The following is a 54,106-nucleotide window of genomic DNA, read 5'->3' on the forward strand; positions in this document are numbered from 1 at the left end:
CGTGCGCCGGTCACGCTTCGGGCGATGACTGTCTGCCCGCAGCCAGCCCGTCAGTTGCGCGGCCCACTCGTCGACGACGCTCGGGCTGACGCGCTTCGGGTACTTCGGCTCAACGGCATCCGTTTGCCGAAGCCAGCTGCGCACCGTGTTCCGGGACAGGCCCGTGCGCCTCGCAATCTCGCGCAGCGGGACCTTCTCGCGGAAATACATCCGCCTGATCTTGGCCAATATGCCCACCGTGATCACCTCTGTATCCCCTGCTCAAAGATTGAGCAGGGCATTCAATCACGTGGGTCAAAATTCGATGAAAACTACAGCCTCAGGTGGGTCAGTTCTGCGTGGACATCAACAGCGACGCCTCATTGAGATACGTCTACGACTTCGGCGACGACTGGGAGCACAAGATCGAGGTGGAAAAGGTCCTGCCGGCAGATGTCTGCCCGACTCCCATATACCTCGGCGGCGCCAATGCTTGCCCACCTGAACATGTGGGCAGCCCATACGGCTACGTCGAGTTCCTCGAGGCGATTGCCGACTCCGCTCACCCTGAACACGAACACATGCTCGGTTGGCATGGTGGACCATTCGATCCCGCCGCAATCGACCACGACCTCATCCAGGCGCGCCTTCAGCGCATCAAGCTCTGAGCGTCAAGACGGCCTTCGTTGGACGGATACCCCAAAAGTGGCGGTCCTTTTTGAATGCCGACAGTCGATCAACCCCACTCCCACCAGTGCCATCGTGCATATCGTCTTTTTCCGATATATGATTCGGTCAACGGCGATACTCGTTGTGCTCCAGTTTTTCCGCCCGAACATCTGACCTTGCCATGCCGACCGAACTCGACGTCGATGCGATCCTGAAAGCGCTCTCGAATCCCGTGCGCCGGGAAATTCTCGTCTGGCTGAAAACGCCCGACGTGCATTTCCCCGCGCAGACGCTGCCGTACGACCACGGCGTCTGCGCCGGGCAGATCGACGCGCGTTGCGGGCTGTCGCAATCGACCGTCTCCGCGCACCTCGCGACGCTGCAGCGCGCGGGGCTCGTGACGTCGACACGGATCGGCCAGTGGGCGTTCTTCCGGCGCAACGAGGCCGTCATCGAGGCGTTTCTCGACGCCGTGCGCCGCGAACTCTGACCCTGCGGACCGGCCGCCGCACGCGAAGCGAAGCGACGGCCTTCCGCCTATCTTGAAAAGGTTATCTCCATGCCTACCCTGTTCGACCCCGTTACCCTCGGCGAGCTGACGCTGCCGAACCGCATCGTCATGGCGCCGCTCACGCGCGCCCGCGCCGGCACGACCCGCGTGCCGAACGAGCTGATGGCGCGCTACTACGCCGAACGCGCGTCGGCCGGCCTGATCATCAGCGAGGCGACGTCGGTCACGCCGCAAGGCGTCGGCTACGCGGACACGCCGGGCATCTGGTCCGACGAACAGGTCGAAGGCTGGAAGCGCGTGACGCAGGCCGTGCACGCGGCCGGCGGCCGCATCGTGCTGCAGCTGTGGCACGTCGGCCGGATCTCCGACCCGATGTTCCTGGACGGCGACCTGCCGGTCGCGCCGAGCGCGATCGCGGCAGGCGGCCATGTGAGCCTGGTGCGGCCGGAGCGCCCGTTCGTGACGCCGCGCGCGCTGGAGCTCGACGAAATTCCGGGCATCGTCGCCGCCTACCGCAAGGGCGCCGAAAACGCGAAAAAGGCCGGTTTCGACGGCGTCGAGATTCACGGCGCGAACGGCTACCTGCTCGACCAGTTCCTGCAGGACAGCACCAACCGTCGCACCGATGCGTACGGCGGCCCGATCGAGAACCGCGCGCGCCTGCTGCTCGAAGTGGTCGACGCGGCGATCGACGTGTGGGGCGCGGGCCGCGTCGGTGTCCATCTCGCGCCGCGCGGCGACGCGCACACGATGGGCGACTCGGATCCGGCCGCAACGTTCGGCTACGTCGCGCGCGAACTCGGCCGCCGCAAGATCGCGTTCATCTTCACGCGCGAGTCTTATACGGGCGACCAGTTGAGCCCGCGCCTGAAGGAAGCGTTCGGCGGCCCGCTGATCGCGAACGAGCAATTCACGCCCGACTCGGCACGGCAAGCGCTCGCCGACGGCAGCGCGGACGCGATCGCGTGGGGCAAGCTGTTCATCGCGAACCCGGACCTGCCGCGCCGTCTCGAACTCGGCGCACCGCTGAACAAGCCGGTGCCGGAGACGTTCTACGCGCAAGGCGAGACGGGCTACACCGACTATCCGGCGCTCGACGACGCAGCCTGACGGCGCGGACGTTCACGCGCGCACGTCGGCGCGCATGAACACGCGGCGCGTCTCGTCGAGCCCGCGCTCGACGTGATGCGCGCGAATCGCGCGCAGCGCGGCGTCGAGCGCTGCGTCGTCGATCACACGAAAGCCGACGCGCGCGTAGTACGGCGCATTCCACGGCACGTCGCGAAACGTCGACAGCACGACCTCAGCAAAGCCGTCGCGCGCGGCGCGCATCATGATCCGCTCAATCAGGCGCGCGCCGATGCGCTGCCCCGCATGCGACGGCGCGACGTCGAGTTCTTCCAGGTAGAGCCGCCGCGCGTCGAGCAGCCGGTAGAACGCGAAGCCGACGCACGCGCCCGTTTCGTCCGTCGCGACATACGCGTGGCCCGCGTCGATGCGCTCGCGCACGGCGCCCGCATCGGTCGGCTCGCCTTCGGCGAGGTCCGGCATGCCGATGAACTGAAAGCGCCGGGCAGCGGCCACTTCGACGGCGGCCATCGCGGCCGCGTCTGCGCGCGTGGCGCGGCGAATCCGGATCGATACTGTCATCACGGCAACCTAGGCAGACGGAAACGGCCGTCACTATAATCGAAACTTCATACCTTTCGAACGCCCCCTTCCGCCAGAGGTTCGCCATGACGTTGTCCGCGCTCGCCGTGTTCGCCTTCGCCCTTCTCGCCCTAGCCGGCACGCCCGGCCCGAGCGTCGCCGCGCTCGTCGCGCGCGTGCTGACGAACGGCGTGCGCGACGTGCTGCCGTTCCTCGCCGCGATGTGGATCGGTGAAGCGCTGTGGCTCACGCTGGCCGTCGCCGGGCTGTCCGCGTTCACGCGCACGTTCGAAAGCGGCCTGCTCGTGCTGAAGCTCGTCGGCGTCGCGTATCTGCTGCTGCTCGCGTGGAAGATGTGGCGGGCGCCGACCGACACGAAAGCCGCCGACCTGCCGCGCGGCCAGTCGCCGTGGCGCATGTTCGCGGCCGGCACGCTGGTCACGCTCGGCAACCCGAACGTTAGCCAATATACAAACCATGCTTAACGGCGTAGAGCCTTATTCTACGCGCCTCTGGAGCTACCCCATGTCCGTTTCCAGCCTGATCGCATTCGGGATCGCCCTGCTCGCCCTAGCCGGCACGCCCGGCCCGAGCGTCGCCGCGCTCGTCGCGCGCGTGCTGTCGAACGGCTTCCGCGATGTGCTGCCGTTTCTCGCCGCGATGTGGATCGGCGAAGCTCTATGGCTCACGCTCGCCGTCGCCGGCCTGTCCGCGTTCGCGCGCACGTTCGAGGCCGGCCTGCTCATGCTGAAGTTGCTGGGCGTCGCCTACCTGCTATTCCTCGCATGGAAGATGTGGTCCGCACCGGCCGACGGTGACACCGACAACCTGCCGCGCGGCCAGTCGCCGTGGCGCATGTTCGTCGCGGGCATTCTCGTGGCACTTGGCAACCCCAAAATCGTCATGTTCTACGTCGCCCTGCTGCCAACCATCGTAGATTTAACGCACGTCAGCGTGATCGGCTGGGCCGAACTCGTCGCAACGATGCTCGCCGTGTTGGTCGCCACCGATTGCGCATGGGCCTTCGTTGCGACACGAGCGCGCAGGCTACTTATCTCGCGTCGCGCGATGAAAATCGCCAACCGCACGAGCGCGGCAGCGATGGCCGGCGCGGCCGTTGCAATCGCCACGCGGTGAAGCAGTATGGCAATGTCAAAACTATCGAAACCCAAGGTCTACAGCTACCTCCGATTTTCTGATCCCAAGCAGGCAGCAGGCAGCAGCGCCGATCGGCAGATGGAATACGCCGCGCGGTGGGCGGCTGAGCACGAAATGCAGCTGGACGTGTCGCTCACGCTGCGCGACGAAGGGCTATCTGCGTTCCACCAGCGCCACATCAAGAAGGGCGCTCTAGGGGTGTTCCTTCGCGCCGTCGAGGACGGCAGGATCCTGCCAGGATCGGTGCTCGTGGTCGAAGGACTTGACCGCTTGAGCCGCGCCGAACCGATTCAGGCACAGGCGCAGCTCGCGCAGATTGTCAACGCTGGCATCACAGTTGTGACGGCAAGCGACGGGCGCAAATACAACCGGGAAAGGTTGAAGGCGCAACCGATGGACCTTGTGTACAGCCTGCTCGTGATGATCCGTGCACACGAAGAATCGGACACTAAAAGCAAACGCGTGAAGGCGGCGATACGCCGGCAATGCGAGGGATGGGTCGCGGGGACATGGCGCGGCATCGTACGCAACGGAAAGGATCCGCACTGGGTACGGCAGGCGGAGAACGGAGCGTTCGAATTCCTTCCCGAACGCGAGCTAGCTATCCGGACCATGATCGACCTATTCCTTGCTGGTCACGGCGCAATCGAAATTGCCCGCATCCTCTCCGAACGCGAACTGTACGTCAGCAACGCCGGCAACTACTCGACGCACATGTATCGGATCGTTCGGAACCGCGCGCTAGTCGGGGAAAAATCGCTCACCGTCGACGGCGAAGAATTTAGACTCGCCGGCTATTACCCTGCACTTTTGACGCCCGACGCCTTCGCGACGCTTCAGGAAGCAATGAGTGAGCGCGGCCGCAGAAAGGGAAAGGGGGAGATTCCGAACATCCTAACCGGGCTATCGATCAGCTCGTGCGGCTATTGCGGATTAGCCTTGGTGTCGCAGAACACTGCGATTCGTCCGGCCAAAGGACGAGCCTTTACTCGACGCCTCGGCTGTTCAGGAGCTACGTTCAACACCGGTTGCCCTGTCGGCGGCACATGCGACTCGAGAATCGTTGAGCGTGCGCTGATGCACTACTGTTCGGATCAATTCAACCTGGCCCGCCTGCTCGAAGGCGACGACGGGGCTGCTCGCCGCGTGGCGCAGCTCGCCGTCGCCCGCCAGCGCGCGAGAGAGATCGAAACGCAGATCCAGCGTGTAACCGACGCGCTCCTGTCTGATGACGGTGTCGCGCCAGTGGCGTTCATGCGCCGCGCGCGAGAACTCGAAAGCGAGCTCGAGCAACAGCACCGCGAGATAGAGGTGCTCGAACACAAGATCGCCGCGAGCAATGCACACGAGATCCCAGCAGCTGCAGAGGCTTGGGCACAACTTGTCGACGGGGTTCTCGCGCTCGACTACGGCGCACGCATGAAGGCACGTCAGCTCGTTGCAGATACGTTTCGGAAGATTGTGCTGTTCCAGCGAGGGTTCACGCCGTTCGGTAACGCGCCGGCCGATCGGTGGAAGCGCAGCGGCACCATTGGACTGCTGCTCGTCACGAAGCGCGGCGGAATGCGGTTATTGAACATCGATCGAAAAACCGGGCAATGGGAGGCCGAGGACAACCTCGACCTCGCGCCACACCACGCCGACGAAATACCGTTACCTCCCACCATTCAGGGGATGGAATGTTAAGCGCAAGGCTTGTCCAGCGCGGCATCCGCCACTTGCCGTAGCAAATCCGCAGCACATAAAAACGCCCGCTCAAACGGGCTTTAGTGCCTCTGGGGACTCAATCCTACCGTGTAGTTGCAAAGCGACTTGCAGCGCCTGATGATGCGGCGGTACCTGCGTCCTATCTGATAAGACCCGGCGCACAAAGCTATCCTGAAACCCACGCCCGCACTTTTACGGACGGGCCGTTGCAACCCACTCCCGACATTGCACTAGGCACAACCTGGTCGGCAGCTGTTGTGGTGCAGCGGTCATTCTGCGCGTCGAACCAGTCGACAAGTCGCCGGTCGTGACATTATTCGCTCTTGACCGAAATCAGCCTAGACTATCCCGTCTGCGCGACAATGGTTCGTCATCTGTATGACGCAGAGAAAACCGGCATTTTCGTTAACTGATAGGAGATTTCATGGAGCGCTACAAAAATCTTGGCGGCGACTCGAACGTAGTTGCCTACGAAATTGAACAGGGGGCGATTACTGTCCAATTCGGGGATGGCTCGGTTTATCTCTATACAACGCAAAGCGCTGGCGCAGCAAATATTGCCGAGATGCAGCGCCTGGCAAACGTCGGCCAAGGCCTAAATAGCTTCATTAGTCGCGTTGTTAAGAAGGGCTACGCCCGAAAAATCCGCTAGATTTTCGCTTGAATATGTTAGGAGGCGGGAAAGAGCAGGACATCCGTGTTTGTGTTACGCGTAAGCAGACATTCGCGATTGACTGCCATCAAGGCACGTGAATGGGCGACGACGCGATTGACATAATCGGCGCACGAAGGTCCGGCCTCGGGGGCGAAGTCGCCGTTCGAGCGTCCGCGTGAAAGCTCATGCCAACATCGGTAGATGGCCGAACTTGGCCGACTTCCGCTCGACGTAGGCGGCCGCCCCCGACCCGGAACTGCCGTTCGGGCCGGCGATGCCCCAACGACCAATCTCAAGGCGTAGCCGACATCTAAACATTCGAGCAACGCGATTCGCGGATGATGCCCGCCAGCTGTACTCATTCCAACGCGCGCCCTGCTACGACATGTCTTCATCAAACATGCAGATGGTCGTGATGATCCGCGGCGTCACCGTGATGATGCAAAGACCGCTCGACGAGCGCCGGAATCGAATGGAGGTTTGCGTACCGCACGCCACGCTGGGTCGTGATGCTGTCTGCAAATGCCAGGACATCCTGAGTGCGCCCACGCAGAACTGACGATTCGAGCAGACTGTCATGATCGAGATGCACCCGCATAGTCACGACCGACAGGTCATGTCGGTCATGGTGAGCTTGAGTGATCCTGCGGGCCAGTTCGCGGGTTGCGTGGTCGTAAACGTACGCGAGCGTGGCTACGCAATGCTCGCCGACCTGCTTGGGTTGCTCTTTGACGCGGTGCTCCCGCACTAGATCCCTGAAGGCCTCCGACCGGCTCGCATAGCCTCGCTGGGACACGAGCTCGTCTACCGCGTTCAAAAGGTCTTCATCAATCGTAATTGTGATGCGTTGCATGGCAGGCCTCAGGTTGGTTCAGGATCGTATTTGAGCAGATTCGAGTATGAGATTTTTGAGAAAGTGTATGATTCGCCCCCTGTCGGGGGAATGCGCCGAAACATGTCGGCCAACGCCCTCCCCCATAAAATTGACTGCGGGAAAGGCAATGATCCATTTAATCCGCGCCCTATTCGGTGATGAACAGGGGCAAATGAAGCAGAAGATCGGGGCGCTCTATGCGGTGCTCATTGCGTTCAACATCGGCGCGTGGGCTTGGGCGTGGATCGCATTTCACGACTATCCGCTGTTGATGGGCACCAGTTTTCTCGCATGGTCCTTTGGCTTGCGACACGCAGTCGACGCCGACCACATCGCGGCGATCGACAACGTCACGCGCAAGTTGATGCAGGCCGGACGGCGCCCGATCACGGTCGGCCTCATGTTCTCACTTGGTCACTCGACGATCGTCGTGCTGGCGTCGGTCGGCATTGCCGCGACGGCACTTGCGATGAAAGGCCAAATGGATGGATTCAAGGAGGTCGGCGGACTCATCGGCACGCTGGTCTCGACCTTCTTTCTGTTCGCGATTGCCCTGATGAACCTGTTTATCCTGAAGTCGGTCATCAGCGCATTCCGGCGCGTCCGGCGCGGCGAGCCTTACGTCGAGGAAGATCTGGATATGCTGCTCGCGAGCCGCGGGTTTCTGGCGCGGATCTTCCGGCCATTGTTCCGTTTGGTCACGCGAAGCTGGCACATGTACTTCCTCGGCTTCCTGTTTGGGCTCGGCTTCGATACCGCCACGGAGGTCGGGCTGCTCGGTATCTCGGCGGCGAGCGCGGCAAAAGGCTTGCCGATCTGGTCGATTCTCGTGTTTCCCGCACTGTTCACCGCAGGCATGACGCTCATCGACACGACCGACAGCATCCTGATGCTCGGCGCATATGGCTGGGCTTTCGTCAAGCCGATCCGCAAGCTCTACTACAACATTACGATTACCACGGTCTCTGTTGTCGTTGCTATTGTCGTCGGCAGCATTGAGGGGCTCGGCCTGCTGGCGGACAAGCTTCAGCTCGCCGGCCCCTTCTGGGAAGCGGTGAGCAGCCTGAACGACAACTTCGGACTGGTCGGTTACATGATCGTCGGGGTGTTTGTCGTCAGCTGGCTGTGTTCAGCAGCGATTTATCGCTGGAAACGCTTCGATGAGATCGAAGTTCAGTCCGGGAAAGTCTGAGCGCGCGCCGCTGATCGACTGCCTGCTTCACGAGCTGTCTTCTAGAAAAAAATGCAAAGTGCTGTCTTTCCATCGATGCGGGCGTATGCGCTCGGTATCGCGCTGAGCCTGCCGGCCGCTTCTGCCCATGCTCAAAGTTCCGTCACGCTGTACGGCGAACTCGATGCAGGTGTCGCATACGTGAACAACGTGTCGGGACATTCGCAATACCTCCTCACGTCCGGGCTGATCGATGGCAGCTACTGGGGAATCAAGGGCTCGGAGGATCTAGGGGGGGGATTCGCGGCGCTATTCCGGCTTGAGCGGGGATACTCCGTCGCGACCGGCGAAGACCTCAACGACCACCCGTTCTACGTCGGGCTTGATGGTGAATCGCTTGGCACCGTGACGTTCGGGCACCAGTACGACATGGTGTACGACTACTTCGCCCCATTCACGCTGACGGGCGGCAACGGTGGGACGGCATTCGCCCACCCGTTCGACAACGACAACGCTAACAATTCGTATCTCGCCAGCAACTCGGTCAAGTACACGAGCGCCAATCTCGGCGGCTTCAGTTTCGGCGCTATGTACGCGTTTTCGAATCGGGCCGGGGCCTTCGCGGAAAACCGCGCCTACGGACTGGGCGCGAACTATGCTGCTGGTCCCTTCAAGGTCGGTGCAGCATGGATGCACGTCAACGGACGGGGCGAAGGTGGGACGGGCGCTTACGATACTGCCGCGCTTCCCGGCACAGGCGGCACGCCTCTCAACGCCGCTGTCGGACGTCAGGACACGTTTGCCGCAGGTGCCAGCTACAGCGTCGGGGATGTGACTGTTGCCGGCGCATGGTCGCGCGTCGTCAACACCGGTGTGATCGACGCGGATTCTGGCGCTGCGATGCGATCGTCGAGCCTGAGCAACTACGAGGTCAATGCAACTTGGCAACTCACTGAAACAATTGCGCTGGCGGGCATGTACACGTATACAGCGGCGGCGGGGCCGCACTGGCATACAGGCGCACTGCAGTGTGATTACACCCTTTCCAAGCGAACTGATCTCTATATCGAGTCTGTCTATCTGCGTGGATCATCCGGATCTACCGTTGCCATCAATGGCATTGACCCCTCGAGCGGACGGAATCAACTGCTCGTGGCGACCGGTATCAGGCACAAATTCTAAGCCTCCCTGATTCGCGTTAGGACGTTCCCGAACCGAAGCGGACATTCCATTGTCTTCGCTGATGCAGCGTTGAACGTCTGTACCTGGCCGACCAGCGACTGTGGCCGTTGACACCGCGGGGCGTCGTGCGACAAGGCGGCACTCAGGGGGTTTTCATGTCTACGCGCTGCTGAACCGCGGCATTCATCGCCTCAAAGTTCCGTTGAGTTTCCTCGATTACGTCTTTCGTCAACCGCCCAACGAGCAGTCCCGAAAAGGACTCCGTTTGCTCCAGACGGGTACCGCCAGTTACGGCCGTGAGGTGGATGCAATGTGTACCGTCGAAGACGCCGCGAATCCATACACTGCCACGCCAGCACAGGTCTTGCTCCGGATGAACGATCAGAACAGTCGGATTAAATATCATCGCATCCGGTCCAGTGCCTAGCACGATACGGATTGTCTCTCCCTCCCTGAACTCGCCGTCAACACGAGTAATGAAGGGATTCCAATCGGGGTACGCGGTGCTGTTCGATACGACCTTCCAGACATCGGCAGGCGTCCGATCAATGAATGTTTCAGCATGCGCGCTAATATCATCGTGCAGAAAAAACAGGGTTCCAATAATCCCGACGACAATGACAGCGATGCCTTTCAGTAGCAATCCCCGCAAGCCCATATTCGCCTCGTAATCGGTCGAAATTACACCGCTGCAGTTTTGAACGCACAGATTGTTGACGATATAGCCAGCGACGTCGAGTGTCTGAAACTGGCCGAACGCGGCCGGCCACCGCCCTGTGTCGCACGATCGGCGCAGATCGACCCGTTACGGCCTTTCAGCTAGCGTCTGCGAAGGTCACTGACGCGCTCCAAAGCGGACATACGCTGCGCGGTCGGCAGACTGACCGTCTTCGATCCCCGTTATGAGCGCGAAGCGGGCCAGCGGTAACCTTCACGTTGTGACTTCACACGATGGCTCGGTTGCCGTCGGGCGGCGTCGATCTTTGTCACGAGCATGTTCGTCTACTCCTGCACGTGAATCCGATGGAATATCTCTGTGACGGCCTTCTTGACCGCCTCGGGGTTCTTTTCATGCTGGTCGGGATGGGCGTACATCAGCATGTAGCCTGCCATCATGTGCGTGATCGAATCTGCCTCGGCACGGACCCACTGCGCGAGCCGGATCACGTCTGCATAAACGTTCCGCATTGGCCAGCCCCCCCTAGGCGCGCAACTGGTTGCAAATGCCTTGGCGGCCAACGACAGAACAGCGGTCCAAAGCAACGCCATCTGACGGGTCGAAGTTCGAGCACCTCCTGCCGCGCTAATAAATTCAAGTGCTTAGCACGGTCTTGCGCGCCGGGCTTTTTGCTATCTGGCGTCCACGCAACCTGAATTCGTCAACTCGGAGCAATGTGGCGGCACCTCGCGCACGTCGAGCGGCGCTCGTTGGGACGCGACAAAGGCGCAGTCGCTGCGCCGTTTTGCACCCTTTGTTTCGGCCATGAGCAAAGATACGCGCGGAGGCGGTGGCCGTCCTTGGGATGCCCTGCATGAGCCACAACAGGGCGTGACCGGTCAAACGTCAGGAGACAAGGCGACTTCGCTCTTGAGACTGCTCAGCTCGAACGTCGGCGCACGTCTGAGTAGAGACACCAACTTCAGTACGGTATCGCCGATTCGTGCAGGCTCCGAACTGCGCGTTCGCTTGAGCACCATATGGCCGCGTTCGAAGTCCAGCACATGAATGCCCTGTTTTAATCTAGATCCTGAGTATTGGCTCAGATCAAGGAGGTACACTTCCGCCCGTTGGCCTGCGTGATGTTGATCGGAGAGGCTAGGGTTGATCAGGTGCAGCATGCGTAGGTCAGCGAGCGCCTGAAGGGTACGATACTCCACGGACCGCAACTCTTTGTCACGAAAATCAACTCGGAAGAACGTGATTTCCTCAGTCGTCAGCAAAAAGTCTCGGACTATGTTTAGCGACGCGACCAACTCTCCAGAGCGGCCCGAAGTTGCAGCTGCATCGTCTTCGAGCTCTTGAAGTTTCGTTTGCCCGGCGACTCCAGCGGCGTTGTTTACATCCTGTACCCCCACTGTCTTGGCGTTCGGGCGTTGACGTGCCGTTTGAATGGAAGCTGCGCAGAGCGTCAAGAAGTCGCGCGGCACGCCTCCGGACGCGAGGACCAATCGATCTAACGCCGCAGTACTGAGTACATTACTGAGCGGCGATGCGTTACATTCTTCGATGTAGCCGCGAAGCACGCTTTCAAGGAATTGCTTAGCTCGTTCTGGGTGTTCGAGCGTAACGTCGAGATTGATGATTGCAGCGTCATGGCCCGTTTGCAGTCCGGTCGGCGGGACCGGAATGAACCAGCGGGTCTGATGTTGGATTCCAGCAATTTTCAGCCAGACGAGATTGTCGCGCGTGACTCCATGAAGAAGGTCGAGAAAATGTGGAACCTCCGCACTTGGAAGATAGTGAATGTCATCGACGAACAAATAGATTGTCCGTTGGGCTTGCAGGGTGAATCGTGAGCATTCTTGCTGGAGCAGCGGAACCAATATTGCGACGTCTTCCAGTGTCGAGCCATTAGCCATGAAGCGCAGCTCAATGTTCGCTCTTAGTGCACGCAAAGCATCCAGGCCCGTCTGGGACGAGCGAAGTGCCTCCTGCGAAGTCAGGAGTAGGTCACATAGCTTCAACGCGACAGTTAAGAATGCATGCCCTACGCTCAGGCTACGCAATGACTGCACATTTACCCAGAGAACATAAGCGCCTTCATTTTCTAATATCCTTCGTGCCTCCAGGAGCATCGAGGTTTTTCCCACGCCACGGCGCCCGAAAATGAGATGGTGGCGCGGCGTAATTGCGACGCTCAGACGTTCTTCAACGTCTTGAATATATCGAAGGCTCGGTTGGCTCTCCGACGTTCTAGAGCGGGTGCTCAACAAGCTGAGCAGGTCACCGACTCGCGGATCATGCACGCCTGTAACCGCTTTGTATTCTTTTTTGCTACCCCCGCTTTTGACCTGACGGACCGTAACGAAGCCATTTTCGATCTGCGAGTCTAGTTCTTGCGCGACTTCAATAGCCCGCTGATAATTGCGCTCCACTTCTACGATGGCAATTATTTCGCCCGGAAAGGTTCTAATTTGAATCGAAAATGGAGTAACCCCGGCTCTTCGCATTGCCGCATCGATGATTCCTTTGAGATCCGATTCAAGAACCATTTTGTGCCTTTATCTTCTGATTAATGTATCTCTGCGAGATACGGATGAAATCCTTCGCGTCCTGAATCAGTGATAGACAAGTGTCTTTAAACTCAAGTTCATCAACAGGATAAGGATCGTAGTCCGCCCTATTTCGTTCTAGGCGCGCCATTTTCAGTTTGTTACGCCATTGTTCGTAGTCGGGAAAGTCAGTTGGCAATTTTCCAGGGAGCGCCGAATGCTCCTCGTGGTCATCGCCGCCGTAAGATAAGTAAGTTGCAGCGCGAGCCGCGTGATACATGGAGTAGTAGGCTCGACTCACTCCCGTGCGCCAGAGCGCGGGGGTGCAAGACCCTACCTGTACCGCGTCTCGCAATTTCGATTTCGCCAACGTCAATCGGTCTTTCGCTACGCGTGCGCGGAGACGCTCAATTGAGGATTGAGCGCGGCGAACAAGGGATACCCCGTCTGCGAAGTTTTTGAGCTTCTCGATCTTTGCTTTGGAAATAAGCAAGAGTTCGCTATCGGTAATTCTGGGCATAATTCCTTTCTATCACGAACTTGATCGAAAAGTAACAGTCGTTTGCGACTGGCCGGCAGCGGATCGGTCACGATGACTCATATCATCTCATACTGTGTTGTGGTTACGGGCACGGTGGCCCATCCGACCGCAACGAGCGCGCGCTGGCAAAGTTGGCTCACGGCGTGCAGGGCATGCGCTAACAGGGAAATGGCGTCAGGGAATGGCTAGTTTCGGCAGCGGCCAGCCGCTTGAGCGGCTCCGTTCTCCCGATGGTGAACGGTAGGAACTGGCCGCGTTACGTCTCACGACTTAACGCGGCGCGCGTGGCGTTCTGTATCTCGGGGTACGCAACTCAAGTTACTTTGGTTCGGCGAACATCTCGTCTGCCGAATAGAGCTGCAACATCGTTCGCGCTGCCTCAACGTTGGGCGTCCTCAGCCATTCCTCCCAATCATCCGGCCGGAGGACGACGACCGACCGCTTCTCGTCGTCCGGTTTATGCATCCGCGACATGACCGGATGGTCGTCCGCGTTAACCGTAATCATCGTCATCACGTGGAGCGGTCTACCGTCCAGATCTTTCAGGGTGCGCCAGATACCGGCAACGCACATCGTCCGGCGGTCGACCACGCCGATCCGCTGCCACACGCACGGACCGAGAATCCATTTCCCGCTGGCGTCCCGCCGAGCATACGGATAGGACGGCTCGATCACGTATCGGGCAGGAATTAGGCACCGACCACCTGATCGCCACGTCGACCCATAGAGCGGCGACTTGCCCAAGTTGTCATCACGAACATTCAACGTGCTGCGCATGATTGGCGGCTTGCGCCCCTGCTCCTTCGCCCGCTCGACGTTCGCCTTCTGAAGCGCACGCGGCCAAAACCCGAAGCCGGCGATCAACGGCCTAAATTGCCCGTCGATGCTGGCGACTATCGGCGCGTCATCGTCCTGGTAAATCTCGGGCTTCCAAGGCGTCCAGCGATACAGATCTGCGAAGTTGTCAATCCGCAGTTCGCTTAGGCCGGAATCCTCGCCGGGCGCTATGTAGTTTGTGCACATCGACGTCCCCAATTTTCGCTCTTGACTGAACCATCTTACCCCGCGCTACACTGTGTTTTTATACAGTATTTCGCCGTGATCAAACCTCAGTGGGCATACATTTGGGAGTATCGGTTCTCCACGGAAACGGAGTGGAAGCGCACGCCTAGCGAACTGACGGAGCATGAGGCAGAGTTGTGGATCGAAGCGGTCTATGATCCGCTTGAAATGCCGTCGATGAGGCCGGTCGAGCGTACGAGGATCGATCGCAACCGCGTCCCTCTTCGGGATCCGAGGGTGAGGATCAAGCCGAAGATGCCTGAATTCGATGCGCCGACCGACGCGGAATTGAGATCTATGTGGCGCGAGCACACCGACCTGCAGGTACGCTGGCTCATCCTCGAAATCCTGGCGCTTCGGAAGTCGATCGACCGTATTCAGGCGTGGTTCGACTATGTCGACAAGCATGTTCCCGACCGGGGGGCGCTAGGGGGTGGACAAGGGGAATTTCAGCGCCTACGTCATCTGTTGCGCGCCGAGAGGGGGCGTGCCGGGATGCCTTGATTTAGCCGCTACGCTGCTCGACCGACCATAGTCGACCGCCGGCGTGGTGACTTGCAGCGGACCGCCCTGCCCGCGTTCGACGATCTGTAAGCGCGGTGTCGGCACGATATCTCGCGCCGACACCTTCGACTAGAACAGACCCACGGGCTGCGCCGCATCATCCCAGCTGAAAATAATCAGCTCGTTTCGCTCGACGCCCTTCCCACCACCGACCGTGTATTGAATCGGCACGGTCTCGATGTGAAAGCCGTCGAACACGCGCCGAATGTCCGGATGGTCATTGAGGCTCACGATCGCGCGCCCTTTGATCGATCGCAGGCGTTGCGCCATCTTCTCGTACTCGCCGAACGGAAACGCCACGCCATACCCTTCCGTCTCGTAATACGGCGGGTCCAAGTAGAACAGCGTATGCGGGCGATCGTATCGATCGATGCAGGCTGCCCAATCCAACCGCTCGACGAACGTGTTCGCGAGCCGCAGATGCGCCGCTGATAGCTCCTCCTCGATACGCAGAAGATTCAGGCCCGGTGGCGTTGTCGTCGCCGTGCCGAACGTCTGCCCTTCGAGCTTCGCCCCAAAGCAACTTTTCTGCAGGTAGTAGAACCGTGCCGCTCGCTGGATATCGGTGAGGGTTTCCGGGACCGTCTGCTTCAGCCACTCGAATACCTGCCGGCTCGTCAGCGCCCATTTGAACTGACGCACGAACTCCTCCAGATGATGCTGCACGACACGATATAGGTTGACCAGCTCGCCGTTCACGTCGTTGATGACCTCGACCTTGGCCGGCGGCCGCAGAAAGTACAGCGCGGCCCCGCCCGCGAACACTTCGACGTAGCAGTCGTGTGCCGGGAAACGGGGGATGATGTGATCTGCGAGACGGCGCTTACCGCCGATCCAAGGAATGATGGGATTTGCCATTGTGAAAGCCGTTTTTAAACTTGGTGTAGAATCCGGCCCGCCTACGTAGGTAAGCAGGGCCTTGGCTGATTCACTGGCGTAGACAGTGGAAAGGCGACCGGGCGAATGCTCCAACATTCCCCCGGCCGCCCTGTTTCTTCAGCGCATCGCGGCCGTCACGGCGTCCGATGCTCGATCGGAAACGACGGGATCACCTTCGGATCGATCGGCCCGCCCGTGACCGTGATGTCCGGCGACACGGCGAACTGGGTGATGCGGTCCGCCTGCTTGTCGGCCCGCGACGACGATCCGAAAAAGTATTCCTTCGAACCGATCACCATCGTGATCAGCACACCAAGCAGCGTGTCGAGCGTGCTCTTCACGACGTCGGGCATCTTGATGTCGCCGATCGCCAGATAGAACTCCAGCCCGATCACGACGAACAACGCCACCGTGTACATGTAGGCGAGATTCCGCGCCGTGTGGTCGTGCTCCGCCGCCGCGTATTGACGAGCGCTCGCGCGATCGTCGGCCGCAACCTTGTCGGCCTGCACCTGAATGCCCGCCATGCTCTCGGCGTGAGAAAAGCCGGCCTGCCGCATCTTCAGCTCGAAGTCTGCATCGGCCTGCTTCAGCGCGAGCAGCTGCTCGGGCGTCACCGACTGGCCTGCCAGTGCCGCCTTCACGGCGTCCACCGAACCGTCACCGAAGCCGAGCTTGTCCGCGATCGTCGACGCGGCCATCGCCGCGATACCCGGCACACCGCCGGTCAGCGCCGTAAGCAGCCACGGCGCAACAGTCTTCAGAATGTCCAGCATCGTCATACCCCCAGTGCGCGGTTGAGTTGCCAGCCGTACTCGAACTTCTCGTTCTCCGGCCGGCGCTCGGCTGTCTCGATATAGAACACCGACTGCTGCGCGGCGATCATGCCGTACAACACACGATGGCCGTCCGCCCCGCGTTGCTGCAGGAATGCCTTCAGCGCCGTGACCGTCATCGGGCCGATGCCACCGTCGACCGCGATGTCCGGGAACGTCTTTTCGTTCTGGTTCAGGACGTTCAGCGCCCGCTGCATGAACTTGACGCCGGTCGATGGCCCCGCGTTCACGCCGATGTCGAACAGCTTCTCCGCGAGCGTCGACGAGATCGCATCGACCTGATCGAACTTCGGTCGCCGCCAGTAACGCGACTCGTAGATCGCAACGGCCGTCGTGCGCGGTATGTCGCTCATCGGCCCCGTGTATCCGTACGCGCGCGCTTCGGCGGCCGTCACACCCCACATGGTCCCTTCGAGCTTCCCGAGATACCAATTGCCTCGATCGTTCGGATCGTTCGAGAATCCGCCTTCGCGCCCGATCAGCGCGTCGATCTTCGCAGTTACGTTCATTGCTTCCCTCCCCGGCTCAGTGCCTGTTCCAGTAAATCGATGCGCTGCTGCTGCAGTCGGTTGAGCGCATCGCCCTCGTTGATGTGCGTGAAGACCCAGACGATCGAACCGACCAGAAACGTCTGCACCACGCCGAGACACACGCCGAGCACCCACATCGCGCCCGTCGCCTTGTTCTTCATCGCATCGACCTTGCGATCGACATCGGCGATCTCGTCGGCCAGCTCGGCACGCGCTCGTTCTTCCGCACGCGAACGGCTCCATAGCAAACTGACATCCTCACGCACCGTTTCCGCCCGCACCGCCATCTCCGCGAGCCGCCGGTCGAGATCCGCGAACGGCTGCACCGATCGCTTGATGTCCTCGACACTCGCCGCGACGGCCCGCATCTGCTGCGTCAACGTCGCGATCTGGACGGCCAGCCCCTCCTGCTTTTCATCACCCATCAAACCCCCGCTGAAAATAAAAAAAGCCGCCCGAGTTGCCTCGAGGCGGCTGCCAGAAATTGATGCACGCGCGTGTTACTTCGGCGGCGACGGTACGACCAGATCGACCTTCTTCGTCGGCTTCTTGCGATGGCCGACCTTCGCCTTGCCCTTGTTGCCGGCGTTCAGCTCCACCGACGTATCCCAACCGTTACCGGCATAGGTATGCCGGACAGAATCGACCAGAAAATCGCCGTCCGCCTCCTGCTTGAACCCCGACAGCTTCACGGTCTTCTCGGCCGATATGTCCGTGCGTCCCTTCATGCGCAGCACGCTGCGCGCGGTGTGCCGGTTCAGCTTCTCCAGACGCGACTTCGCACCGGCCTTCGCGGTCTCTGGATTGGCGAAGGCATGGCGCTCGGTATGGACAGCGGCGGCGCCCGGCGGGGCATCCGGATTCGGGATCGTGAGGTCGATCTTCTTCCCCGTCTTCTTGTCGTGCACCTTCGTCCGTACTGCAACGAAGCTCGCACGATCAGGAAACGAGATCTCGTAGTCCGTCAGATCGCTCGGCGTCAACGTGATGACCGGCAGCGGTTTGCCGCTTGCGCTCTTGCCGCCGCCGATCGGCCCGACGATCAGCTTGCCCGCCTTCACCGTCGCCGTTGCGCCGTACTGCCGTGCGATACGCGTGATGAAATGCAGGTCGCTCTCGCCAAACTGGTCGGCACGCGGCACAGCAGCGTCGACCGAACACGCAGCCACCCATTTGTTGCGCCGAGCGACATCGCCGACGATGTCGGCCAGCTTGACGTTCGTCCAGCTGCCGTTGCGCTGCGTCTTCGACGTCGCGCGCATGTTGGACGGTCGGCCGCGGATGACGATCGTCGCCGGCGGTCCTCGCAGCACGATCTCGTCGACGGCATACTCGCCGAGCATCGACAGCCCCTGCCCCTCCCATCCGAGCGAGATCTTCAACGTCGCGCCTTTCGGCGGGAATCGGACCTTGCCGTCCCGATCGTCCAGCTCGATCTCGCATTCGTCCGCTTCGAGGCCCGGCTTGTCGGTTGTCTGGATCCGCAGCACGCGATCCTGAATCACGCGCGTGATGTCGGCCCCGTTCGCGACCACTTGAAAAATTGCCTGCATTGCCTCTCCCTCACGACCAGAGCTGAATCGGCTCGTCGCGCGGCGTGTCGAGATCCGGCATCGTGATCAACACGCCGGACCGAAACGGCTGCGGCTCGCGCGCGAGACCCGGATTAGCTTCGTACACGGCCTCGACCGTGCCCTTCAACGTCCCGTAATGGGCATAGCAGAGCGTGTCGAGAATGTCCCCGTCAGAGGTTCGCAAAGTCTTCGCCATAGCGGCCGAACTCCAGGGTGTAGGTTTGCTTGCGCGGCGCACCGTCGGACATCAGCGCCTCCTGCTCTTCGTCGACGCTGTGCAGATACCAGCGCCCGAGCACGTCGCCCGTGCCGGCCGTCAGTTGCACCGGCTTCAACTTCGCGCCGATCGCGCGCAGCGTCTCCAACTGACGGAAGCCGGCACCGAGCGACGGAAACACGACGCCCGAAAGCGTGATCGTGTCGCCGCCCTGACTCACTGGCTGCTGCGCCTCCTCGCGATTAAGCCGTTCCTGCGATGCGATCTTGAAGCGCGTCGAGCGCCGCAGCTTGTCGAACGCCGCCGTCGACAGTCCGAAGTGGAACGCGTCCCCGTCATCCGTTGATAGCGTCAGCAGATGAGGGGTGGAAGACGTCGCACTGTCGAACAGGCCGGAAAGGACGGAGCTGAGGCCGGTCGTCTGCGCGAACGACTGCAATGCGCCCGCCGTCTGCTCGCCGACCAACGCGGTGAACCGTGTTTTCGTGTCGCCCAACGCGCCCATGACGGACTGCGCGGCCGACTGGATCAACGGGTGATTGACCCCGCCGATCATCTTCACGATGCCGCTGACGGCAGCGCCGGTCGCCGCAAAACTGCGCATTACCGTGCCGATCTGCGGACTCAGGTCACCGGCCACCGACAGCATGCTCGTCGCCCCGCGCAACAGGTCAGCGGCCGACGTGAGGTTCCCCGTCGCGAGCTTCGTCAGCGTGTCGACCGTGTTCTGGCTCGCGCTGCGATTCCGATCGAACACGCGCACTACGTGCCGCACCCGTTCGGACGCGATGCTCGCCTGCGTTGCCGCCTGCGTCACACTCGAAATGAAGTCCATCCCTTCCCCTTACAGATGCGGCGCATCGAACATCGCCGACCGGTTACTCTTGTCCATCGACTCGCTCATGGTTCGCTGGATCAGCGGATTGATGCGCGCGAGCAGCTTGTCCGCGATTTCCGCGTCCGTGCCGCCCTCGACCTTGATGTGGAACACCGGGGCAAACGAGTTTTGCTGCTCGACCTTGAACGGTCGCGACTGCGGCGAGTCCGGGCCGGCCGCCACCTTGGCGGCCGCCTTCACCGCGTCGCTGTCGCCGTCCTTCGAACCCGTCGCCCACCGCGCCATCGCCCCAAGTAACTTTCCACCGGCAAACGTGCCGACCGCACCGCCGAGCACGCCACCGATGGCCGCACCGATCGGGCCGCCGAGCATGCCGATACCGGCACCGAGCTTCGCCCCGACGACGCCCCCGGCGAGCGAGCCACCGATGCTCGCGTACCCTTCCGCCTTCCGCGCGGTCGGCTGATCGCTGCGCGCGACCGCATACGCGTCCTTGGCCGCAAATGCGATTTTCAGGACGCTGCCGGCGACGGCCAGCTTCCCGGCGTAGGGGGCGAAACGGCCTGCGACCGTCCGAAACGCACCGATGACACGACCGAGACGACCGCGCGGAACACGGCCGCCGCTGGAGCCGCCACCGGCCAGATCGCCGAGCAAGTCACCTGCGGCCCCGGCAACGCCGCCAAGACCGCTACCCGGCAGGTTGACGACGAATACGCGCTGCACGCCTCCGGCAGCACCGCTCAACGCGTCGAGTGCCTTACCGACGCGCCCGCCGGCAGCACCGCCCCCGGCCGCTCCACCGCCACCGCGTCGCGCCATCCAACCGCCGCGCAGGATGTCGAGCACACCGCGCCCCATGTTCCACGCGGCACGGGCACCACGAACGGCAATCGCCGTGCCGATAACGCCAACGACCGCCGCCGTCGTACCAGGTACGGCGTCCGACGCGTGCTGCACCGTTTCACCCGCCCGCTTCGCGACCTTGCCGGCCAGATCCGTCACCGGCCGCAGCGCATCGCCGATACTGCGCATCGCGTCGTCCCACTGCTGGACGACCTCGCTCCAGATCTGCTTCGACGTTGCGCGGCGATCGGCGAGATCCTTGTCGATCTCGCCATTGGCGTCCGCTGCGTTGCGCTTGAGCTTCTGATACAGATCGGCGTTCTGCATGTAGGCCGTCAGCGCCGCCTTGACCTGCATGTCGTTGAACAGGTCGCCGGTCTTCATCGTGTCCTCGAACGCTCGCACCTGCGCCTGACGCTTGGCGGGATCGAGCTCGCTGTTGAGCTGCTTCGCCACCGCTGCGAGCTGCGCAGCCTTCTTCGGATCGACGCGCTCGATGTACGCCCGAGCGAGCACGAACGACGCCTCCAGCGTCGACCAGCCCTTGCCGATCGCCTCCTTCATCTTCCCTTCGTAATCGACGCCGGCCTTCTTGTAGTTGCGCTCGGTCTCGCCAGAACCGATCTTCGAGAACCAGTTCTTGAGGTTGTTCGCCGCCTCGTCGGCGTTGCCGGCGGTCTTCATCTGAACCTGCAGCATCGCGCCGAGCTGCGTCACGGAGTCCTGCCCCGTGATGCCGATCTTCTTCATTTCGGCAAGCAGCACCGGGAACCACCGCGCCATGTCGACGGACTCGAACGAGCCCTCCTTGCCGAGATACGCGATGGCCTCCAGCGCCTTCATCATCGCCTTGGGGTCCGCGATGTTCGCGTTCTGCTGCAGCGCCTGGATCATCTGCGCCGTCTCGACACTCGATGCCCCCTGACCCACCGAGAATTTCGCGACGGCCGGGCCGAAGTTCAGCGCCCGGTCGACGTCCATCCCGGCCGCGACCATCTGGTTGACCGCGTCCGCCAACTCGTTGCGCCCCATGCCGTTCGACAGCGCGTCGCGACGGATGCGCTCGGACATCGTGCGTTCCTGCTCGGTGCGCGCGATGCCGGCCTTGATGGCAATGTCCCGGATGATCGCCTGATACTGCGCCGATACGGCGGTCGGCACGGCGACGGCCGCACCGAGCTTCACCGCATCACCAGCCGCACTGCGCATGCCGTCGCGGCCCGCCGTCAGACGCTCATGACCAGCGGCCTTCAGCTCCAGCCCGCGCACCGTCCGGCCGAGCCGGGCATATGCGCGATCAAGCCGGTCGACCTCGAAACCCGCGTCACGCAGCGCACGGACGTTGTTGTCCAGCTTGCGCCGGATCCCGTCAGCCGCGCTGTCGCCGGCAAGATGCAGACGGCGGAACTCCTCCTGCAGCTTGATCGTCTCGCCGATCTGCCGCTGCCACATGCCGCGCTCGCTCGCAGTCTTGCGCAGCCCGACGATCTTCGAATTTGTATCAGCAAACGCCTTACCGAGCGTTGCCGACACCGCACCGCCGATGACGATGCCAAGTGCGATATCGCGTGCCATGTCAGTCCTCGCTCAATCCGTCAGCCACCACAACAATTCGTCGATCGTCATGTCTTCAACCGACTGCGGCTGCGTTCCGTACTCCTTCATCATCCGTCGAGCCAGCGCCTTTACCGTCTCGATTGGGAGCCTGACGAACGGATCGAAAGGATTCGTACGCACGCTGCATGGCGTCGTAATCGACCATGTCCATTGCTTCGATATCGTCGGGAGCGACCTCGGCGAGCGTCGCGAACAGCACGATCTCGCGCAGCTCGTCGTCGCCCTGCGCCTGCTTGCTCGCGGTACGCATGTCGCGCACCTTCGGGCGGCGCATTACCAGCTCGTTGCGCACGACACCGTCGAACGAGACGGGATACTTCAGCGTGATCTTCACGGTTTCCATTCAGCACCTCAGAAATGACAAAGGGGCGGTCAACGGACCGCCCCTCGGGTTATCGAAAAGTTACTTTGCCGGCGTTGCCACCGGCCACCGCACTTACATGCCGAGCGCCTTGCGCACATCGGCGAGCTGGTCGACACCGTCGATGATGCGGATCATATTGAGCACGTCGATCTCACAGATCACCGCGCCGTCGATCTCGGCCTTGTAGTACGTCAGCTCGGCCGTGTACTTCAGTTCCGACGTCGAACCCGGCTTCCAGCTGCCGGGATCGTATTCGGACAGCATGCCGCGCATGATGAGCGCGACCGACTTCACCTTGCCGCGCGTGTCGCGGAATGCGCCGCGAAACGTCGCGTTAAATGCGTTGTTGTCGGCCAGGCCGAAGAATTTCAGCACGTCGCGCTCGACGCTGCCCATCGAGAACGCGGCCTGCAAGCCTTCCATGCCCTGGTCGATCTTGATGGGTGCGTCCATGCCGCCTGCGCGGTAGTCCTCCGTCTTGATCTTCAGCTTCGGCGGGCTCAGTTCGGGTGCGCGGCCGGCGAAGCCGCGCCCGTCGACGTACAGCGCCATGTTGTTCAGAGTTTCCGGAACCATGCGTGACCTCTTACGATTGCGTGTCGAGAACTTCCGTCAGCCACTCGTTCGTGACCTCGAAGCGGAAGATCGGGTTTTCTGCCGGCGGAACGTCCGTGAAGCGGATGTTCCAGTACACCTTGCCCTGTTCGAGCTGCGACGCCGAATTGAGCTTCGGGTCCGGGTACACCTCGAAGTTGATCACCGCGCCCTGCATACGCAGATCGCGCATGAACGCTCGCAGCCCTTCGGTGACGTCCTTCACGTACGTCGCAGTGATACCGCGGTCGACGGCCCACTTGTGCCCGGCCTGCACCGCGTCCATTACGATGTCGAGCGTGCGCACCCGTGTCACGAACGACCACTTCGGATCCGCCGACAGCGTGCGGTTGCCCCACAGGCGATACCCACCGTCGCGGATGATCGTCGTGATGAACGAGTTATTGAGCAGGTTCGCGCGGCACGTCTCGTCGCCGTCGAGGAATTCGATCGGCCGCTTCGTGCCGCTGATCCCGACGATCTCCTTGTTCGATGGAGACGCCCAGAAGCCGATCGCCGCGTCGGTCTGGCAGAACAGACCCGCAGCGTACGCAGATGCCGGGGCGTCGACGTCCGCGTTCTTCGCCGTGTCCCAATAGCGCACGCCGGGATCGACGAGATACAGCCGCTTGCTGCCGAAGTTCTTCGCGTACGCGATGGCGTCTTCATCGGTCTTGTTCGGCCCGTCGAGGATCGCGATTGCGCGCAGCTTCGCGGCCAGCTCGTCGGCCGCCGTCGCGACCGGCTGCTTCGCGGTGTGGCCCGGCGCGATCAGCAGCCGCGGCTTCAGGTCGAACAGCGATTTGCCGTCGAGCAGCGCCTGCATGCCGGTGCGCGCACCGCCTGCCGACACGCCACCGATGATCGCGGACGTCAGCTCGGCGTCGGTCTGGTCAGCCGCGATACCTACCGCGACCATGACCGTCTTGCTCTGCTTGTAGATGCCTTGAATCGCGCGCGTGATCGGGCTGCTCTCGCCGAACGCTGCGACCGCGTCGTATTCGCTCGTGATGCGCACGGGCACGTTGGGCGCGACAAGGTCCGGACCCGGCGTGTAGGTGTCGGCGATACCGACGACCGACGTCGACGGCACGGCGATCGTGCGCGGGCCGGAGTCGACCAGCACGGTCGTTACGCCGTGGTAGAAAGAAGTGGCTGCCATTCAGGTCTCCGAGAAGGCTACAAATAGAAAGGCCGCTCAAATGAGCGGCCTGCGATGGGATGTGCGAGCGGTCGTCGCATTCTCGACTCCGCGTTCACAATCAGTCGGATGGCCCGGCGTCCGGATGTTCAATCGCGACCAGTTGCGGCGGCTGCGCAGCTGCGAGCCGCGCTGCGGCCTCCGCCTCCAACTGCGTCTTCGCGGCTGCGGCTTCTGCCTCGGCCTGCGCAATGACCTGCGCCTCATCGGGTTCATCGGGCCAAACGACGCCCTCGGGGAACGTCGGTGAATCGACAAGCCGAACCAACGCCATTTGATACGCCGCCCACGCCTTGAAGACAGCTTGCTCAGCCAGCGTCATCATGCCGGCGGCAAACGCATCGGCCTTGCCGAAGTTCTTCTGCACGGCAACGGAGCGTCTCGCCTCGAAGTCCGCCATCGCCGCATCGCGAGCGCGCTGCGCAACGATAGACGGATCGACCTCCCACGATTTTGTCGAGTCGCTCCAGACATGCTCGTCAGAGGGTCGGGGTGTATCGGTCAAACCGGCATCGTCGGGCGTAATGCCGATCACCAGGATCTCTGCGACTTCGCCATTGCCTTTCCGGTAGAGGCGCAGCGTTCGATAGTCCGGCACCAGCGACCACGCGCCATCGCGAAAAACCGGCCACGTCAGGCGCGGGCGATCGGGCAGCGCCACCGAAGTAGCAAATGCCGGTTCCAACCAGCGCTCCGGATTAAGCGGATCAGGATCGGCCAGAAAGCTATGCAGGTATTGCCCCGTCTGGCCGTCGTATTGATGTAAAAGCATGTCGAACTCCATTCAATAAGCGCGAATCATCGCCAGCAATGCAATATTGCGCGGGCGCGCCTCGTTTCCGCCATCACCGTTGACCGTGATGGCGTGGATGTGATCGCCCACCACAGCGACTCCAACGTTGTGAGCGTGGTTGCCTGCGCCATCGGTATCAAATACGTGTGTATGGTCGCCGACCACGTCTGTCCAAGGCTGCACGGGGGAGTCGATTGAAAACGTACTGCCGACACCGCCTCGGTCCGTGTCACCGGTCCACTCGGGGGTTCGATAGTTGAGCGGATGACTATGTGCGCCCGCGCCGGCCGTCGCTCCGTGGTGACCGTGCCACCCCTGCGTATCGGTCCACGCGGAATGGCCATGGGCGCCGGCTCCCGCTACGGATGCGCCATGTGCGTGATAAGCGTTCTGCCCGCCCTGCCACGTTCCGATCGTCCGAGATACGTCAGCACCCCGTCCGTCGTCCCAGCAACGCAGAAACTCCCCACGCAGTTCCGGCAAACGAAACGTCGTTGCGCCGTCACCCTGCGAAAAACAGCCATTGCTGCCCGCACCCCATGCCGCGTCGGTGACAAGCGCTCCGCTCGCCTGAGCGTAAGCCCATAGCTTCGGGTAGTCAGCCCGCTTGAGCAGCGCACCGTTGCACTTCAGGTAGCCTGCCCGTGCCTGCGTGCGCGGTTCGAAGACGATCTGCCCAATCACCGCGCTATCGAAAACGAAGTTTCCAAGGTCCGTTGCATCGACCATGCACTTCAGCCCGGACCCATCGAGATTCCAGCCGACCTTGACCTTGTTGGCACCTTGGTTCGTACCGCCACCTTGCTGGACCGGCGTAAATCCAAGTGCGGGCTGGTAGTTCTGCCCCCTCACCCATTCGGCGTTGACCGCGGCAACGCCGCTTTCGCCGACGGCCGGTGTCGGCACCGTCGGTACGCCCTTAAACGCGGGAGAATCCAGCCCTGCTTTGGACGCAAGTGCTGTCGTGAGAGTCGTGGCGAAATTCGGATCGTTGCCGAGCGCCTTCGCGAGCTTGCTGAGCGTGTCGAGCGACTGCGGAGCTTGCGCAACCAGAGCAGCGACCGTCTCTGCGAGGTCCCCGTGCGTCGCATATTGCGGATGCGGATCAGCCGCCTCAACGTGCTGCTCAAAGTTGCTTTGACCCGCCTCGATCGCCTTTTTCAGATAGCGCGTTCGATTCGCAAGTTGCTTTGCCTGTACGTTATCGATACCGTCCGGGCCACCCATTACAGGGTCGGACGTTTCGAGCTGATAGATCCCGTCCTCCCATTGCTCGATCTCGACCAGATCACTCATGTTGCGATACTCCCTCTAGTGTATTGCCCGTCCCGAGTTGCCACGCCGTTGTGCCGAATCGCAACAGCCGTGTAATCGAGTGCCGTGAGCTTGCTACGGGCTGGCGCATAACGCTCAATTGCCTGCCACAACTTCTCCGCCTGATCGCGGGTCACCGGCCGCCCCAACTTCACGATGTACTCAGCCCACGCACCCGCCTTACCGCGATACTGTTCCCCGTTACGGACGATCGCCCCATCGCGACGCCCGCCACTGCGACCCTCAACGATCGTTACCTCGCCGAACCCGAGACGCCGAATCACCTCGCGCACCGCCCATGGCGTGCCCTTCTTTCGGTGCAACGCTAATGAGCCTTTCACCAGCGTTCGCCGGGCATCTTCCGATTCCGCGAGCTCCCAGCCATCGACTGCCAGCGCCCACGCGAGCCACGGTAGCCACGCTGCAGGACAGCGGTCAGCGTCCCACAGCGTGCGCAGCACTTCCGGATCGACGGTCGGACGCATCACACGTGCGAGCGCCGCCTCGAGCGGCGTCTGATTGGACGGGAGAAGCGGCTCATGCGTCATCGACCTTCACCTCCAGATTTATGGCCGTGCAATGCGCGAACTCTCGCCGGCCACACAAAACATCGACCGCAGGTGAACGCAGCTCGATGCGAGTAACGCCACTGTCCGGCGCATGCAGGGCGCCGTCGATCGCAGTCCGTGGCATCCCGCCACGAAGCCGTCGTGACTTGGCCACCACGCTGTCGAGCGCCTTACGCCGCGCGTCGAGCACGATGTTCGGGTCCGGCCCGCTACCGACGTAGATCACGGCGTCGATCCCGTACTCGATCTTGGCCGCTCGCTCGACAAGAACGGTATCGTTGAGCGGGCGGACCGTCTCAGGTGAAACCTTCGCGCGCACCAGATCAAGCAATGTCTGATCCGGTACACCATCACCACGTGCGGACATGATCGTGAGCCTTACGGTGCCGGCTTCAGGCCGATCAACAGCGACATCAAGGACGTCGGCCGACGCATCCATCGCAAACGCGCGGTATGCCGCGAATGGCCCGGCGACGGTCGCGCGCTCCATCGACATCTGCGTGCGCAACTTCAGCCGGTCGTCCGATTCCATGCGCCGCTCGACTGGAGGATTCGCGTCCGGATCGCCGGGGTCGACCACCGCTCGCTCCGTATCCAGCAGCACCGCTAGATGCTCCAGGTCGGCTCCCGTCGAAAACGCAAGCATCACGGCGCGGGCTGCGTCGTTCAGTCGCGACGCAGCGCGAATTTCGTCGTATGCCGCGAGTTCGATCAACTTGACGACCGGATCGGACTTCAGCGCCGCCGTCCAGTCGGAATAGATCGATTTGAAATACTCCAGCTTCATCTGGAACGCCGCCTCGAAGTCGAGCACCTCGACAAGATCAGGCGGGTCCAGCGAAGCGAGATCGATGATCGTCATGTTGGTACCTCGATTTCGAAGGCCGTACCGTCGTACTCACCACGAATCGCGAACGTCGGTTTGCCGTCGATCACTGACAGCACCTTGACCTGAGCGAGCTTGATTCGCGGCTCCCATCGCCCGATCGCGCGTGCGGCTTCGGCCTGCGCCGCTGATATCCATCCGCGCGTAATCGGAAGATCGACCATCAACGGGATGTCCGAACCGTAGTCAGGCAGCTCTCGCCGAGTACCCTTGCGCGTGCTGAGGATGTCACCGAGACTCTGCTTCAGGTGCGCGACGCCGCTGATCGGCGCTCCCGTCCATCGGTCCATGCCGACAAGCGCACCAGACCGACTCATCCGCGCTCCTCGAGCCGCTTGAAGTCCGGATGCGCGTCGAGGTATTCGATCTGCGCTTCCGTTCTTGCGATCGCTTCGCCCGAAAGAACGTGCACGACATCGCCGCTCGGGAACACGATCACGCGACTACGGAACCGCGTATCGAGAAATCGCGCGACGGACGGAGCGGCCCGAGTAACGGCCTGCGGAGTGTCTTTTGCCATGGTGACTCCCTCAAAAACAAAACCCCGCCGAAGCGGGGCAAAGCAACTTTGCGAATGTGTGCGTTACAGCGGCGGCGACACGGGCGCACCGTCACCCTCTTCCATGTGTGAATGCTTGAGGAACGACTTACCGCCGATCTCGACGTCGTCCGTGTAACGCGCTCCGCCCTCAACCTGGACGGCAGGGCCACCGTCACCGCCGCCCTTGCCCTGCATCCCGCCGTTGAACGTCAACAGTTTCTCGGTCGTCGTGTTGCCCGTGAATGTCGAATCGGGAACGTCGCCAAGCAATCGCTGCGTGCGCAACGTCACGCCATCGGCGCGCAGTTCCAGCTCCGTTGCGCCGATACGGAACACAATGCGCCCGCCTGCCGGCACGTCGACGCGGTACTCGTGCTTCTCGTGGTCATAGACCTCCGATGCCCCATCCGGGTAGTCCCACGCAGTCTCGTTCGGATTGGATCGCGCCGAGCCACCATGCTGATCCGAGTAATACCCCGGAGCCGCGTACGCGCCGGCCAGATCACCGGACGGCGCGAACATCGACGCCTGCTCGCCGACAGACGGCGGACGCCAAAAACGAACCACGCCCGCTGCGGCGGTCTTCCACGGCATCCAGTCGCTGACCCAATCGCCGATCCGCACGCGACACTGCGGCGGCTGATAGGAGACGGTCTCGACCGTCCCGTGCTGCACCATGCACGCCATGCGGCGATCGATCTCGCCCAACTCGTAGTCGCTCATGGTTCGCCGCCTCCCGCGTCCGCCGGATCCCAATACTGACCTTCATTGCCAAGGCCGGTGCCCGGATCAACGCCCCACACGACCGAACGACCGTCCGGGATCTCGTCCAGCTCCATGCCCATGCCGAATTCGTGCGTCCATTCGACGAGCCAGACGCAGTACGTATCGAGCTGCGGCCGGAATGGATCCTCCGCTACCTGTACGACCTTGCCCGGCGTGATCGGCAGCTCCCACGTGTTCCCATGCACCACCATCGCGACACGTGCGGCAACCTCGCGCACGGCCAGCTCGGCCCCTTCGTCGATCGGATCGAACACGACACGGGCCTGCATACGCGCGATCAGCGCCACATCGCCCGTGCCATCGTCGTGACCGGGTTCGAACTCATTCAGCTCGATCGCGATCAATGGCGTTTCGATTTTCTGACCGAGACGCGGGTATGCCTCGATGCGCTTGATCGTCGGCAGCTTCACGCGCATGTCGCGCTCAATCGCTTCATGTAGCGCTTTCAGGTTCTCAAGCACGGCGCATCACCTTCTGCAGTTCGTAGTTCACTTCCTGACGGAGAATCACCATCAGCCGAGCCTCGCACGCCTTGGCTGCACGTCGAAACGCTGGATCGCCTGATTGTTGCCATGCCACCGTCACCATCCGGTAAGGCATCCGCTCCTTGCCAACACGCTCGTAGATCGGTCCGTCGGGCTTTCGCTTCGACTGTCGCCACGCGCCCTCGAACGACTGGCGACCGACTCGCATCCCCTTGCGCGTCCTCGTCGCATTGCCAAGGCGATGCGCCTCGAGCGGGTTCAGGCCGAGCCACACCTTGCCGGTGTCAGCCGAGCGAAGAAAGAAGTAGAGGCGGCGACGGATGACCTTCTGCGGGATCTTCGTCGCGGCCCCGACCTCTTTCGCTGTCTGGCTCTTGATCCACCCTGCCGTCTTGCGCAACGTCCGTCGCCACGCTGCCTGCATCGCAGACGGCGACAACCCTTGCAACACGGCCGTCGCCTCCTTGATGTCGATTTCGATCTTCAGATCGTCCATAGCACCTACTGGAGAATGAGGACGGTCCAGCCAGTGCCGTCCGGATGCGCTTCGAGCACGCGGTAACGCTCCCCGCTCGCGATCAGGATGCTGCCCTGCCGAACTGCAGCAGCGTCGCGGTCGCGCAGATGGAACACCGGCGCGACGAGCTGTGTGCGCTGGCCGCCGAGATCCGGCCCGAGCCAGGGAGACGCGAACATCCCTTCGACGGATCGGCCGTCGATCGTGATATCCGCGTCTCCCAGGTCGCGCAGCACGGCTGCGTCGACGTCCGAGATCAGATCCCGGAACGCCACGTCACGCCTTCAGCTTGATGAGTGCCTTCGGGCGCGTGCACAGATGGATCGGGTTCGATTGCGCCTCGATCTCGACGCCCTTGCCGAAGTCCATCAGCTCTTGCTTCGCGTAGTACGGCAGGCCGGTCGTGTTGACCGCTTCGACGTAGTCGGCCGGCGCAAAGCGCGTGATGAACAGCTCGGCCACGCCCTCCGGCACGGCGTGCGCTTCGTCGTCCGCCACATAGCCGACGTCACCGACGCGCCCGCGATACCGTTCGAACGTGCAGCCGCCGAAGTCGAACGCGTCGCGCGCATCGCCGCGCAGCTGCGCGGCCATCACCGACGCGAGGTACGTTTCCTTCACCGACTTCGCGACGATCAGCTTGTTCCAGAACTCGCGCCCGCACAGCACGCGCACGCCCGTGTACGTCATCGCGCCGAGCGCGTCTTCGATCGCATCCTGCACCTCGACGCACTTCTGGCGAATCTCGGTCGTCGCGGTCGACAGCTCGAACGGAATCACCGTCTGCTCGATGCCGAAGTATTTGAGCAGGTCGATCAGGACCGTCTTTCCGTCCGCATCGAGCACCGCGCCCTTGATTGCGCCGATGCGGTGGAACTCGTGCGTCGCATCGAGTTGTCGGCGCATCTTCGCGAGCCGGCGATTCACGACCGTCTGCATCGCTTCCAGCTCCGTTTCGGAACCGAAGGCACGCAGGTTCGCGATTTCGTCGGCCATGATCACTGCGCGCTGCGGCAGGTGCACCGTATTGAACGGGATCATGCTGCGCTTGCTGCCCGCGACAACGGCGGCCGGTGCACCGCGCTGGCCTGCCGCGACGAGCGACAGCGTGTCTCCGTCGCGCTCGATCTGCACCGTCGTCGTCGTGATCCCGTCTTCTTCGAACAGGCCGAGCGTACCGATGCGGCCCGGCACATACGGCTGCTCGTTGATCGCAGCACTGAGGGACGACAGCGAGAACACGTCGTCTTGAAACAGGGCGATGTCCGCCATACAACCTCCAACATGAAATGGATACAAAAAAGGCCACGCGTGCTGCGTGGCCTTGAATCGCGCCGACTATGGTCAGCGGACGATCACGTGGCGCTCGGCGAGATCACCGCGGCCGGTAACGTCCAGTCCCGTCAAGAGCGCACCGGCCACCTCGGCGAGCCGCACGATGCCGGTTGCCGGACGCGGCGCATCCGACGCCGGCAGCGCCGCATAGAGCACCCCGGCGGCGACTTCGGAACCGTCGTTAGCCGCGTTGTCGTACGGCGCGTACTCGCCGGTACTCGTCAGGCCGAGGACCTGCCCGGCCGGCAGCGCCGCTCCGGCTTTGACGACGATGCGATCGCGCGAGATCTGCCCTTCGCCCTCCGACACCAGAAATTCGGCCGTCAACACCCCTTGTTGCTTCACGTTCGACATGAGTTTTCCCCTCCTCGGGATACGTCAAAGTTACTTTCCGCTCTTGCGAGCCGCGTAGATGGACGCCGCGCGCGGCGCATTCGCGACCACGGGCGCGTCTTGCTGCGCGGCCGGGACAGAGCGATGGTTGATCGGCTTCTGCGACGCCGTTACGCGCTCGAACAGCCGCGCGCGAACCTGATCGGGCGTCAGGCCATCCGCGACAAAGCCGGCCGTCAGCTCGGTCAGGCTCGCGGCCAGACAGATGCCGGCAATGTCCTGTGCGCTTCGGATCGCAGCGTCGACAGTCGCGCGGTCACGCAGCCCCGTCGCCAGCACAATGCCTTCCGCGCAGTGCTCGATCTTCGCGTCACGGCACGCCGCGTACACGTGCGACGCCAGCGCCGCAACATCCGGCCCGGCTTGCGGTGCGGCCTGCGGCTGCGGTGCGGGAACGGGCGGCGGCTCGACGTCGTCGGTGAGCATCGCGCGGATCGGATCCGGCACGGCCGAGAAACGCGCCACGTGTCGCGCCGCGCCCGCGTACGCGGCGATACGGATCGGCTCGGCGATCGTGTCGCAGAATCCTTGCTCCTGCGCCTGACCTGCGGTGAGCCAGGTCTCTGCGTCCATGATGGCCCGGACCTCGTCGCTCGATCGACCGCTACGTTCCACATAAGCCGCGAGCATGTTGTCCGACGTGCTGTCGAGCAGGTCTGCGAGCTTGCGAAGGTCGGTCGCCTCACCGGCCGCGACCGTATGCGGGTTGTGGATCATCAGCATCGCATTCGACGGCATCACGATTTCGTCGCACGCCATCAAAATCAGCGACGCAGCCGACGCTGCAACGCCATCGACGCGGCCGGTCACCTTGCCGGCATGCCGCCGCAACGCGTTGTAGATCGTGAACGCATCGAACACGTCGCCACCCATCGAATTGATGGCAACGACGATCGACGTCGCCGTCGCGGCGACCTCATCGAGCGTCGCTGCGAACAGTTCCCCGTCCGTGCCCCAAAAGCCGATGTCGCCGTAGATCCGGATCTCGGCGACCTGCTCGCCGGCCGCGTTCGCCTGTGCGCGGATGTCCCACCAGCGCTTCTTCCCCTTCATTCGCCCTCCCCATTTGAAAGATCGCCCACACCGTCGAACGGTTCGAGCGTGTCATACCGAATGCCAAGCCGGCGCTCGCGCGCAAGGTCGGCCGCGTTCTCGTTGTCGACCTGCTCCGGATCGTCGCCGCGCGACAGCACGGCACCGGTCCGGCTCGCCAGCCCGGAGCGAATCTCCATTCGCTTCGCCGTGACGTCCTGCACCGGGTGGATATACGGCCAGCCCTGCGGCACCCAACGCACTCGCAGATAGTCGCGACGGCGTCGGTAGTAGTCCGCCATCGGCATCGCGCCCGACAGTGCGCAGGCATCGACCCACCAGCGCCACACTTTTCGGCAAAACTGGTGAATGAACACGTTCCACTGGATCTGCTCGATCGACCGCCGAAACTCGTTCAGGATCACCCGCAGCACGCGATCGCTCACGTCGCGCAGATCGCCCGTCATGACTTCGTATGGCATGCCGACCGAAGCCGCAGCCGCCATCAGTTGCTGACGCATGAACGGCCCGTAGTCGGTGCCCGCGCCCGGCGGCTCGGCGAACTTGACGTCCTCGCCCGGTGCCAGTTCCTGCATGCTCCCCGGTTCCAGCGAAACGACCGGCGAGAACCCGTCTACGTCATACTGCATTTCCCCGCCCGTGACGGGATCTCCCGGTAAGCCCGGCTCGCTCGGCGGCTTCGTGATAAACCCGGCGAAGAGGTTGCTGACCTCCTGCCTGAACAGCACCGCGTCGTCGAAGTTGTCCAGCGACTTGAGCCGAAGCAGCACGGTCGACAGCTCCGGGACTCCGCGCACCTGGCCGGGCCGAAGCGCGAGGAAAACGTGCGCGATTTCGTCAGCCGGAACGCGCACGGTCTGCATGTTGCCCGCTGACGCACGCCCGTACTCGCCGGGATGACGCTGCAGCAGGTGGTACGCAACGCGTCGACCGTCCGCATTGAACTCGACGCCGTTGACGATCTCGCCCCCGCCCGCCACCACCTCGTTCTTCTCCATAGGCAGCAGATCTCCTTCGAGAAGCCGGATCTGCATGGGAACCGCCAAGCCTTCGCTCGGACTTCGGAACTGGCGACGAACCAGTACCTCGCCGTCACTGAAGAACGCCCGCGCGGCAAGCGTCTGCACGCCCGCCATGTCGAACACATCGTCCGCGTCGATCTCCTCGCAGCTATCCTCCCAAAGTTGCTTTTGCATCTTGCGGACTGCGTCGTTCGGATGCTGCGGGTGCGCTTGGATGCCGTTCCCGATCGTGTTCGATACGAGCCGTGCAATCGCCGTTTTCGCCCACGGATCGTTGCGGATCGCGTCGCGAGCGCGCGAGCGCAGCAACGGCAGGTTTTGCGCCGCCGCTGCATTTGGTCCCGCGCTCGACGCACGCCACGACTTCGCCCGTGCGCCCGTCGTACTCGCTGACTCATATGCCGCTGCCTTCAGCCGCGTCGGCACCACGAATCCGCGCCGCGCGAGTGACGGAAAGCCGCGCTTCATCGCACCCCCTTGCCGGCGTGGCGAATCCGGACGATCGACGAACGCCCGGCCGCGCCGTTCAGGTCGCGAATGATCTCGGTGCGTGCCTCGCGCAGCTCGCCGATCGAGCGATATTTCACGCGCCGGTCGGCATACTGGACTTCCAGCTCACCCTTCGCGATTGCAGACTGGATGTTCTGCAGATCCTGTTTTGTGTATGCCATGCCATTCCCTCGTTTAGCGCCGCTTCAGGTACGTCGAGCGACCAACACGACGCCCCTGAATGCGCGAAACCCCGCTCGGGGGCGGGGTTTCGGTGGGTTTTGCTACCTGCGGCAACGGCCGCGGCGTCTCGATAATCTCGGTCACGTCCGGCGGATCAGGCGGCACCTCGGCCGGCAGTGCCGCCGGCAACGCCTCCAGCACCGGAACCGCATCGAACAGGGAGACCTGCGATGCTCGATGCTGCTCGACCTGCCAGTGCGCCTCGGTCATCAGATGCACCTTCACACTGCGGGCCGCGTGCAACGCATACCCTTCGCAATCCAGCGCTTCGTTTCTCGGGCTGATCTTCTTCCACACGCGCTTACCGCCACGTGGCCCCGGCACCTTGACCTCAGCTGTGAGCTGCGACAGGTAGTCGCTGCGCACGCCGCTATACCAGTGCATCCGGCCCGGCCCGTCGCCTTCGAGCTTCAGTCGGTTGTCGAGGATCAGATCCTTCGCGCGGCTGACGCCGACCATGTACGGGCGCAGCCCATACTTGGCCGCCTTGCTGTTGTTGCGCGTCGAGTCGATCGACGCCTTCGGCACGCTGAAGATCTCCGCGTCGACGTTGCTGCTGCCCTTGACGGCCATAACGTTGTAACCGGCGTGCTGCGCAGCGCGCACATACTTGTAAACCGCATCCGACGTCGCACCGTCCGATGAGTCGATCGACGTTGCACGGACACGCAGCAACCAGCCGCTCTCATGCCGGTATGCGTGCGACAACAGCATCGTCAACGCGCCCCATACGCCGCCTGTCATCGGGTCTTGCTGCTGCTCCGTCACGTTGCCGTAGATCTCGCCCCATGAGACGAGCCAGCTTTCCTCGCCGCGCCCCCATGCACGCAGGACGATCGCGAGCCGGTCGTGCTGCACGTCGACGCCGAGCGTCAACACCAGACCGCCGAGCGGGACCGTCAGCTCCGCGTATGGCAGCGCACGTTGTGCGAGCACGTCCAGCTCGGGCAGATCGGTCTTGTACTTGTACGCCCGGCCCTGCGAGTTGTTCACGAACGAACGCATCTTCGTATCGTCGCCCTCGCGCAGCGCCTTGTCGGCGGTCAGCCACTTCTTGACCAGCTCGGCCATGTTCGAGCCGGGAAACGGCGACACCAGCTCGTTGATGCGGAAGCCGGCAACGCCGTGAAACGGTGCCGTCGCTACCCACCGCCCGCGATGGACAGCGCGAATACGCGTCGCGTCGTCCCACAACGAGCCGCAATGCGGGCAGGTGTACCGGGCCGTCTCCGGTTGTGCGCGGCCGTAGACCTCATGCACGACTTCGGCGCCCTCGCTCCACGTGACGTTTTCCCATGCCAGCTCATGCTCCTCGTCACAATCAGGGCACGGCACCAGGTACACGCGCTGATCCGATGCCGCGTAGGCCTGCTGGATGCGCGACAGGCCGTCGATGGTCGGCGTGCCGCCCAAAATCATCTTGCGTCGCCGGGCCGAATAGCTCTTGTTCCGTTCCTCCAGCAGCGTGATCGAATCGCCCTGCTCGCGCACGTTCGTGTTCGCGTCGTCCGGCTCCTCGACCGCAACGACCGGGGCCGGCGTCGACTTCACTTCGTCCGGCGCGTTCGACGTGATGAACTTCAGGAAGCCGCGCGCGAACGTCTTGTGATCCCACAGGTTGTTTTTGTCGCGGGCCGCGTGAACCGGCAATCTTGCCGACAGGCGAGGCGTCACCTCGACCATCGGCTCGAACTTCTCCAGGTTGAACTTCTTCGCCGTCTTCTCCTTCGGGAACATGACGATCATCGGGCACGGGTCAACGTCGATTCGCTTGCCGATGTAGTTCAGCAGCACGCCATCGGTCCACGCGACCTGTGCCGACTTCATGCACACGACCTTCTGCACGGTTGGATCGTCCAGCGCTTCGTGCATGCCGAACACCCACGGCGTGATGTTCGGGTTATACCGGCCGGGACTGGCCGATCCCTTCGCGCTCAACCTACGATGTTTGCGCGACCAATCCGTCGTCCCAATCCGCTCCGGCGGACGCAGCATCTTCGCGATCCGGCGAATCACCGCGTGGACTGTCTGGGTCGTATTCAGAAAGCTGCTCAAGGCATCCATATATGTGCTCGTTCAACCATTCGACGTCCACCTCGACGCCGTATAGCGTGCGCAGCTCCTGCACCAGCTTGTCGGACAGCGACAGCAGCTCCGTTTGAAATGCGCCGACCATCAGGCCGTACGCTTGTTCGAGCTGCGCCGCATTGACGAGCTGCCCCTTCTTCTCCGCCAGCGTCAGCAGCTTGATCTCGCGATCGACGATCTCGGTCTTCGCCCGTTCGGCGACGAGATCGATGCCTGTACCACTGGACCGGCCGGCTGCGATCTCGCGCAAATGCCGGATGTACGCGATGCGGATCTCGTCGATCGACGCCACGCGGTAATCGAGCTGGACCTTGTCGACGAACCGCGAAACGGCCGACTGGTCAAGGTCGAGATGGTCAGCGATCTGCTGCTGAGTCGGCATGAATATGACCCCCTATGGAGACTCGCCAGTAGAGAAAAAACGCGGGTGCGAGCCCCCGCGTGTGGCGATGCCCAGAGGGTCCCCGCCTGCTCAAAAAGTAGGCAGCCCCGCACCGATCGCGACATCGGCGGTCACGCCGTCGCCCGCACGGTCCATCGCCCACACGACACGGTCCATCGCGTCGTCAAACACGAAGCACCGCGCGGTAACGCGCCCCATGCTTCGATCTTCATCCCACGTCGACCAGACCTCGCTCGGCCCGGCGCTCGTCGACTCGATTCGCATTTCAGCGCCCCAATACAAAAAGCCCTGAGGGCTTTCGCACTCAGGGCTTCAGAATTCATTTAGTAAGGGCAAGCGCCCTTCCAATAGGCTCAACAACCCATGTCGGCGACGCACGCGTGCGTCAAGCGAGCCGTGAGACAATCGCGCGACCTCAAACCGCTCGATACGGAGACCCGATGGGACTGCTCGAAGATGTCATGAAAACACTTGAACGCGTGCCGGGATGGAAGCGAATTGCTGCGGCCCCGAGCGAGATCGATGCACTCAAGGCACGAGTCGCGGCGCTCGAAGCAAAGCTTGCCCCCGGCGGTCAAGTCTGCCCGCTATGCAACAATGCGACATTCAAGGTCACATCGTCCGCACCCGACCCGACCTTCGGCGTGCTCGGGGCAAAGCTGGACGTGTTGCAATGCTCGTCTTGCGGCCATCAGGAAACTAGACAGCGGTAACCGCGCTCGCCCCGACCCGCGACAGCAGGTCTACCATAGCCTTGCCATCCACATTGTCGCCATCCACCCCCACGACAATGTGGATGCCATCGTCGTGCTTCGCCACCCGCACGACGCCTTTGATCAGACCTACGGTAGCAGCGACCTTCGATCCAACCGCCACACGCAGCTCATTCTCGCGATGCAGGTCGTCGATCAAATCCGCTGCGCTGGTACCGCTCGCGGTGAGATCATCGTCGACGCAGTAGAGCTTGCGGGCGAGGTCGGCGTCTTCCGCATTGACGACCAAACCTTCCGAGCGCAACCACGATTCGAACCGGCAGTATCCACGCCCCTCGCCGTAAAACCTCCCGTCACGCTCCACAACCAATCCCATCGGCCACTCGCCCAATAACACCGGGCGCGCGACGAATCGCGGTCTCGTCTTGTCGATCGGCCAATCATCCTGCTCCATGTGCCACGCAACCACTTCGCCGCAATAGTACGCGACGCGCCTGTCGTCGATCTCCATGACTCCCCAGGCGAGACATCCCGGCTGCGCCGGAACAAATCGTTCATTGCTCATCGGATACCTCGACGGGCATGCATGCCCCAAAAGCAAAAGCCCCGAGGGCTTTCGCACTCAGGGCTTCGATATTCATTTCGTAAGGGCGAACGCCCTCCCAACAGACCCGACAGACAGTTATCGTTGTTGGTCGCGGCGCTCCCGCGATTCAGTACGCCTGTCGGGCGAAGGTTGCGACACGAGTATGCGGTCGCTCATTTATCCAGTGACGCGGTAAAGGATGTGCAGAGTTTAAGCGATCCGCTCTTGAAATGGAATACGTTTCATCCTCGCAATTGCCGACGCAATGTGTCGTACACCGATCCATCTACCGTATCCAGCAGCGCGAGCATGTCGTGGAAGCGCCACGACCAGTTCTTCCGATACTCGTCGAGCGATACGCCGAGCGCGTGCGCCCGGCCAGCGTCGTCGACCTGCCGCTTGCCGGAACCGGAACAGCAGGGGCAAATATGCCGGCCCTTCGAATCCGAAGCTGGCGACGCTGCGATCCGCCCCATCCCGCCGCAGTCGTCGCATGGTTCGTATTCCCGAAAGACCAGCGGCCCGTTACGCCCTTCGAAGAACGGGATACGCTCCTCCGATACACACACCTTCCCGCTGCCCCCGCATACATCACACGCGTGCGTTGATGTCGTGACGGCACGCGCGCGACGCACGACGCCACGCCCTTCGCACTCGACACACTGATCGTTCACCCACTCGTCTAGCAACCGCAGCGCGAAGCGCTCGACGATGTCGACCTTCGAACGCTCGACAGCGTGCCCCGCACGTTGATCGCGACGCTCATCGCGCGACAGGCCCGTGAACCGCGCACGCTTGAATCGGCCCGACGTCCGGATCATCTGCGCCAACAGCAACGTTGCACGTCGAACCATCGCATGCGTCGGCATCGGCCCGGCCTTGATTCGGGCCAGCAGGCTCCCGAGATCGTTCGCAAAGGCGAGCGCGCCCAAAGTAACTTTAGGATCGGCAATCGGGTCGGTGAACTGACCACGAACGCTCATCGCAACGCCGACCCGCTCTTTCAAATCGATCATGACTCTCTCCTACTCGTCCTAATGTCTCAATGTCCCAAGGGAAGAAGCTTGCAGGGGTGCGCGCCTGCGACATGCGACATGCGCCGCTCACGTCGCGCATGTCGCGCCCCTGCGCCCGCGCCCGAGACCGCGCCTTGGGACGTTAGGACATGGGACGTCCACGGCGCGCCAAGACGGGGCAAGTGGCGCGCTTACCGTGCAGGCACAGCGCGCCACGCAATCACAACGGACTGTCGTCATCACCCGCCGCAACCAGTTCGCGCTCCGCTTCCGCCTCTTGCTCTTCCTTCACGTAGTACCAACCGCGCGATCCGGTCGACTCGCGCTTGCGCACCCACCCGAGCGACTTCAACGCCTTGCCGATGCGGCGCTGCTCGGCCAGCGTCCACTTCGACGTGTCGAGCTTCAGAATGTCCGCGAGGATCTCTTCCATCGTCGTGCGCGACACGAATTCCAGGGCCTTGGCGATCTTGTCCTCGTACACGTCGCCTTCATAGCGCTCCGCTTGTTCGATCTCGAACAGCGGGCGCTCATGCTCTTCTACGTGCCACACGACGCCCGAGCGATACAGATGCACGGCTTCCGCCCAGAGCTGATCACGAACGGCCACAATGCCGTCGATGTCGACCAGTCCGCTGACACGCAGCGGCCAGTAACGCCGGTTGCCCGATTCGTCTTTCAGGTACGTGTCGAAGTTGACCGAGCCAGCGAACACGCACTGACGCGGGACGTCCGTCGCCCGCTTGCCGTAGAAGTTGCGGAACCGGTCGACAGCCGTCGCGAAGAAGCTCTTCACCGCCGACGAGTCGGCCTTGTTCAACGAATCCAGTTCGGCCAGCTCGATCACCCACTTCCCGGCCAGCACCGCGTACGTGTCCTTGTTGCCGATCTGGATTGGCGTATCCGTGAACCACGAAGCGCCGGCCAGCACCTTCAGCGCCGTCGATTTGCGATGCCCCTGCTTGCCTTCGAGGATCAGGACGTTGTCGACCTTGCAGCCCGGCTCCATCACGCGCGCGACGGCGGCGATCATCCATTTCATGAACGCGAGCTGCACATACTCGCTGTCGGCGACACGCAGGTAGGTCGACGGCATCGATCGCACGCGCGACACGCCGTCCCATTTGAGCCCTTCGAGGTATTCGCGCACGTCATGGAAGTGCTTCTCATCCGCCACCAACAGAACCGCGTTCATCACGATATCGGTGCGCACCGAGAGGCCGTAGCGCTGCGACAACCAAAGCGCGCAGCGCTGATCGTCCATGTCAGTCCACTCGCCCTTCACGCCTTGCCGGAACGGCGGTGCCTTGCGCTTCATCACGCGGCCACCGAAGTCGTCCTGCTCGATGACGCCTTGCCACGCTTTGTGATTCGCCAAGATCATGTGCACGTTGCCGAGCGTCGGCAGCAGCGTGCCCTTGTCCGAACGCGCGAGATCCTGCTCCCATGTGTGCGCGCCGTTCTCTGCCTCGCGGCCATCCCATTCCGGCTGTTTCGCGGCAGCGGACGTCGCGGCGGATTTCGTCGGCGTGTCGTCCGCGGTCGGCACCGCAACCGTCGCCGGCCGGATCTCTTCGTTCGCTGGCGCGATGACGCGCAAGATCGCCGCCTGCACCTGCGCCTGGACAGGATCGATACCCTCTTCGACGTGCAGGTCGTTGAAGTCGGTCAGCTTGCGCTCGCCGCGATTGGTGAATGCCGGATAGACCACGCTGACGTCGCCGACCATCGCTGCCGCCTCGTACGCACGCTTCAGGCCCGTGTTCTCGAAGCGCTTACGGCGCAACGGCATCACGTCGTTTCCGTAGCTCACCTCGACATACGGCACGCCATTGTCGTCACGACGGCGTGACGCGGCGACCATGTACCACGTGTTCTTCGCCTCGATCCGCACCGGGTCGGCACCAAACACTAGTTCACCCCGGAAAGCGAACTCGTCGGCGAGCCAGTCGCGCATGCGCTGCTCGATCTTCCAGTCGTCGTCGGCGCAGACCAGCACATGCACATCCGGATACGTTGCACGCAGATAGCGCACGGCCGGGAGGATGCCGCCCGCGTCGAAACAAACATTGACTGCGAACGCCTCGTCGATCGCCATGCGGATCGAGCGCGCGGTCGCGTAGCCTTCGGCAACCAGCACGATTTGGTCGTCTGCGCCGACCTCGCCGAGCAGATACGACGCGCCCTTCTTTTCCATGCCCTTGTTGAAGCGCTTCGCGCCGTCCGGCGTGATCTTCTGCAGACCGACGAGACGAGCTTCGTCGCCGTACTGATACATCGGCACGAAGATCGTGCCGTCCGCGTCGAAACGCACGCCTTCGGCCGTGATGCGCTTGCGTTCAAGATAGGTGGACTCGCCATGCTCTGCCGCGCGGTTCCACTGATCTCGCGCACGGTTCGCGGCGAGCTTCGCCTGACGCGCATCACGCTCCGCTTGCTCACGGTCGGCGGCTTCCTGACGACGACGCGTCTCCGCGAGTGCTTCCTCGCTCAGCGGTGCGCCGCTCCACTCGAATCGCTCAGTGCCCGGATCGTCGCCCGAGAAATGGCCGAACGTACCGCCATAGCCGATTACCGCCCCCTTGCTGATGACCTCGCGTAGCTGATACCAGTATTTCTTGCGCGGCCCGTATCGGTGATGTTTGCCGTCCGCGATGGGATGCCCGGCGGGCAGATCGGGATGACCCGCAGCACGCAATTGCTGAATAATCTGGTCCAGTGTCGCCATACAAAAATTCCCTCGATCAAAGTTACTTTGGCCGCATGTCGCGGCCAGATCACAATTCGTTGAGCTGCGCGCTGTTAGCTCGCGCGACGAGCCGCCTCCAGCTCGACGAGACGACGGTCGCGCTCGACCTTGTGAGAAAAGCTTCTCCATACGGCTCGCCCCGCCGCATAGCACTGCCGCCCGCTCGGCGAGCGGCTGTATTGCGATGCGCTGCGTCGCAACGCGCTACTGATCCCGTTCACGTTCACATGTGTCTCCGGTTATTTGCCGCGCAGTCGACGCCATTCCGCCGACATGAGATCGTCGAACGCGGCAAGGTCCAGCGCGCAGAGACGATCGGTAAGCTGGTCGCGGAACGCGTGACGTTCCGCCTTGGTTGCGAGCGCTGCGCATGCACGCGCAGCTCGCTCCATGAACAACCGCACGCGCCCGGCTGCGTTCGCTTCCGCAAGAATCGGAGCGAGACAATCCGGGAACGTGGCGATCAGTTCGGACAGCAAGCGCCCCGCTTCGGCGGGGGCATGCTCGAATCGGGATGCGAGCGTCGTGACAGCGCATGCCAATTGCTGCTCGGGCGAGCAGCAAAGGCCGATATGCTCACGGTCGGGACGACAGCACCCCATGCCGGGCTTAAACCGCTCCATGACGACGCCGGCGACGTGCGGCAAGGTTGCGAGCAGCGTGAATCAAACGCTGGAACAGACGCTGGCCCTTGCGGCCGGTCGCGATGATCTTCTCCGCGTCGTGGTCGTCGATCCGCTGATCCGCCAGCGCTCGTGTCACGTCGTCAGCCACAAGACCGACATGCGCCTGCAGGTGCAGGGCCGTCGAAACGAGACGCAGCGTGCCGGGTTCGCTGACGTCGTCAGCGGCGTGATCGTCGACGTGCTCGGCCACCAAACCGAATCGCGAATTCAACGCATGAAGCGCGTCGAGCGCGTACGCCTCGCCGTCTGCCTTTTCCTGCATCCACTCGATCAGCAGCTCGAACATTTCCATCGACAAGCGACTGTCGCCAACACCACGCAGGCGAAGGCGAAGCGATTCCGGTGTGATGTTCTTACCGCGCCGAATTGTGAGGTGGTTCGCCGCGTCGGCGACGCCGCCGGGCGTGTTGCGAACGGACGTATAGAGGACGTCCAGCCATTCGGTACTGTCGTATCGGCAGGTCATAACGTTTGAGATCGGAGCGTTTCATCCTGTCGCGACGCACGAAACGTCACTAGGATTCGAGATGTGCGATCGAAACCGCACGGTTAGCTGTTGCAGACATGCGTTGCGCTTGGCGATGGCCCCGATTGGCGGACGAAGGCCCAATCGACCCGACTGTTCAGTTCCTCACATCGCACGGCACCGTGGCAAAGCTGCTCAATTGGAGGGCAGTGTTCAGCCGGCACCCGCCGGCCCGCCTGCTTCCATTGCTGGACCGCCGCGCGAGTCACGCCAAGGTGATCTGCAAGCGACTGCATAGTCAGCCCGGCCGCTTTGGCGGCCCGATCCAAGGGGTGTTCAACGATGTTGTCCATGAGCTTCCATCATCAGCACAATGATAGAAATTCTAACATTCAAAAGATAGAAAATATAGCCATGCGTGCGCAAGATTTTCTTACCATTGAGCGCATGGACATCGGTGAATGGATAAAGGCGAGCCGCGAAGCTGCCAGCCTCAAGCAAGATGAACTCGCGGAGCGATTGGGGAAGACGCGCGGCAACGTGTCAGCGTGGGAGAACGGCCGTCACGAGCCAAGCTTCGGCCAGATTCTTGAGATCGCACGTATTACCAAGCATGCAATCCCCATCCCCGGCCTTGCGGGTACGCCCATTGGGAACGTTGTCCCGGCGAATGTCGGCACGCGTCGCATACCGCTGATCAGCAGCGTGCAAGCCGGCCTGATGAGCGAGGCAATCACTCCGTTTCCACCTGGTGGTGCGTTCGAGTACCTGCTAACCGATCTAGAGCTATCGGACCATGCGTTCGCCCTTGAGGTAGAGGGGGAATCGATGGCACCGGAGTTTATGCCCGGCGATAGAATCATCGTTGAGCCAGCCATTGCACCTAGGCCGGGCGACTATGTCGTCGCAAAGAACGGCAAAGAAGAAGCCACGTTCAAGAAGTACAGGCTTCGTGGCGTGAGTACGACTGGCGCGGAAGTGTTTGAGCTGGTCCCCCTGAATTCCGACTATCCAACGATAAATAGCGAACACGAACCCGTTCGGATTATTGGCGTGATGGTTGAACACCGTCGATATCGCCGGCGATAACCCGCTCCCCCGCAGTCCCGCTTCGGCGGGATTTTTTTTTGCGCACCCACTCCTGACTATTGCCTGCTCGATCTCAATAGATAGATTTTCTACCTACGTAGGATAGTTTTTCTTGCGTGTCGCGGGATAGAAAATCTATCATCCTCACGTCACAACCTATCGTGAGGAACTGATGAATCGCGAACTTCCTGAACTGCACGCCTCGCAACCCGCCGCTCATCCCTGTCAAGCGAGTTGCCTGATCGATTGCCAGCTCTACGACCGTCAAGAATGGCTCCGCGACGAGCAAACACCCCGCATTACCCCGTCCGAGCCGGCACGCCAAAGCAACTTTGAAAAATCGAAGATCTTCCGCTGGACGGTCGTCGCCGTCCTGCTGTTTGTCGTCGTGAACGTGTTCCAGGACGATCCGGTAGTCGCTCCGACAACCGCTTATCACGTCAGCGTTTAAGCCGCCCCGACCTGCCGGGGCGTATGGCCCCGGCGTCATGGAGACCACCATGCCGCGAATCAAATCCCCAACCTTCCCCCTCGTCGACATCGAGCGTCGCGACACCCTCTCACTTCGCACCATCACGCGTTACGACCGTAATGAGCGCCGCCCATCGACCCCAATTCTGATTGGCAAGTACGTAGTCGGACGCCGCCCATTGGTGGATAGCGTGCATACGGAGTATTTGATCCTCGACGGCACTGAGATCGCCGGCAAGCAGATCTCGATTCCTGACGAAGGCAATTGCGCCGACGCAATCAAGCGCCTGCGCGACGCAAAGCGCGCGGCCGGCATGGCGGCATCGAATGCGATCGATAAGGCGAAGAAGGCAGGCAACGCGCGCCCCCCTGCGGCACGGGAGGTCGCGTAATGGACGATCGCACGCAACAGCTCGACCTCACCGCGCCGATCCCGACCGGGAGCGCGAAGGCAGCAGCCGCCGCTGCGGGCGCAACGTCAGCGGACCTGTGGATGGTCCCGTACGGCCAACTTCATTACGACCCGTCCGACAACATCCGCCCCGTTGATCCCGAATGGGTGACGCACCTTACTGCCCTCATCATCGAGAACGGATACGACAAGGGTTCACCGCTTCATTGCTACGCGCGGAAGGTCGCAGGCAAGGATCTGCTGTTTGTATACAAGGGGCAGCACCGCTACCTTGCGGCCGGCAAGGCGATCGAAGCAGGCAAGGACATCGGCAAGATCCCGGTCGTCGTCCGTGACGCCAAGACAGTCATCCGCGCCGAAATGGTGATCGACGGCTATCTCAGCAACAACGGCAAGCAGTCGTCGCCGCTTGATCTGGCCGCTGCCGTCGCCGAGCTGCGCGACATTCATGGCATGACGCTTGCCGCCATCTGCAAGCGCTTGAACGTCACCGATCAAACGATTCGCGACGTCGGTCTGCTCGAACGGGCACCAGCCGAACTGCATCAGCTCGTACGGAACGGCCAATGCACCGGCACATTGGCCATCGAGCAGATCCGCCTGCACGGCGGCGACAAGGCGCTCGAACGGATCGCGTCGGGCCTTGCGAAAGCGAAGGAAGCCGGCAAAAGCAAGGTCACGAAGAAGCATCTGGCCTGTGACACAAAGCCTGCTAAGCAGGCCGCAGCAAAAACAACGAAGATCAGCGATGCCACTGCAAAGCAACTTTTGCAGGCGTTACAGGCGGTCCTGCACGACCCCGTGTTCGGCAAGCTTTCTCCGGGCACCCTCGACGCCGTACATAACGCGCTGACGCCACTCGCTGATCTGCTCGATACAGTGCCGGCTCACAAGACTGCGTACGCCATCGCCACCGCAAACGAACACGGCGTCTACACGCCAACAGATGTTATATCCGCGCCGAAGGAACAACGCACCGGCCGCCGCCCGGTAGAAATTCGGGTCGCGCAGATTGCGAAAGGTGAGTGGATCTATGGCATGGATTACACGATCGGGACAGCCGGCGGCGCATCGCCATGCACATACCGCGAAGGAATGCCGACCTATCTGACCCGCGTGCAGGCAATTCGCGGGGCCGTGCGCGACCTTACCCACCGCATCGAGGCGAGTCCTGCCATGTCGAAAGCGAAGGAAGCCAACAACGTGCGCAAGTGGCTCGACAAGTTGTATGTGATGCCCGACCCCGACTGGACGCCGGAAATGGCACTGGAGGTAGCCGCATGACCCTGCGCCCGGCCCTTTCTACCCCACGTCCGCTGCCGCAAAAGCGGGAACACGCGAAGAAGCGCCCGGCTATCGCACTAGCGAGCGTCAACGGCACTTCGATGCAGTCGAACAACGACGGGCTGACGCCCGCAACAGCGATCCAGAAAGACGAAGCGCCGCTCTCGCGGCGCAAAACTATCCAGACGAACGAAGCCTTGGCGGATACCCGCCAAGGCAAGGTCGCGCGCCTCGACGCCCTTCGCATCGAGATCCGCGCGTTGATCGCCGAGATCTCGCACGCGGCCGACGTCGAGTTGCTGGACCTGATGGCCGACGAGATTGGATCGTTCGCTCGCCATAAAGCCGCGCAGGACGCGCGCATCTGGGCAACAACCGCAGGCATCACGTTGGAAACCGGCTTGATGCAGCTTGGACGCGCCCTGCCCACCTATGGAGACCAGCAATGACGACCGCCGACAAGAGCCGCATTGATGCGCTGATGGAAGCCGTTTCCGCAGAGGCTCGCACGAAGTCCGTGCGCGGCGAGGGAGATGCACAATGAAGAGAAAGCAGCCGAAGCACGAAGCGCCGATCGCTGACACGCGGATTGCAGCGGAAATTTCGAGCATAATCAGCGCCGTCAGCTTTCAGGGGCTCAGTATCGAGACTCCGGACGGCAACCCCGCCACCCTCGCCGTGCTTGATCAGAATGGCAAGGTGGTCGACGCAGGCCCTGCGGTATCGCGTGCCGTGTGGGAGATCGCGATCAAATCGTATCGAAACTTCCTTTGTGCGCAGGGCTTCATGCGCGTCAGGACAGTCTCTCCTGACCAGCAGACAGCATGACAAGACACGGCGCCGCAAGGCGCCGTTTTCATTATGCGGTTCCGCCAGCACGTCAGCGGGAATGTGAAGCCCCGCGTACAGCTTTCGGACCAAGGCAAGACGATCGGGAAGCTCTGATAACATGTATATTGGCTAACGCTCGGCAACCCGAAGATCATGCTGTTCTATCTGGCGTTGCTGCCGACGATCGTCGATCTGACGCAGGTCGGCGTGCTCGCGTGGGGCGAGCTGGTCGGCACGATGCTCGTGATCCTGATCCTGACCGACTGCTTCTGGTCGCTGCTCGCGCTGCGGGCGCGCGCGTTCCTCACCTCCGCACGCGCGAAGCGGATCGCGAACCGCACGAGTGCGACCGCGATGGCCGGCGCGGCGGTCGCGATCGCGGTGCGGTGACTCGCCCTCGCCGGGCATGACGAACGGCGACAGGCTCCAATCGGAAGGTCCGTACGATCGGACACGCAGGCCAGCACGTCGCATGCACTCGCCTCACCTGAGGAGTCCATCATGAAGCACTGGCTGTCCGCTTCGCTTCTGTGCCTGTGCGCGACGCTCGCGCAGGCGGCCGGCGTCAAGTTCGCCACGATTCCTGCCGATGCATCCGGCCCCGAACTGCACGCGATCATATGGACGCCCTGCGCCGATGCCGCGCAGACGCTGACGGTCGGCCCGTACCTGCTGCAAGGCCGGCGCGACTGCGCGACCGTCGGCGACGCGCTGCCGCTGGTCGTGATCTCGCACGGCCACGGCGGCACGTATCTCGGCCACCACGATCTGGCGGAAACGCTCGCCGACGCGGGCTACGTCGTCGCGGCGATCAATCATCCGGGCGACACGTTCGCCGACATGAGCCGCGCCGCCGACGCGCAGGAATTCTTCGAACGGCCGACCGACATCAAGCGGCTGGTCGACTACATGCTCGGCCCCTCGGCCGACGCCGCACGCATCGACCCGGCGCGGATCGGCTTCTTCGGTTTTTCGCGCGGTGGCTACACGGGCCTCGTGCTGGCGGGCGGCAATCCCGATTTCGCGCATGCGCCGGTCGCATGCACGAACCCCGCGTGGCGCATCTGCAAGCAGATTCACGACGAAAGCATCACGCGCCAGCCGTTGACGCACGACGCGCGCATCAAGGCTTACGTGATCGCCGATCCGCTCGACGAATTCCCGAGCGCCGCCACGCTGACCAACGTGCACGCGCCGATCCAGCTATGGACCTCCGAATTCGGCGGCGACGGCGTCGAGCCGCACACCGGCCCCGCGCTGGCCAAGTTGCTGCCCGCGCGCCCCGAACTGCACGTGGTGCCCAATGCGGGGCACTTCGCGTTTCTCGCGCCGTGTCCGCCCTCACTCGCGCAGCACGCGCCGGCCGTCTGCACCGACGCGAAGGGTTTCGATCGCGTGGCGTTCCATGCGACGCTCGACGCGAGCGCGCTCGCGTTCTTCAACGCACACATGCGCTAACAGCCGCTCGGCGCGCACGGCCGCGCAACCACGAAACCGTTGCACGCGACCAGCGCGCGCACGAGCGCCCAGTCGTCGTCATCGCAGAAGTCGAGCAGCATCGCGCCGCACGGGCCGGGCCGTTCGCGCAGGTGTTGGGCGAGCCGCGCATGGATGCCCTGCACGCGGCCGTCGCCGCGCGCGACGATCGACGGATTCGCGCCCATCCCCGTACCGCTGCAGAAGTTGATCGCCCAGCGGCCGCTTTGCGGCGACGGCATGCCGGTCAGCAGCGCTTCGATCACCCGCCACTTGTACTGGATCGACCCGACGACGGGCACCCGGTATTCGTCCTGGATCACGAACGACGCATCCGGATGATCGATCGTGAAGGTCGCGTTGTCGGGCCACGCGCTCAGGTCGATGCCGAGCGGCCGGCCGCTGCGAAACCGCCGCAGCAGCACGATCGCGCCGCGCACGTCGCCGAGCGCGGGTAGCGCGCGACCCGCATGCCAGCGCAGTGCCGGATGACGCGCGCGATGCGCGTCGAACGTGGCATCGAAGCCGCGCGTGCACGCGTGCGCGGGCCATTCGTCCTTCACCGACATCACGATGCATTCGCGCGGATGCGCGGCGAGAAACCGCGCGCAATCGGCGAGCACGTCGTCGAACGACATGCCGAGCGCGATCGCGCCGTGATGAATGTCGAACGTGTCGCAACGATGCCGGCAGCGGATGTCGAGCAGCCGCACGCCGTGCGCAAGCTGCGCAGCGAGCGGCGCGCGCTGCGTGCGCACGAGCGGATCGTCGACCGTATACGCACAGGTGTCATGGCTGCCCGGTAGGGTCAGCGTATGCAGCGGCCGTGCGTCGTCGAGCGCCGACATCCAGTCGGTCAGCGGTGCGGGCGTTTCGTGTGTCGAGAGGAACATGTGTCGATGATCGGCAAGGAAAGGAAAACCTGGGTCACGGCGTCGGACGTCGCCGCGCGCGCCGGCGTGTCGCGCTCCGCGGTGTCGCGCGCGTTCTCGTCGACGGCGAGCATCGCGCCCGACACGCGCGAACGCGTGATGGCCGCCGCGCGTGCGCTCGGCTATCAGGTCAACCTGATCGCGCGCGACATGATCACGCAGCGCAGCAGCATGATCGGCGTCGTGACCGCGGGTTTCGAGAACCCGTTGCGCGCGCGGCTGCTGTCGGACCTGATGGCCGTGCTCGGGCAGCGCGCATTCACGCCGCTCGTGACCAACGCCGACGACCCGCAGCAGCTCCGGCAAGCGCTCGAACGGCTGCTCAGCTACCGCGTCGCCGGTCTCGTGATGACGTCCGCGTCGCCGCCGCTGTCGGTCGCGCGGCAATATCTCGCGCACCGGATTCCGGTCGTGATGATCAACCGGGAAGCGAATCTGGCCGGCGCGGACGTCGTCGTCAGCGACAACGCGGCCGGCGCCGCCGAGGCCGCGCAGCGTCTCGTGCGCGCCGGCGCACGCCGGCTCGCGTTCGTTGGCCCGCATACCGCGAGCTTCAGCGCGCGCTCGCGCGCCGACGCGTTCGCGCACGCGCTGCAACGCGGCAACATGTCCGGCGCGACGCTCGCGAGCGTGATCGATACGGCATCCGACACGCATGCGTGCGGCCTCGACGCCGCGCAGCAGCTGTTCGCGGCCGACCACCGCCCGGACGGCGTGTTCTGTTCGTCCGACCTGCTCGCGCTCGGCGTGATCGACGCCGCGCGCGCCGCGTTCGGCCTGCGCGTGCCCGACGACGTCCGCGTGATCGGCTTCGACGACATCCCCGCCGCCGCATACGACGCGTACCGGCTCACGACGCTGCGCCAGGATACGCAAGGTCTCGCGCACGCGGCCGTCGACCTGCTCGCCGACCGGATCAGCGCATTCGACGGCGCGTCGCGCACGCGCGTCGTGCCGGTCACGCACGTGGTGCGGCACAGTTGCGCGTGACGCGCGCCGTCACTTCAGCCCGCCCGCGAAGCCGCGCAGCAGGTAGCGCTGCACGTAGCCGGCCATGGCGAGCGTCGGCAGCGACGCGAGCAGCCCCGCGCTCATGAGGTCGCCCCAGTCGATGCCGTTCTCGGTCACGTAGCCGGCGATCGCGAGCGGCAGCGTGAAGCGGCTTGGCGTCGACACGAACAGCAGCGCGATCAGGAATTCGTTCCATGCGGCGATGAACACGAAGATCGCGGTCGCGATCAACCCCGGCGCGCACAGCGGCAGCACGATCTGCACGAGCCGGCGCGCGAGCCCCGCACCGTCGATGCACGCGGCCTCCTCGTATTCGAGCGGCACGTCGCGCACGAACGCGAGCAGCATCCAGATCGCCATCGGCAGCGCGTACAGCTGATACGCGAGCATCAGGCCGGGCGTCGAGTCGAGCAGATGCAGGCGCTTCGCGAGCGCGAACAGCGGCACCGCGATCGTGATCGGCGGCATCAGCTTCAACGCGAGCACGAGCATCAGGAACAGCACGTCGAGCCGCGCGGGAAATCGCAGCCGCACGAGCGCGTACGCGGCCGGAAACGCGAGCACCAGCGCGAGCAGCGTCGTGCCGAAGCCGACCAGCAGCGAATTGGCGAGCGGCGCGCCGATGCCGTTCGACCATACCGACGCAAAATGCTCGAGCGTCGGCGCGGCCGGCCAGATCCGCAGCGGATGGTCGAGCCGTTCGAGCGTCGGCATGAACGCGGCGCCGGCCATCCACAGACACGGCAGCAACAGCAACGCGAGCGCGACGAGGCGCAGCGCCCACGGCGCCGCGTGCGCGAGCGCGGCGCCCGCGCGCGCAGGCGCGCTGCCGACGCGTTGCGGCGTCACGCGCGCCGCTTGCGAACCGTTTGCCATACGTATCCCGAGACCAGCAGTGCGGACGCCGCGAGCATCAGCACCGACGCGGCGCTCGCCGTTCCGACGTCGAAAAAGCGGAAGCCCGTGTCGTAGATGTAGGTCGACAAGGTCTGCGTCGCGTTGCCGGGGCCGCCGCCCGTCAGCGCATAGACCTTGTCGAACAGCTTGAACGTGTCGATCGAGCGCAGCAGCAGCGCGAGGCCGATCTGCGGCGCCGCGAGCGGCAGCGTGATGTCGCGCAGGCACTGCCATTCGCTCGCGCCGTCGGTGCGCGCGGCTTCATAGAGCTCGTGGGGAATCGATTGCAGCCCGGCCAGCACGATCAGGAACGCCATTGGCGTCCACTGCCACACGTCGACCAGCGCGAGCGACCACAGCGCGAGATGCGGATCGGACAGCCAGCGCACGCCTTCGATGCCGAGCGCGGCGAGCAGCGCATTGAGGAAGCCGTCGAAGTTCAGCCAGTTGCGCCAGATCGCCGAGCACACGAGCGTCGACAGCATCATCGGCAGAATCGCGAGCGGCAGCGCGATGCGCCGCCCGGGGAAAGCGCGCACGAACAACAGCGCGAGGCCGAAGCCGAGCGCCACTTCGGCGAGCGACGCGACGATCGTGAACCGCAGCGTATTGCCGAAGCCGGCGGAGAAGGCGTCGTCGCCGAGCACCGCGCGATAGTTCGCGAGCCCCGCGAACGCGCGGCGGCCCGCCGTATAGTCGACGCGGCAGAACGAGTCGACCAGCACCTGCGCGACCGGGTACAGCGCGAGCGCGGCCAGCACCAGCAGCGCGGGGCCGAGCAGCGCGACGAACGGCAGACTGCGGACCAACGGCTTGACGCGCGCGACGCCGCCGCGCGCATGGACGCGCGCCGTCACTTGCCGGCCGCGGCCATCGCCTGCGCGATCTTCTGCTGTGCCTGGCGCAGCGCCGCGTCGGGCGCGGCCTGCCCGGTCAGCGCGAGCTGCAGTTGATCGCCGAGAATGCTCTCGACCTGTTGCCAGTCCTTCACGCGCGGCCGCGCGCGGCCCGCTTCGAGCGCCTTCAGTTGATCGGGATACCAGCGATACTGGCGCACCAGCGCCGGATCGGCGAACACGCTGCGGCGCGTCGGCGGAATGCCGAGCGCCGCGAGCCGCGTCTGCGTGTCGCGCGAGCTCAGGTACGCGAGGAAGTCCTGCGCGAGCTTCGCGTGCGGCGCATCCTTCGGAATGCCCATCTGCCAGATGCCGAGCATCGGCGCCGGGCCGGCCGTCTGGCCGGGCGGCGGCTGCAGCGCGATCTGCCCGGCCACGCGCGACTGCTTCGGATCGTCGAGCGCCGGAATCCACGCCGGCCACACCTCGATCGACTGCGCGGCGGCGCCGCGTTGCAGCGCGTCGCGCACTTCGGCGGCGCCGTACACGTCGACGTCCTTCGGCGCATACGCCTTCAACGCGACGAAGGTCTTCAGCGCGGCCTGCGCCTCGCGCGAATCGATCGTCACGTTGCCGGCGCGATCGAACACGTCGCCGCCGTACGCCCACAGGATCGGCAGAAAGCCGGTCACGATCGGATTGCCCTTGGTGCCGCGAAACACGACGCCCGACATGCTGCGGTCCGCCGCGCCGACGGTCTGTGCGATTTTCAGCACGTCGTCCCAGTTGCGCGGCGGCTGCAGGCGGTACTTCGCGAGCAGATCCTTGCGGTAAGCGAACATCTCGACGTTGCCGACGATCGGCAGCGCGTACAGCGCGCCTGACGCATTCCGGCCGAGCGCGACCGCGGACGGCACGAGGTCCGCGTCGGCGAGCGCCGCGGGCAGCGGCTTCAACCAGCCGTTGCCGATGAATTCGGGCGCCCACGTGTCGTCCATCATCACGAGGTCGTACGTGCCGGTGCCTTCGCGCATCGACAGCTTCAGCTTCTGGTACAGGTTCGCGTTCGGCAGCTTGAGCAGCTCGATGTCGGTGCCCGGATGCAGCTTGTTGAAACCGGCGACGGCGTCGGCGAGCCCCTTGCCGTAGATGTCGTCGCGGCCCGCGATGACGAGATCCGCCGCGAAGGCATGCGAAGCGGCAACGGACAGCGTAACGGCGGCGGACAGCGCGCGCAGACGGCTCAGCAAGGTCATGTGGTCTCTCTCGTTCGGCGTGGTGGCAGGTCGGCCTCGCGCTGCA

63 protein-coding genes and 3 pseudogenes are annotated in these 54,106 nt (G+C 63.1%); 20 read left to right on the plus strand and 46 right to left on the minus strand.

Annotated elements, in window-relative coordinates:
- A pseudogene (locus EX20_RS18035) lies at window positions 1-237 on the minus strand (helix-turn-helix domain-containing protein); the annotation flags it as partial.
- Window positions 238-338: 101 nt separating this feature from the next.
- Here EX20_RS18035 and EX20_RS18040 point away from each other — a divergent pair.
- The 3 genes from EX20_RS18040 to EX20_RS18050 all read left to right on the plus strand — a co-directional run bounded on the left by EX20_RS18040 (window position 339) and on the right by EX20_RS18050 (window position 2,269).
- Window positions 339-647: a plasmid pRiA4b ORF-3 family protein gene (locus EX20_RS18040; protein WP_231572261.1), complete on the plus strand. Its 309-nt coding sequence runs from the start codon at window positions 339-341 to the stop codon at window positions 645-647.
- A gap of 182 nt (window positions 648-829) precedes the next feature.
- On the plus strand, window positions 830-1,138 hold the full coding sequence (locus EX20_RS18045) for an ArsR/SmtB family transcription factor (protein ID WP_034194241.1): 309 nt from the start codon (window positions 830-832) through the stop codon (window positions 1,136-1,138).
- Between the two features lie 69 nt (window positions 1,139-1,207).
- Window positions 1,208-2,269, plus strand: coding sequence for an alkene reductase (locus EX20_RS18050; RefSeq protein WP_011882555.1), 1,062 nt, complete (start codon window positions 1,208-1,210; stop codon window positions 2,267-2,269).
- Window positions 2,270-2,281: 12 nt separating this feature from the next.
- On the opposite strand, the gene EX20_RS18055 is transcribed toward EX20_RS18050, so the two are convergent.
- Window positions 2,282-2,809: a GNAT family N-acetyltransferase gene (locus EX20_RS18055; protein WP_034194242.1), complete on the minus strand. Its 528-nt coding sequence runs from the start codon at window positions 2,807-2,809 to the stop codon at window positions 2,282-2,284.
- A gap of 86 nt (window positions 2,810-2,895) precedes the next feature.
- Between EX20_RS18055 and EX20_RS18060 the strand changes: the two are divergent.
- From EX20_RS18060 to EX20_RS30895, 4 genes and pseudogenes are all read left to right on the plus strand, one after another.
- Window positions 2,896-3,270 (plus strand): annotated as a pseudogene (locus EX20_RS18060) (LysE family translocator); the annotation flags it as partial.
- Window positions 3,271-3,334: 64 nt separating this feature from the next.
- Window positions 3,335-3,946 carry a LysE family translocator gene (locus EX20_RS18065; RefSeq protein ID WP_034194243.1) on the plus strand — a complete coding sequence of 204 codons (612 nt, stop codon included), beginning with the start codon at window positions 3,335-3,337 and terminating at the stop codon, window positions 3,944-3,946.
- Between the two features lie 12 nt (window positions 3,947-3,958).
- Window positions 3,959-5,653: a recombinase family protein gene (locus EX20_RS18070; protein WP_034194244.1), complete on the plus strand. Its 1,695-nt coding sequence runs from the start codon at window positions 3,959-3,961 to the stop codon at window positions 5,651-5,653.
- Between the two features lie 445 nt (window positions 5,654-6,098).
- Window positions 6,099-6,326 carry a hypothetical protein gene (locus EX20_RS30895; protein WP_072465520.1) on the plus strand — a complete coding sequence of 76 codons (228 nt, stop codon included), beginning with the start codon at window positions 6,099-6,101 and terminating at the stop codon, window positions 6,324-6,326.
- Between the two features lie 397 nt (window positions 6,327-6,723).
- Here the strand turns inward: EX20_RS30895 and nikR are convergent, their stop codons facing one another.
- The gene (nikR, locus tag EX20_RS30900; protein ID WP_072465519.1) at window positions 6,724-7,182 is read right to left on the minus strand and encodes a nickel-responsive transcriptional regulator NikR; all 459 of its coding nucleotides are present in this window, start codon (window positions 7,180-7,182) and stop codon (window positions 6,724-6,726) included.
- A 148-nt stretch (window positions 7,183-7,330) separates the two neighbouring features.
- Here nikR and EX20_RS18075 point away from each other — a divergent pair, with 148 nt between their 5' ends.
- Together EX20_RS18075 and EX20_RS18080 are read left to right on the plus strand one after the other, a co-directional pair.
- The gene (locus EX20_RS18075; RefSeq protein ID WP_034194245.1) at window positions 7,331-8,395 is read left to right on the plus strand and encodes a HoxN/HupN/NixA family nickel/cobalt transporter; all 1,065 of its coding nucleotides are present in this window, start codon (window positions 7,331-7,333) and stop codon (window positions 8,393-8,395) included.
- Window positions 8,396-8,446: 51 nt separating this feature from the next.
- Complete coding sequence (locus EX20_RS18080) at window positions 8,447-9,556, plus strand: porin (protein ID WP_131929107.1); 1,110 nt, start codon at window positions 8,447-8,449, stop codon at window positions 9,554-9,556.
- 142 nt (window positions 9,557-9,698) lie between these two features.
- Here the strand turns inward: EX20_RS18080 and EX20_RS18085 are convergent, their stop codons facing one another.
- From EX20_RS18085 to EX20_RS18105, 5 genes are all read right to left on the minus strand, one after another.
- On the minus strand, window positions 9,699-10,214 hold the full coding sequence (locus EX20_RS18085; RefSeq protein WP_050781921.1) for an SRPBCC domain-containing protein: 516 nt from the start codon (window positions 10,212-10,214) through the stop codon (window positions 9,699-9,701).
- A 344-nt stretch (window positions 10,215-10,558) separates the two neighbouring features.
- The gene (locus EX20_RS18090) at window positions 10,559-10,744 is read right to left on the minus strand and encodes a hypothetical protein (protein ID WP_060044625.1); all 186 of its coding nucleotides are present in this window, start codon (window positions 10,742-10,744) and stop codon (window positions 10,559-10,561) included.
- A 369-nt stretch (window positions 10,745-11,113) separates the two neighbouring features.
- A complete protein-coding gene (locus tag EX20_RS30905; RefSeq protein ID WP_224020032.1) occupies window positions 11,114-12,769 on the minus strand; it encodes an ATP-binding protein in 1,656 nt (551 codons plus the stop codon).
- Entirely contained in the window at window positions 12,759-13,262 is a 504-nt protein-coding gene (locus EX20_RS30910; protein WP_131929106.1) for a HEPN domain-containing protein, read from the minus strand. Before EX20_RS30910 ends, EX20_RS30905 begins: the two co-directional genes overlap by 11 nt.
- Window positions 13,263-13,628: 366 nt before the next feature.
- Window positions 13,629-14,333: an SOS response-associated peptidase family protein gene (locus EX20_RS18105; RefSeq protein WP_034194250.1), complete on the minus strand. Its 705-nt coding sequence runs from the start codon at window positions 14,331-14,333 to the stop codon at window positions 13,629-13,631.
- A 75-nt stretch (window positions 14,334-14,408) separates the two neighbouring features.
- On the opposite strand from EX20_RS18105, the gene EX20_RS18110 reads away from it, so the two are divergent.
- Window positions 14,409-14,876, plus strand: coding sequence for a hypothetical protein (locus EX20_RS18110; RefSeq protein ID WP_224020031.1), 468 nt, complete (start codon window positions 14,409-14,411; stop codon window positions 14,874-14,876).
- Window positions 14,877-15,005: 129 nt separating this feature from the next.
- Here the strand turns inward: EX20_RS18110 and EX20_RS18115 are convergent, their stop codons facing one another.
- From EX20_RS18115 to EX20_RS32555, 28 genes are all read right to left on the minus strand, one after another.
- Window positions 15,006-15,794 (minus strand): DNA adenine methylase, encoded by a 789-nt coding sequence (locus EX20_RS18115; RefSeq protein WP_034194251.1) that lies wholly within the window; start codon window positions 15,792-15,794, stop codon window positions 15,006-15,008.
- A gap of 155 nt (window positions 15,795-15,949) precedes the next feature.
- Window positions 15,950-16,597, minus strand: a complete 648-nt coding sequence (locus EX20_RS18120; RefSeq protein WP_034194252.1) for a hypothetical protein — start codon at window positions 16,595-16,597, stop codon at window positions 15,950-15,952.
- Complete coding sequence (locus tag EX20_RS18125; protein WP_034194253.1) at window positions 16,594-17,160, minus strand: glycoside hydrolase family 108 protein; 567 nt, start codon at window positions 17,158-17,160, stop codon at window positions 16,594-16,596. The genes EX20_RS18120 and EX20_RS18125 overlap by 4 nt, the downstream gene beginning before the upstream one ends.
- Window positions 17,157-17,606: a hypothetical protein gene (locus EX20_RS18130; RefSeq protein WP_034194254.1), complete on the minus strand. Its 450-nt coding sequence runs from the start codon at window positions 17,604-17,606 to the stop codon at window positions 17,157-17,159. The genes EX20_RS18125 and EX20_RS18130 overlap by 4 nt, the downstream gene beginning before the upstream one ends.
- Before the next feature lie 75 nt (window positions 17,607-17,681).
- Window positions 17,682-18,734, minus strand: a complete 1,053-nt coding sequence (locus EX20_RS18135) for a phage late control D family protein (RefSeq protein ID WP_034194255.1) — start codon at window positions 18,732-18,734, stop codon at window positions 17,682-17,684.
- Between the two features lie 10 nt (window positions 18,735-18,744).
- The gene (locus EX20_RS18140; RefSeq protein WP_034194256.1) at window positions 18,745-18,951 is read right to left on the minus strand and encodes a tail protein X; all 207 of its coding nucleotides are present in this window, start codon (window positions 18,949-18,951) and stop codon (window positions 18,745-18,747) included.
- Complete coding sequence (locus EX20_RS18145) at window positions 18,926-19,807, minus strand: phage tail protein (protein WP_034194257.1); 882 nt, start codon at window positions 19,805-19,807, stop codon at window positions 18,926-18,928. The genes EX20_RS18140 and EX20_RS18145 overlap by 26 nt, the downstream gene beginning before the upstream one ends.
- A 9-nt stretch (window positions 19,808-19,816) precedes the next feature.
- Complete coding sequence (locus EX20_RS18150; protein WP_034194258.1) at window positions 19,817-22,231, minus strand: phage tail tape measure protein; 2,415 nt, start codon at window positions 22,229-22,231, stop codon at window positions 19,817-19,819.
- Window positions 22,232-22,286: 55 nt separating this feature from the next.
- Window positions 22,287-22,616: a phage tail assembly protein gene (locus tag EX20_RS18155; protein ID WP_034194259.1), complete on the minus strand. Its 330-nt coding sequence runs from the start codon at window positions 22,614-22,616 to the stop codon at window positions 22,287-22,289.
- A gap of 93 nt (window positions 22,617-22,709) precedes the next feature.
- On the minus strand, window positions 22,710-23,213 hold the full coding sequence (locus tag EX20_RS18160; protein WP_034194260.1) for a phage major tail tube protein: 504 nt from the start codon (window positions 23,211-23,213) through the stop codon (window positions 22,710-22,712).
- A 10-nt stretch (window positions 23,214-23,223) separates the two neighbouring features.
- Window positions 23,224-24,393, minus strand: a complete 1,170-nt coding sequence (locus EX20_RS18165; protein WP_034194261.1) for a phage tail sheath subtilisin-like domain-containing protein — start codon at window positions 24,391-24,393, stop codon at window positions 23,224-23,226.
- A 100-nt stretch (window positions 24,394-24,493) separates the two neighbouring features.
- The gene (locus tag EX20_RS18170) at window positions 24,494-25,204 is read right to left on the minus strand and encodes a tail fiber assembly protein (RefSeq protein WP_034194318.1); all 711 of its coding nucleotides are present in this window, start codon (window positions 25,202-25,204) and stop codon (window positions 24,494-24,496) included.
- A 12-nt stretch (window positions 25,205-25,216) separates the two neighbouring features.
- Window positions 25,217-26,521 (minus strand): phage tail protein, encoded by a 1,305-nt coding sequence (locus tag EX20_RS18175; protein ID WP_034194262.1) that lies wholly within the window; start codon window positions 26,519-26,521, stop codon window positions 25,217-25,219.
- Window positions 26,518-27,087 carry a phage tail protein I gene (locus tag EX20_RS18180; protein WP_034194263.1) on the minus strand — a complete coding sequence of 190 codons (570 nt, stop codon included), beginning with the start codon at window positions 27,085-27,087 and terminating at the stop codon, window positions 26,518-26,520. The genes EX20_RS18175 and EX20_RS18180 overlap by 4 nt, the downstream gene beginning before the upstream one ends.
- On the minus strand, window positions 27,077-27,970 hold the full coding sequence (locus EX20_RS18185) for a baseplate assembly protein (RefSeq protein ID WP_034194264.1): 894 nt from the start codon (window positions 27,968-27,970) through the stop codon (window positions 27,077-27,079). The genes EX20_RS18180 and EX20_RS18185 overlap by 11 nt, the downstream gene beginning before the upstream one ends.
- Window positions 27,967-28,311 carry a GPW/gp25 family protein gene (locus EX20_RS18190; protein WP_034194265.1) on the minus strand — a complete coding sequence of 115 codons (345 nt, stop codon included), beginning with the start codon at window positions 28,309-28,311 and terminating at the stop codon, window positions 27,967-27,969. The genes EX20_RS18185 and EX20_RS18190 overlap by 4 nt, the downstream gene beginning before the upstream one ends.
- Window positions 28,308-28,514, minus strand: coding sequence for a hypothetical protein (locus EX20_RS18195; RefSeq protein WP_034194266.1), 207 nt, complete (start codon window positions 28,512-28,514; stop codon window positions 28,308-28,310). Before EX20_RS18195 ends, EX20_RS18190 begins: the two co-directional genes overlap by 4 nt.
- A gap of 63 nt (window positions 28,515-28,577) precedes the next feature.
- A complete protein-coding gene (locus EX20_RS18200) occupies window positions 28,578-29,258 on the minus strand; it encodes a phage baseplate assembly protein V (RefSeq protein WP_034194267.1) in 681 nt (226 codons plus the stop codon).
- Window positions 29,255-29,782 carry a hypothetical protein gene (locus tag EX20_RS18205; RefSeq protein WP_034194268.1) on the minus strand — a complete coding sequence of 176 codons (528 nt, stop codon included), beginning with the start codon at window positions 29,780-29,782 and terminating at the stop codon, window positions 29,255-29,257. The genes EX20_RS18200 and EX20_RS18205 overlap by 4 nt, the downstream gene beginning before the upstream one ends.
- On the minus strand, window positions 29,775-30,302 hold the full coding sequence (locus EX20_RS18210; RefSeq protein WP_034194269.1) for a phage tail protein: 528 nt from the start codon (window positions 30,300-30,302) through the stop codon (window positions 29,775-29,777). The genes EX20_RS18205 and EX20_RS18210 overlap by 8 nt, the downstream gene beginning before the upstream one ends.
- Window positions 30,303-30,307: 5 nt before the next feature.
- Window positions 30,308-30,598, minus strand: a complete 291-nt coding sequence (locus tag EX20_RS18215) for a head-tail joining protein (protein ID WP_034194270.1) — start codon at window positions 30,596-30,598, stop codon at window positions 30,308-30,310.
- A 1-nt stretch (window position 30,599) separates the two neighbouring features.
- Complete coding sequence (locus tag EX20_RS18220) at window positions 30,600-31,595, minus strand: major capsid protein (protein ID WP_034194271.1); 996 nt, start codon at window positions 31,593-31,595, stop codon at window positions 30,600-30,602.
- 72 nt (window positions 31,596-31,667) lie between these two features.
- Window positions 31,668-32,012, minus strand: a complete 345-nt coding sequence (locus tag EX20_RS18225; protein ID WP_034194272.1) for a head decoration protein — start codon at window positions 32,010-32,012, stop codon at window positions 31,668-31,670.
- A 30-nt stretch (window positions 32,013-32,042) separates the two neighbouring features.
- A complete protein-coding gene (locus tag EX20_RS18230; RefSeq protein WP_034194273.1) occupies window positions 32,043-33,104 on the minus strand; it encodes a head maturation protease, ClpP-related in 1,062 nt (353 codons plus the stop codon).
- On the minus strand, window positions 33,101-34,594 hold the full coding sequence (locus EX20_RS18235; RefSeq protein WP_034194274.1) for a phage portal protein: 1,494 nt from the start codon (window positions 34,592-34,594) through the stop codon (window positions 33,101-33,103). The genes EX20_RS18230 and EX20_RS18235 overlap by 4 nt, the downstream gene beginning before the upstream one ends.
- Complete coding sequence (locus tag EX20_RS18240) at window positions 34,591-34,797, minus strand: phage head-tail joining protein (protein ID WP_006497114.1); 207 nt, start codon at window positions 34,795-34,797, stop codon at window positions 34,591-34,593. The genes EX20_RS18235 and EX20_RS18240 overlap by 4 nt, the downstream gene beginning before the upstream one ends.
- 13 nt (window positions 34,798-34,810) lie before the next feature.
- On the minus strand, window positions 34,811-36,796 hold the full coding sequence (locus tag EX20_RS18245; protein ID WP_175464267.1) for a phage terminase large subunit family protein: 1,986 nt from the start codon (window positions 36,794-36,796) through the stop codon (window positions 34,811-34,813).
- A gap of 1 nt (window position 36,797) precedes the next feature.
- Window positions 36,798-37,328 carry a MarR family transcriptional regulator gene (locus EX20_RS32555; RefSeq protein ID WP_175464268.1) on the minus strand — a complete coding sequence of 177 codons (531 nt, stop codon included), beginning with the start codon at window positions 37,326-37,328 and terminating at the stop codon, window positions 36,798-36,800.
- 461 nt (window positions 37,329-37,789) lie between these two features.
- Here EX20_RS32555 and EX20_RS32000 point away from each other — a divergent pair, with 461 nt between their 5' ends.
- Window positions 37,790-38,062 (plus strand): coiled-coil domain-containing protein, encoded by a 273-nt coding sequence (locus EX20_RS32000; protein ID WP_072465518.1) that lies wholly within the window; start codon window positions 37,790-37,792, stop codon window positions 38,060-38,062.
- On the opposite strand, the gene EX20_RS18255 is transcribed toward EX20_RS32000, so the two are convergent.
- The 6 genes from EX20_RS18255 to EX20_RS30915 form a co-directional block, all read right to left on the minus strand.
- Window positions 38,049-38,627 (minus strand): hypothetical protein, encoded by a 579-nt coding sequence (locus EX20_RS18255; protein WP_131929105.1) that lies wholly within the window; start codon window positions 38,625-38,627, stop codon window positions 38,049-38,051. The two genes, EX20_RS32000 and EX20_RS18255, sit on opposite strands and share 14 nt — an antisense overlap.
- Before the next feature lie 263 nt (window positions 38,628-38,890).
- Window positions 38,891-39,664: a zinc finger-like domain-containing protein gene (locus EX20_RS18260; RefSeq protein ID WP_034194277.1), complete on the minus strand. Its 774-nt coding sequence runs from the start codon at window positions 39,662-39,664 to the stop codon at window positions 38,891-38,893.
- A 220-nt stretch (window positions 39,665-39,884) separates the two neighbouring features.
- Window positions 39,885-42,392, minus strand: a complete 2,508-nt coding sequence (locus EX20_RS18265; protein ID WP_034194278.1) for a virulence-associated E family protein — start codon at window positions 42,390-42,392, stop codon at window positions 39,885-39,887.
- A 260-nt stretch (window positions 42,393-42,652) separates the two neighbouring features.
- Window positions 42,653-43,036 (minus strand): hypothetical protein, encoded by a 384-nt coding sequence (locus EX20_RS18270; protein ID WP_034194279.1) that lies wholly within the window; start codon window positions 43,034-43,036, stop codon window positions 42,653-42,655.
- Window positions 43,023-43,565, minus strand: a complete 543-nt coding sequence (locus EX20_RS18275) for a phage regulatory CII family protein (protein ID WP_034194280.1) — start codon at window positions 43,563-43,565, stop codon at window positions 43,023-43,025. Before EX20_RS18275 ends, EX20_RS18270 begins: the two co-directional genes overlap by 14 nt.
- An 83-nt stretch (window positions 43,566-43,648) precedes the next feature.
- Window positions 43,649-43,918, minus strand: a complete 270-nt coding sequence (locus EX20_RS30915) for a transcriptional regulator (protein WP_072465517.1) — start codon at window positions 43,916-43,918, stop codon at window positions 43,649-43,651.
- On the opposite strand from EX20_RS30915, the gene EX20_RS18280 reads away from it, so the two are divergent.
- From EX20_RS18280 to EX20_RS18315, 8 genes and pseudogenes are all read left to right on the plus strand, one after another.
- On the plus strand, window positions 43,917-44,654 hold the full coding sequence (locus EX20_RS18280) for a LexA family protein (protein WP_231572262.1): 738 nt from the start codon (window positions 43,917-43,919) through the stop codon (window positions 44,652-44,654). The two genes, EX20_RS30915 and EX20_RS18280, sit on opposite strands and share 2 nt — an antisense overlap.
- Window positions 44,655-44,826: 172 nt before the next feature.
- A complete protein-coding gene (locus EX20_RS30920; protein WP_224020025.1) occupies window positions 44,827-45,105 on the plus strand; it encodes a hypothetical protein in 279 nt (92 codons plus the stop codon).
- Window positions 45,106-45,154: 49 nt separating this feature from the next.
- A complete protein-coding gene (locus tag EX20_RS18290) occupies window positions 45,155-45,517 on the plus strand; it encodes a hypothetical protein (protein WP_034194282.1) in 363 nt (120 codons plus the stop codon).
- Window positions 45,517-46,821: a ParB/RepB/Spo0J family partition protein gene (locus tag EX20_RS18295; protein WP_034194283.1), complete on the plus strand. Its 1,305-nt coding sequence runs from the start codon at window positions 45,517-45,519 to the stop codon at window positions 46,819-46,821. Before EX20_RS18290 ends, EX20_RS18295 begins: the two co-directional genes overlap by 1 nt.
- Window positions 46,818-47,270 (plus strand): hypothetical protein, encoded by a 453-nt coding sequence (locus tag EX20_RS18300; protein WP_224020024.1) that lies wholly within the window; start codon window positions 46,818-46,820, stop codon window positions 47,268-47,270. Before EX20_RS18295 ends, EX20_RS18300 begins: the two co-directional genes overlap by 4 nt.
- Before the next feature lie 91 nt (window positions 47,271-47,361).
- Window positions 47,362-47,649 carry a hypothetical protein gene (locus tag EX20_RS18305; RefSeq protein ID WP_034194285.1) on the plus strand — a complete coding sequence of 96 codons (288 nt, stop codon included), beginning with the start codon at window positions 47,362-47,364 and terminating at the stop codon, window positions 47,647-47,649.
- Window positions 47,650-47,781: 132 nt separating this feature from the next.
- Window positions 47,782-48,042 (plus strand): annotated as a pseudogene (locus tag EX20_RS18310) (LysE family translocator); the annotation flags it as partial.
- Window positions 48,043-48,153: 111 nt separating this feature from the next.
- A complete protein-coding gene (locus EX20_RS18315; RefSeq protein WP_034194286.1) occupies window positions 48,154-49,110 on the plus strand; it encodes an alpha/beta hydrolase family protein in 957 nt (318 codons plus the stop codon).
- Here the strand turns inward: EX20_RS18315 and EX20_RS18320 are convergent.
- Window positions 49,107-50,021 (minus strand): phosphatidylinositol-specific phospholipase C, encoded by a 915-nt coding sequence (locus EX20_RS18320; protein ID WP_014725360.1) that lies wholly within the window; start codon window positions 50,019-50,021, stop codon window positions 49,107-49,109. The two genes, EX20_RS18315 and EX20_RS18320, sit on opposite strands and share 4 nt — an antisense overlap.
- A 6-nt stretch (window positions 50,022-50,027) precedes the next feature.
- Here EX20_RS18320 and EX20_RS18325 point away from each other — a divergent pair, with 6 nt between their 5' ends.
- Entirely contained in the window at window positions 50,028-51,050 is a 1,023-nt protein-coding gene (locus EX20_RS18325) for a LacI family DNA-binding transcriptional regulator (RefSeq protein ID WP_034194322.1), read from the plus strand.
- A 9-nt stretch (window positions 51,051-51,059) separates the two neighbouring features.
- Here EX20_RS18325 and EX20_RS18330 read toward each other — a convergent pair whose 3' ends face one another.
- Genes EX20_RS18330 through EX20_RS18340 form a run of 3 tightly spaced genes read right to left on the minus strand, consistent with a single transcriptional unit; the run spans window position 51,060 to window position 54,060 of the window.
- Window positions 51,060-51,947, minus strand: coding sequence for a carbohydrate ABC transporter permease (locus EX20_RS18330; protein WP_045577831.1), 888 nt, complete (start codon window positions 51,945-51,947; stop codon window positions 51,060-51,062).
- A complete protein-coding gene (locus EX20_RS18335) occupies window positions 51,917-52,825 on the minus strand; it encodes a carbohydrate ABC transporter permease (RefSeq protein ID WP_081350652.1) in 909 nt (302 codons plus the stop codon). The genes EX20_RS18330 and EX20_RS18335 overlap by 31 nt, the downstream gene beginning before the upstream one ends.
- Entirely contained in the window at window positions 52,822-54,060 is a 1,239-nt protein-coding gene (locus tag EX20_RS18340; RefSeq protein WP_011882563.1) for an ABC transporter substrate-binding protein, read from the minus strand. Before EX20_RS18340 ends, EX20_RS18335 begins: the two co-directional genes overlap by 4 nt.
- Between the last annotated feature and the right edge of the window lie 46 nt (window positions 54,061-54,106).

The sequence above is a fragment of the Burkholderia sp. WP42 genome, assembly GCF_000745665.1.
Lineage (GTDB): Bacteria > Pseudomonadota > Gammaproteobacteria > Burkholderiales > Burkholderiaceae > Burkholderia > Burkholderia vietnamiensis.

What these genes read in the sequence shown, in the direction of transcription:
- EX20_RS18135 (WP_034194255.1), bottom strand. Translation starts at nt 18,734, where the DNA reads ATGCAGGCAATTTTTCAAGTGGTCGCGAACGGGGCCGACATCACGCGC.
- EX20_RS18235 (WP_034194274.1), bottom strand. Translation starts at nt 34,594, where the DNA reads ATGAAGCGCGGCTTTCCGTCACTCGCGCGGCGCGGATTCGTGGTGCCG.
- EX20_RS18320 (WP_014725360.1), bottom strand. Translation starts at nt 50,021, where the DNA reads ATGTTCCTCTCGACACACGAAACGCCCGCACCGCTGACCGACTGGATG.
- EX20_RS18195 (WP_034194266.1), bottom strand. Translation starts at nt 28,514, where the DNA reads ATGGCAAAAGACACTCCGCAGGCCGTTACTCGGGCCGCTCCGTCCGTC.
- EX20_RS18175 (WP_034194262.1), bottom strand. Translation starts at nt 26,521, where the DNA reads ATGAGTGATCTGGTCGAGATCGAGCAATGGGAGGACGGGATCTATCAG.
- EX20_RS18105 (WP_034194250.1), bottom strand. Translation starts at nt 14,333, where the DNA reads ATGTGCACAAACTACATAGCGCCCGGCGAGGATTCCGGCCTAAGCGAA.
- EX20_RS18130 (WP_034194254.1), bottom strand. Translation starts at nt 17,606, where the DNA reads ATGGGTGATGAAAAGCAGGAGGGGCTGGCCGTCCAGATCGCGACGTTG.
- EX20_RS30905 (WP_224020032.1), bottom strand. Translation starts at nt 12,769, where the DNA reads ATGGTTCTTGAATCGGATCTCAAAGGAATCATCGATGCGGCAATGCGA.
- EX20_RS18340 (WP_011882563.1), bottom strand. Translation starts at nt 54,060, where the DNA reads ATGACCTTGCTGAGCCGTCTGCGCGCGCTGTCCGCCGCCGTTACGCTG.
- EX20_RS18070 (WP_034194244.1), top strand. Translation starts at nt 3,959, where the DNA reads ATGTCAAAACTATCGAAACCCAAGGTCTACAGCTACCTCCGATTTTCT.
- EX20_RS18145 (WP_034194257.1), bottom strand. Translation starts at nt 19,807, where the DNA reads ATGGACTTCATTTCGAGTGTGACGCAGGCGGCAACGCAGGCGAGCATC.
- EX20_RS18190 (WP_034194265.1), bottom strand. Translation starts at nt 28,311, where the DNA reads ATGAGTCGGTCTGGTGCGCTTGTCGGCATGGACCGATGGACGGGAGCG.
- EX20_RS18115 (WP_034194251.1), bottom strand. Translation starts at nt 15,794, where the DNA reads ATGGCAAATCCCATCATTCCTTGGATCGGCGGTAAGCGCCGTCTCGCA.
- EX20_RS18180 (WP_034194263.1), bottom strand. Translation starts at nt 27,087, where the DNA reads ATGACGCATGAGCCGCTTCTCCCGTCCAATCAGACGCCGCTCGAGGCG.
- EX20_RS18275 (WP_034194280.1), bottom strand. Translation starts at nt 43,565, where the DNA reads ATGACCTGCCGATACGACAGTACCGAATGGCTGGACGTCCTCTATACG.
- EX20_RS18120 (WP_034194252.1), bottom strand. Translation starts at nt 16,597, where the DNA reads ATGACGATGCTGGACATTCTGAAGACTGTTGCGCCGTGGCTGCTTACG.
- nikR (WP_072465519.1), bottom strand. Translation starts at nt 7,182, where the DNA reads ATGCAACGCATCACAATTACGATTGATGAAGACCTTTTGAACGCGGTA.
- EX20_RS18075 (WP_034194245.1), top strand. Translation starts at nt 7,331, where the DNA reads ATGATCCATTTAATCCGCGCCCTATTCGGTGATGAACAGGGGCAAATG.
- EX20_RS18170 (WP_034194318.1), bottom strand. Translation starts at nt 25,204, where the DNA reads ATGCTTTTACATCAATACGACGGCCAGACGGGGCAATACCTGCATAGC.
- EX20_RS18280 (WP_231572262.1), top strand. Translation starts at nt 43,917, where the DNA reads ATGAGCTTCCATCATCAGCACAATGATAGAAATTCTAACATTCAAAAG.
- EX20_RS18165 (WP_034194261.1), bottom strand. Translation starts at nt 24,393, where the DNA reads ATGGCAGCCACTTCTTTCTACCACGGCGTAACGACCGTGCTGGTCGAC.
- EX20_RS18090 (WP_060044625.1), bottom strand. Translation starts at nt 10,744, where the DNA reads ATGCGGAACGTTTATGCAGACGTGATCCGGCTCGCGCAGTGGGTCCGT.
- EX20_RS18210 (WP_034194269.1), bottom strand. Translation starts at nt 30,302, where the DNA reads ATGGACGATCTGAAGATCGAAATCGACATCAAGGAGGCGACGGCCGTG.
- EX20_RS18315 (WP_034194286.1), top strand. Translation starts at nt 48,154, where the DNA reads ATGAAGCACTGGCTGTCCGCTTCGCTTCTGTGCCTGTGCGCGACGCTC.
- EX20_RS18330 (WP_045577831.1), bottom strand. Translation starts at nt 51,947, where the DNA reads ATGGCAAACGGTTCGCAAGCGGCGCGCGTGACGCCGCAACGCGTCGGC.
- EX20_RS30895 (WP_072465520.1), top strand. Translation starts at nt 6,099, where the DNA reads ATGGAGCGCTACAAAAATCTTGGCGGCGACTCGAACGTAGTTGCCTAC.
- EX20_RS18065 (WP_034194243.1), top strand. Translation starts at nt 3,335, where the DNA reads ATGTCCGTTTCCAGCCTGATCGCATTCGGGATCGCCCTGCTCGCCCTA.
- EX20_RS18230 (WP_034194273.1), bottom strand. Translation starts at nt 33,104, where the DNA reads ATGAAGGGGAAGAAGCGCTGGTGGGACATCCGCGCACAGGCGAACGCG.
- EX20_RS18200 (WP_034194267.1), bottom strand. Translation starts at nt 29,258, where the DNA reads ATGAGCGACTACGAGTTGGGCGAGATCGATCGCCGCATGGCGTGCATG.
- EX20_RS18080 (WP_131929107.1), top strand. Translation starts at nt 8,447, where the DNA reads ATGCAAAGTGCTGTCTTTCCATCGATGCGGGCGTATGCGCTCGGTATC.
- EX20_RS18270 (WP_034194279.1), bottom strand. Translation starts at nt 43,036, where the DNA reads ATGGAGCGGTTTAAGCCCGGCATGGGGTGCTGTCGTCCCGACCGTGAG.
- EX20_RS18125 (WP_034194253.1), bottom strand. Translation starts at nt 17,160, where the DNA reads ATGAACGTAACTGCGAAGATCGACGCGCTGATCGGGCGCGAAGGCGGA.
- EX20_RS18220 (WP_034194271.1), bottom strand. Translation starts at nt 31,595, where the DNA reads ATGGCGGACATCGCCCTGTTTCAAGACGACGTGTTCTCGCTGTCGTCC.
- EX20_RS30920 (WP_224020025.1), top strand. Translation starts at nt 44,827, where the DNA reads ATGAATCGCGAACTTCCTGAACTGCACGCCTCGCAACCCGCCGCTCAT.
- EX20_RS18255 (WP_131929105.1), bottom strand. Translation starts at nt 38,627, where the DNA reads ATGAGCAATGAACGATTTGTTCCGGCGCAGCCGGGATGTCTCGCCTGG.
- EX20_RS32555 (WP_175464268.1), bottom strand. Translation starts at nt 37,328, where the DNA reads ATGCCGACTCAGCAGCAGATCGCTGACCATCTCGACCTTGACCAGTCG.
- EX20_RS18290 (WP_034194282.1), top strand. Translation starts at nt 45,155, where the DNA reads ATGCCGCGAATCAAATCCCCAACCTTCCCCCTCGTCGACATCGAGCGT.
- EX20_RS18185 (WP_034194264.1), bottom strand. Translation starts at nt 27,970, where the DNA reads ATGACGATCATCGATCTCGCTTCGCTGGACCCGCCTGATCTTGTCGAG.
- EX20_RS18295 (WP_034194283.1), top strand. Translation starts at nt 45,517, where the DNA reads ATGGACGATCGCACGCAACAGCTCGACCTCACCGCGCCGATCCCGACC.
- EX20_RS18045 (WP_034194241.1), top strand. Translation starts at nt 830, where the DNA reads ATGCCGACCGAACTCGACGTCGATGCGATCCTGAAAGCGCTCTCGAAT.
- EX20_RS30915 (WP_072465517.1), bottom strand. Translation starts at nt 43,918, where the DNA reads ATGGACAACATCGTTGAACACCCCTTGGATCGGGCCGCCAAAGCGGCC.
- EX20_RS18050 (WP_011882555.1), top strand. Translation starts at nt 1,208, where the DNA reads ATGCCTACCCTGTTCGACCCCGTTACCCTCGGCGAGCTGACGCTGCCG.
- EX20_RS32000 (WP_072465518.1), top strand. Translation starts at nt 37,790, where the DNA reads ATGGGACTGCTCGAAGATGTCATGAAAACACTTGAACGCGTGCCGGGA.
- EX20_RS18160 (WP_034194260.1), bottom strand. Translation starts at nt 23,213, where the DNA reads ATGGTTCCGGAAACTCTGAACAACATGGCGCTGTACGTCGACGGGCGC.
- EX20_RS18325 (WP_034194322.1), top strand. Translation starts at nt 50,028, where the DNA reads ATGATCGGCAAGGAAAGGAAAACCTGGGTCACGGCGTCGGACGTCGCC.
- EX20_RS18155 (WP_034194259.1), bottom strand. Translation starts at nt 22,616, where the DNA reads ATGGAAACCGTGAAGATCACGCTGAAGTATCCCGTCTCGTTCGACGGT.
- EX20_RS18240 (WP_006497114.1), bottom strand. Translation starts at nt 34,797, where the DNA reads ATGGCATACACAAAACAGGATCTGCAGAACATCCAGTCTGCAATCGCG.
- EX20_RS18150 (WP_034194258.1), bottom strand. Translation starts at nt 22,231, where the DNA reads ATGGCACGCGATATCGCACTTGGCATCGTCATCGGCGGTGCGGTGTCG.
- EX20_RS18055 (WP_034194242.1), bottom strand. Translation starts at nt 2,809, where the DNA reads ATGACAGTATCGATCCGGATTCGCCGCGCCACGCGCGCAGACGCGGCC.
- EX20_RS18085 (WP_050781921.1), bottom strand. Translation starts at nt 10,214, where the DNA reads ATGGGCTTGCGGGGATTGCTACTGAAAGGCATCGCTGTCATTGTCGTC.
- EX20_RS18260 (WP_034194277.1), bottom strand. Translation starts at nt 39,664, where the DNA reads ATGATCGATTTGAAAGAGCGGGTCGGCGTTGCGATGAGCGTTCGTGGT.
- EX20_RS18225 (WP_034194272.1), bottom strand. Translation starts at nt 32,012, where the DNA reads ATGTCGAACGTGAAGCAACAAGGGGTGTTGACGGCCGAATTTCTGGTG.
- EX20_RS18140 (WP_034194256.1), bottom strand. Translation starts at nt 18,951, where the DNA reads ATGGCGAAGACTTTGCGAACCTCTGACGGGGACATTCTCGACACGCTC.
- EX20_RS18265 (WP_034194278.1), bottom strand. Translation starts at nt 42,392, where the DNA reads ATGGCGACACTGGACCAGATTATTCAGCAATTGCGTGCTGCGGGTCAT.
- EX20_RS18300 (WP_224020024.1), top strand. Translation starts at nt 46,818, where the DNA reads ATGACCCTGCGCCCGGCCCTTTCTACCCCACGTCCGCTGCCGCAAAAG.
- EX20_RS18305 (WP_034194285.1), top strand. Translation starts at nt 47,362, where the DNA reads ATGAAGAGAAAGCAGCCGAAGCACGAAGCGCCGATCGCTGACACGCGG.